The following is a 57,671-nucleotide window of genomic DNA, read 5'->3' as shown; positions in this document are numbered from 1 at the left end:
CCACCGCCGTCGCGAGCAAGCTCGCTCCCACAGGACCACTTAAAACGGCAACTCCATAAGTGAACGCAGTATCGGCGCAAGGTTCACCTGACCGAGGCAAAACCCTGGAGCGTGCGCACCCGAGTCGTCCATCCATGGGTTGCGCTCGACCTATTTTGCCCCCTCGAAATTGACCATCCAGGCAATCCCGAAACGGTCTTCGAACATGGCAAAGCGTTCCGCCCAAAAGGTCTTATCCAAGGGCATGTACACGCTGCCACCGGCACTCAAGCCATTGAACAGCCGCTCGGCCTCCTCCACGCTGTCGACATTGAGGGAGACCGAAACGCCTTGCGGTTTGCTATAGGGTTGTCCTGGCGGGCAGTCGGAGGCCATCAGGCTGAAAGCGCCGACGGTCAGGCAAGCGTGCAGGATCAGATTGGGGTCCTTGGGCATCCCGGTTTCCTCGGGGGCCTCGGCAAAAGACATGGAAAACAGCTCGCCGCCCAATACCTCCTTATACAAGGCGAAGGCTTGCTTGCAGTGACCGTTGAAGGTCAGGTAAGGAATGATTCTCATGGTGGGATCTCCTGTTGCCGGTTTCACGATTGATCGGACATCTGCGCCCGCAGGCGTTCTTCCTGCTCGCGCAACTCGGGGGTAAAGGACTCGCCGAACTCCTCGAGTTCGAAGATCTGGCGGATCTCGATTTCACTGTCGCTGACCATCGGGTTCGGGCAGCGCTTGACCCAGTCGATGGCCTCCTGCAATGACTGGACCTTGAAGATCCAGAAACCGGCGATCAGCTCCTTGGTTTCAGCAAAGGGCCCATCGATCACCGTCCGGTCCCGACCGGAAAACCGCACGCGCACGCCCTCGGCACTGGGGTGCAGGCCTTCACCGGCGAGCATCACCCCGGCCTTGACCAGTTCTTCGTTGTAGGCACCCATGGCGGCCAGCAGTTCTTCGCTGGGCATTTCTCCGGCTTCCGATTCCGGACTGGCTTTGACGATCACCATAAATCGCATGCTGGTATCTCCTGAGAATGGATGGATCAAGCCGTCCGTGTGGCGGCTCTATGGGTTAATCGAATGGCATTGGCCGAAATCGACAGGTCGACGCGATTATTTTTCGACGCCGTTGGCCGCCAGGGAGAGCCTAGCCTCCTCCCCGTGAAGTCGAGAGTAGGCCGAAGCTCTAGCATGACTATGCTTTTGGAACAGACACGTAGCGGAGAATCCGTCCCCATGACTTCGAATCTTGCCGATATTTATAACCACTACATTACCTGCCTGAATGCACAGGATTGGCAAAACCTGGGCCTTTTTGTGCACCAGGAGGTGGTTCACAACGCGAGGCGATTAGGGTTGCATGGCTATCAAAGCATGCTGGAAGCGAACTATCGGGACATTCCCGACCTACGCTTTGAAGTCGAATTCCTGGTGATCGACCCACCCAAGTTGGCGGCTCGCCTGGCATTCAATTGCACGCCGTCTGGGGAGTTCCTGGGGCTTGCGGTGAATGGCGCACGGATCGCCTTCACGGAAAACGTCTTCTATGGGTTCGAGGACGGCAGGATCCGCGAGGTCTGGTCGATTATCGACAAGCAAGCGATTGAAGCTCAGCTCCAATCAACGTAGCGGATGCACGTTCATCCTGGCGATGATCGGCTTGGGGGATCAGCTACTATTGTCGACTTCGCCCCAGCCTGTTTCGGCCTGGTGCGCTCCCTCTTCACCGATCCGAATCACGCCATCGTCGCCGTCGTGACAGCAGCGGTCGTCGTGCAGGGGCTCGCCATTTGGTCGTTCTATCGGGGTGTGCCCGTTCGTCCCTTCGAGAAAGCCGTTTGCTGACCCTCCCTTGGCCAGCGGCGCAAACTCGGTTAATGCAGGATCTGCCTCAGGAACAGCTTGGTGCGGTCGTTCTGCGGGTTGTCGAAGAAGTCGTTCGGCGCGGCCTGTTCGACGATTTCGCCCTTGTCCATGAAGATCACGCGGTTGGCCACGGTACGGGCGAAGCCCATTTCGTGGGTCACGCAGAGCATGGTCATGCCGTCTTCGGCCAGGCCGATCATGGTGTCCAGCACTTCTTTCACCATTTCCGGGTCGAGGGCCGAGGTCGGCTCGTCGAACAGCATGATTTTCGGCTTCATGCACAGGGCACGGGCGATGGCCACGCGCTGTTGCTGACCACCGGAGAGCTGCCCCGGGTATTTGTTCGCCTGCTCTGGAATGCGCACGCGCTCCAGGTAATGCATGGCGATTTCCTCGGCCTTGCGCTTGGGCATCTTGCGTACCCACATCGGCGCCAGGGTGCAGTTCTGCAGGATGGTCAGGTGCGGGAACAGGTTGAAGTGCTGGAACACCATGCCGACTTCTCGGCGGATCGCTTCGATCTGCTTGAGGTCGTGGGTCAGTTCCACGCCGTCGACCACGATGCGACCCTGCTGGTGCTCTTCCAGGCGGTTGAGGCAGCGGATGGTGGTGGACTTACCGGAACCGGAAGGGCCACACAGCACGATACGCTCGCCCTGGCTAACGTTCAGGTTGATGTCTTTCAATACCTGGAACTGGCCATACCATTTGTGCACGCCCTCCATGCGAATCATGCTTTCGATCACTTCATTCATCACCAACTCCCCGTTGTTCTAGTGCAGGACCGCTTGCAGGAACTGCCGTGTCCGCGCTTCTTTGGGTGCGGTAAAAATCTGCGCTGGCGGCCCCATTTCGACAATCCGTCCACCGTCGAAAAACACCACCCGGTCCGCCACTTCCCGGGCGAAGCCCATTTCGTGGGTCACGACGATCATGGTCATGCCTTCGGCGGCGAGCCCCTTCATCACGTTCAGCACATCGCCCACGGTTTCCGGGTCCAGCGCCGAGGTGGGTTCATCGAACAGCAGCAACTTGGGCTTCATGGCCAGGGCGCGGACGATCGCCACCCGCTGTTGCTGACCACCCGACAGTTCGGACGGGTAGCCCTCAGCCTTGTGCCGGAGGCCGACGCGGTCCAGCAGCGCCAGCGCATCGCTTTTCGCCTGGGCTTTAGAGGCGCGCTGGAGCTTGACCGGCGCCAGGATCATGTTCGCCATCACCGACATGTGCGGGAACAGGGTGTAGTCCTGGAACACCATGCCCACCTCCTCCCGCAGCTTCGCCAGCGCCTTGCGATCACCGGCCTTGATCGACTCGCCGTTGCCGATCACCACACTGCCTGCCGAGGGCGCTTCGAGGCTGTTGAGGCAACGAATGAAGGTGGACTTTCCTGAGCCGCTGGGACCGATGATCACCACCACTTCGCCTTCAGCCACGTCCAGGTCCACGCCCTTGACCACCTCGTGATCACCGAATCGCTTGTGCAGCCCGCGTACCGTCAGCATCGTGCTCATAGCCCCGCCTGCGCCCGGGTCGCTGCCTGCAAACGTTCCCGGGCCGCCGCTTGGCGATCACGACGGGCCTGGTTGGCTTGGCGTTCCGTGGCGATGCGGGTGTTGGCGCGCAACAGGCTCGGCTTGAGGGAAGCCATCGACGGACCACCCGCCGAAATCCGCGCCTGCACATTGGCGGTCGGGTCGAGGCAATCGCGCACTTTCTGGGCTGGCAGGTTGAGTGTGTGCCCCAGTTGCTCCAAGGCACAGGCGTCAACCATGGCGGTGTCGATCTGGTGCGCCAGCATGCCCGCATCCATGGCCCTGCGTACCACCCCACCCACCACATGATGAGCCTCGCGAAACGACAGGTCCGCTTCCTGCACGATCAGGTCTGCCAGGCCGGTGGCAGTGGAAAAATCCTCGCCCGCCCGGCGTACGGCCAGCTCGATGTTCGGCGTCGCGGTGCGCAACACCAGGTCCAACAGTTTCAGGCAGCGCAGGCTTTCCTCGGCGGCCTCCCAGAACCCACGGGTACTCTCGCGATTGCCGTCGCCGGTGTGGGAGAAATTGCTGCCCTTGATGCTGATGCTCGCGCCCATCAGCAGGCCGACGATGTGCCCGCTGCGGCCCTTGAGGTATTCCAGCACCGTGGGGTTTTTCTTCTGGGGCATGATGCTCGACGTCGCCGCCACGCTGTCGGGGAAATCGATCAGGCTGAATTCGTGGGTACTCCAGACGAAATAGTCCTGGGCCACGCGGCTCCAGAACACGGCCAACAGACTCAGGTGCGACAGGCTTTCGAGAATGAAATCCCGCGAGCCGACCGCGTCCAGGGCATTGTCCAGATAACCGTCGAAACCCAGCAGTTCGGCAGTGCGCCCGCGATCGATGTTGAACGGTGTCCCAGCGAAGGCCGCCGCGCCCAACGGGCTCTGGTTCATCGACTCCAGGGTCTGGGTCAGGCGCTTGCAATCACGGGCCAGCGCTTGCTCCACCGCCGAAAGGTAATAGCCATAGGTGATCGGCTGCGCCGGTTGCAGGTGGGTATAACCCGGCATCACCACATCGGCGAACACTTCGGCGTTGTTGACGGCTGTCTGCCGGACTTCCAGCAAGGCATCGATCAAGTCCATCAGCACTTCACGGCAGCGCAGCCGGTCGAGCGTGGCGAGGATGTCATTGCGGCTGCGGCCGGTGTGCAGGCGGCCGCCGATGTCGGTACCGATTTGCCCGATCAGGTGGGCCTCGTAGTTGAAATAGGCGTCTTCACGGGACGGGTCGAGGGTCACCTCGCCAGGCCCGGCCTCCTCCATCTTGAGCACGCCCCTGGCCAACACCGCGGCGTGCTCCTCCCGGATCAGGCCCTGCTCGGCAAGCATGACGATGTGGGCCTTGTTGATATTGCCCAACTGGTCGAACCCCTCGGCGAAGCCCTGCAGGCGCGGCCGGTAGATGTACTCGTTGACCTCCGGCGCGGTGGTTTCCTTCAGGCGCCGGCTGACTTTGGATGCTTGCATGTTGAAACCTCTTTAGGAGTGGCACGCGTCACTGGGCGACCCAGCCGACGTTCGAGAAAACGGCTGAGCCAGCTCAGCAGTGAACAGATAACGAAATACACCAGCAGCACCAGTCCGTAGACCGTGAATGCAGGGCTCACACCAGTCATGACGGTGTCCCGCTCGATGATGATCTGGCCGACCTTGAGAAATTCGCCAACACCCACCAGCGCCCCCAAGGACGTGGCCTGTACCAGCATGGTCAGCAGGCCGGTGTACGCCGGCAAGATGGCGCGCATCGACTGCGGCGCGATCACGTACAGATAGATTTGCCAGGGCCGCAGGCCCAATGCCCAGGCACTTTTCCATTGATGGCGAGCCACCGACTCCAGGCCACCGCGCACGATCTCGATACCATTGGCACTGCCCCACAGGGTCAGCCCGGTGGTCACCGCCGCGAACGGGCTCAAGTCCAGCCCCAGCATCGGCGCACCGAAAAAGATGAAGAACACGTTGACGATCAGCGGGATCGAACGAAACAGCTCGACGTAACCGTGGATCGTCCAGCGCAACGGGCGATTCTTCAGCGTTGCCAGCACCCCAAGGACGATGGAAATCAGCGTGGTGAACAGCAGCACCACCAACGCCAGGCGCAGGGTCATCCACAGGCCCTTGCAAACGAAGGCCCAGTTTTCGATCAGGAAATTCATACTGGCCTCAGTGTTGGAAAGGTCGTTGCAAGCGGGCCGAGAGCCGTCCCGTCAGCAATGCCAGGATCCCCACCAGCGCCAGGTAGATCACGCAGATGGCGCTGAACATCTCGATGGCACGAAAATCCGTGGCAATGCGATCCACCGCGACGAACGTCAGCTCGGCAAGGCCGATGGCCTGCAGGTAGGAGGAGTTCTTGAGCAACGAAATGGCGGTGTTCAACATCGCCGGCAGGCTGGTCCGAAACGCGATGGGCAAGGCCACCAGGAAGAAGTACTGCACGGGCTTGAGGCTCAGCGCCACGCTGGCTTCACGCATGCCATGTTCCACCGTAGCCAGCCCTCCCCGCACGTTCTCGATCTGATAGGCCCCGGCCCAGAGCGACAGGCACAACACGCCCGACCAGAACAACGACAGCCCCAGGCCGATGGCAGGCAACCCGTAGAAAATGAAGAACAACTGCACCAGGATCGGCGTGTTGCGGATCAGCTCCACATACAGCGCCACGGCCTGCGCCAGCACCGGCACCTTCATCACCCCCGCCGCGCCGCCCAGGACACCGACGAGCAATGAGCAACCGATGGCGAGCAGCGACACCCGCAACGTCATCAGCACGCCGTCGAGCAGCGCCGGCCACTGGGCCAGCAGGTAGTTGAAATCGAAATCCATGGCTGACATCCGTCAAAGGGCTTCGGCAGGCTTGGGCTGCTCGAAGACGCTTATGTAGTAGCCCTGGATGCCTTGCGGCACGAATTGCTGGATCCAGCCACGAAACAGCTTCTCCTCGTGCATGCGCGCGATGGCGGCACTGAGGTAGTCGCGCCAGGCCTCGTCGTTCTTGCGCACACCGATCGCGGCATCGGAAATCTGGAACGGCTCGTTGAGCAGGCGCGCGTCCTTGTCGTTGTCTGCCACCACCACAAGCGTCGCCGCGTCATGGGTATAGGCATCGGCACGGCCCTGGCGGAAGGTCTGCAGCGCATCGGCGGCGCTGTTCATGCGCAAGGTCTTGACCTCCGGCATGTGGTCCTCGAACCACTTGGCCTGCACCGAGCCCTTGAGGGTGGCGAGGGTCTTGCCCTTGAGGTCGGCGATCTTCTGGATCTTGCTGTCCTTCTTCACCACCACGTCGCTGGCGCCCCAACGGTACGGCGTGCTGAAGTCGATCACACGCAGGCGTTCAGGGGTCACGCCCAAGGTCGCGATGAGAAAATCGACCTTGCGCCCGAGCAACTGGGGGACACGGTTTTCCGCCGTGACGCAAGTGAACGACACCTTGTCTTTGGAGCCCAGCGACCACAGCGCAATCTGCCTGGCCATCTCCACTTCGACGCCGGCGAACTGGCCGCTGCCGTCCTGGAAACCATAGGGTGGTTGATCGCAGCGCACGCCGGCACGCAGTTGGCCGGCCTCCTTGATCTCATCGGGAACCGCAGGCAGTCCGCTCGCGTAAGCCTGGGTCAAACCAGCCAGCGCCAGGCACGAGAACGCCAGCGCACTGCCAAGAATCTTGAATGAAAACGACATGATGCCTCCTGGTTTACATATCGGTATCGATCGGCTGAAGGCTGCTCGACACCATGAAATACAAGGGCAGAAATGAGATAAAGAGCGGCGTTTTTTTATGCTTATGACTGCCGTATGCTCGAACCGCATCGCCGTTCCCGCCTTCGCGTTCACGTCGATGTAAAGATTTATAAAGCCTGTCGCTCATGCAAACAAATGACAATTGATCAGTCATTCATACCAAATTGATATGGGATGCCATGAACTTTAAACAAGTCGAAGCCTTTCGCGCAGTCATGTTGAGTGGCTCGATGACCGCCGCGGCCGAGTCCCTGCATACCTCCCAACCCAACATCAGTCGATTGATCGCCCAACTGGAGCGCAACGCCGGCTTCAAGCTGTTTGAGCGGGTTGCCGGTCGCCTGCTACCGACCGATGAGGGGGCCGCGCTATTCGCCGATGTCGAACGGGCGTTCATCGGCCTGCACAGCCTTGAGAAGTCCGCACAGAACATCCGGCGCGCCGGCACGGGGCGCTTGCGTATCGCCGCGGTCCCTTCCCTGTCGCTGACGGTGTTGCCCCGCGTGATCCAGCGCTTTCGCCAGGAGAACCCGGACGTCGCGATCTCGCTTCATACCAACGACTCGCCAATGGTCGCCCACTGGACGGCCTCGCAGTTCTGCGACTTGGGGCTGGCGTCTTACGTCGGCGAGGACATGCCGGGGGTGACGACCAAGGTGATCTGCGACGTGCCGGGCGTCTGTGTATTCCCCAAAGGCCATCGACTGAGCGCACTGGCGTGCATCGGACCGGAGGATCTCAAAGGCGAGGAGTTCATTTCGCTGTCGCAAAATGACGGCTCTCGCGCCCGGGTCGACCGCGCGTTTCCCGAAGACCGAGGCCATCGAAAGCTGAGCCTGGAAACGCCTTATGCCGCCACCGCTTGCTCGCTGGTGGGGCTGGGCCTGGGGGTCAGCATCGTCAGCCCGATCGTCGCGTTGGAGTACCTGCACACCGGCATCGAAACCCGCCCTTTCCGCCCGCAAATACGCTTCTCGACCTACCTGCTGCTACCGGCAGACAGGCCGCAAAGCCTGCTGACGCAACGGTTCGGGCAATTGATCCATGAGATGCTGGCTGAGGTGGCGAAGGATTGGCAGTGAATGTCATCCAAAAACGACCTTGCTAACCGGTCTACTTCCCTCCGGTCACATCCAGGAAGGTGCCCGTCACAAACGAAGCATCCGCCCCCGCCAACCAGAGAATGGCCCGCGCCACCTCCTCCGGCTGGCCACCACGCCCCATCGGGATCGTGTCCTTCACCCGGTCGACTCTGCCCGGTTCTCCGCCACTGGCATGCATCTGGGTGTAGATATGCCCGGGGCGAACGCAGTTGACACGAATACCCTCCCGGGCCACTTCCTTGGCATAGCCCGTCGTGAACGTTTCCACCGCGCCCTTGGACGCTGCGTAGTCCACGTATTCATTCGGGCTACCGAGGCGGGCCGACGCCGAGGAAACATTGATGACCGCACCGCCACGCCCGCCATAACGATAGGCCATGCGCCGGGTCGCCTGCTGCGCGCAGAGCATCGGGCCCAATGTGTTGACCGCAAATATTCGCTGCATGCGCTCGAAGCCAAGATCCTCCAAGCGCGATTGACGTGCCAATATCGAAGCATTGTTGACCAACACATCGATGCGCCCGAAGCGCAGGTCAACGGTGGCGAACAGTTCGGCGATCTGCGCCGGATCCGCGTTATCGGCACGTACCGCCAAGGCACGGGCGCCCCTGGCCTCGACCTGTTCTGCCACCGCCAACGCCGAGGCTTGATCGGCGATGTAGGTCAGCACGACGTTGTAACCTTGCTCAGCAGCCAGAATGGCAGTCGCCGCGCCGATCCCGCGCCCGCCTCCGGTGATCAGGATCACGGGTTTTTGCGAACGATCATTCATGGTCAATCCTCACGGCTAAATGAAAACAAGCAACGTCAACCGATAACCAGCGTACCGAGGGCAATGACGGCGCAGGCCAGCAGCTTGCGCAAGGTCAATGCTTCGCCAAGAAAGGCGTATCCGATCAAAGCGGCGAACATGACGCTGGTCTCTCGCAGGGCGGACACCGCCCCCATTGGTGCATGGGCCATGGCGTAGATCACGACGCCGTAGGCCAGTAATGAAACCAGCCCACCCGCGGAGGCCAGGGCGATACCTGGCCGCAAGGCAAAGAGGCTTCGGGCATCCCGCAGTCCGATGTAAACCACGGGCATCATCACGCCCCACAACAGGCACATCCAGGCGGTGTAGGCCATTGGCGCCCCGCAGAGGCGAACGCCGATGCCATCGACCACGCTGTAAGCGGCAATGAAACAACCGGTTCCCAATGCGTAGGGCAAGTCAGGCAACGCCCGCCGGCGCCCGGTATAGGCCAGCGAGATGATTCCAGTCGACACCAATACAATGCCTAGCAGCCCACTCGGCGACACCCGCTCATCGGCGAACAGCGAAGCGGCCAGGACAATCAGGACTGGGGAGACACCGCGGGCGATGGGATAGGTTTGGCCCAGGTCGGCGGACTTGTAACTGCGCACCAGGAACAGGTTGTAGCCCACGTGCAATACCGCGGACAGTCCGATGCAGAACCAGCTTGCACGGGCGGGCGGAGGCAGCAGCACCGCCGCAATGACGCTCGCCAGGGCTATCGCCATGCACATGATGGTCATGGACCACAAACGGTCGGCGCCCCCGCGCAGCATGGCATTCCAGCTGGCGTGGAGTAGCGCGGCGAACAAGACGAGGCAGATGATGTTTAAAGGCATGCCTCATCCTAGATCGCCCCAGTCACGCTATAAAAGCAAAGTCTCTTCATCCCTGCATGATGAAAACCTCATGCATAAGCGTGCTGAGCGTCTAGGGCCTGGGTAACCAGCCAACGGCGAAAGCTGGCGATATGAGGCTGAGTCTCGATCCCTTTGGGACAGACAAAGTAATACGCCAGAGGCGAGGCGAACGGCAGTTCGAAAAGCCTTTCGAGACGGCCGTCATTGAGCTCGGCTTCGACATGCCCGCTGCGTGCCAGCGCGATACCTTGTCCCAACAACGCCGCCTCGATGGTCATATTGGTGTCGGCGTAGCGAATGCTTTCCTTCAAGGTCGTGACCTCGACGCCCACTTGGGCAAACCACTGCTCCCATTTCGGCACCAGCGCTGCACCATCGCGCGTCAGCAGTGGATAGCGCAGCAATTCGGCGGCCGTTTGCGGCGTACCAAAGCGCGCAAGCAAAGCCGGGCTGGCGACAGGAAAAATCTGCTCGCGGAACAGAAACTCCGAAAACAGCGAAGGGAAATGACCGTTGCCCAGGCGGATCGCAACGTCCGGGTCTGTCGTCGAGAAGTTGATGGCGCTATCGGTACTGTCCAGCGTCAGCAGAATTTCCGGATGCGCTTGCGCCAGGTCCGGCAGCCTGGGCAGCAGCCACTTCAAGGCGAAGGAATAGGTCGTGCTGACGCTCAGCCGTTGCCTGCCGTTTTGCTCACGCAAATCGGCCAGGGTGGCTTCGAGCTTCATGAAGAACTCCCGCACGATGGGCGCAAGCGCGGCTCCCGCCGAGGTCAGGTGCAGCGAGCTGCCGCGATGAAACAGCGGCAATCCCCAAAGCTGTTCCAAATGTTTGAGCTGGTGGCTCACAGCGCTCTGTGTGACATGCAACTCTTCTGCTGCCGCAGTGAACGTGGTGTGCCGGGTAGCGGCTTCAAAGGCCCGCAAGCTCGAAGAAGGAGGGAGGTTTCTCATGATGTTCCCTGCTATGAGTAAACGCTCATGCTAGCGCCTTTGTATGGCGCGTTGTAGGCGCGCTCCAGTAGAACAGCGTTAGTACTGTTGTAAATGCTGGGGCTTCAAGCTTGGTCTATTGCTCTTGTTCGCCGCCAGTATCCGTTAGTGTTTAACGCGAAAAACAATCAAACCGGGGCTTTTAAGTCCACGCCGAGTGCCTGGGCAAATGCCTTGACCAGGGGGCTGCGCACAATGTTATGGCGCAGTATCAGACTGAACGGCGTGACGATGTTGAACAGGTCCGGACGTACCGCGCGAAACTCTCCCCGCGCCACCATCGCCGCAGCGTAATGCTGGGGCAGGAAGCCCAGGTAACGCCCCGTCTTGATCAGCAGAGCAACGGCCTCCACCTGGGTTGCCGAGGCGGAAAAACTGTCGTAGCGGGCAAATTTCAGTTTGTCGCGATGAATCGCGTAGCGATGGTTGATGCACTCGTAATCCTTGAGCACATCCTCACCCATGTCCGCGTCCGCCAGGGAGAACAGCGGGTGGCCGAGCGCGCAATAAACCTCCGAGCGTTCTTCGTAAAGTGCGTAGTAATCGAACTCTTCGCGTTTCTGATAAATCGGCACAATTCCCGCCACCAACCGCCCTTCGACGACACCTCTTTCAACCTCATCAAGTTGCGCGGCCTGAAGTTGGAATCTGACCTTGGGCGACTGTTCATTTATACGTTTAAGCGCAGCAACTAACGGCGAATTGTCATCGGAGATCGTATTATCAATAACCCCCACGCCAAGATCACCGACCAATTCGTTTTGTGCGGAACTAAGGCGATCACGAAAGTTGTCGACCGAGGCAAATAAATCTATTGACGCCTGATACACCAGACGCCCTTCTTCTGTCAGATGAAAGCCCTCTCGCCCCCGCGTGCACAGGCGCATGCCGATACGAATCTCCAGGTCGGAAATCTGTTTGCTGATGGCTGCCAGCCCCACATTCAGCTCATTTTGCGCAGCACTGAAACCGCCAGCCTCGACCACGGCCTTGAACACCTTGAGCAGTTTGAAGTCCAGGCCACTGAGGGCTAACGGGGCCCGTTGCAGAGGTTTCGGCGGCGGGTTTCCGGAATTGGAAAGTGGGGTTTCCATAATGCTTATTTACCTCTGGCGCCCTATTCAACAATCTGTGCCCAACAACAAAAACACGCTGGCCTAATAATAATGAACACAGAAAAGCAGGCTTGGCAACCGCCAATAAATCCCGCAGATCAGTGCCAAATCGCTGATCTCGAAACATCAAAAGCTGACACTTCGATCAGCTCTCGCTCCGTTGCAACTGCCCCCTTGAAAACTGCTCTGGCCTGATTTCGTTCGCTTACTTTTTTGCGACGTTGCGGCCCGGGTTACCCCTTTCAGTTCGCGTTACCGACGAGGAAAACAACAATGTCCCAACCCACCGACCGTCTCTGGGGTGCTCGCTTCAAAAGCGGCCCTTCCGAAGCCTTGGCGGCCCTGTCCCGTTGCCCTGAACGCTACTTCCGACTCACCCCGTACGACCTGGCCGGCTCCAAGGCCCATGCCCGGGAATTGCAGCGCGCCGGGCTGCTGAGCGAGCAGGAAACCCTGACCATGCTCGACGCCCTGGAACGCATCGGCGCAGATTTTCGCGCTGGCAGCATCGCCCCGACCCTGGATGACGAAGACGTCCACACCTTCATCGAGCGCCTGCTGACCGAACGCCTCGGCGCGCTGGGTGGCAAGCTGCGTGCCGGTCGTTCGCGCAACGACCAGACCGCCAACGACCTGCGGCTGTTCCTGCGTGACCACGTGCGCACCCTGGCCGTTGAAGTGCTGGGCTTGCAGCAGACGCTGGTGGACCAGGCCGAGCAACACATCGAGAGCATCTGCCCCGGCTTCACCCACCTGCAACAGGCACAACCGATCGTGTTTGCTCATCACCTGCTGGCCCACGCCCAGTCGATGCTGCGCGACGTGCAGCGCCTGGTGGACTGGGACGTGCGCACGTCGCTGTCGCCACTCGGTGCGGCGGCCATGGCAGGCTCGGCTATCGCGCGCCTGCCTCAGCAATCGGCAAAGGAAATGGGCTACAGCGGTGTTTGCGAAAACTCCATCGACGCCGTGGCCAGTCGCGATCACGTCGCCGAGTTCCTGTTCATCGCCAGCATGCTCGGCATCAATATCTCGCGCCTGGCCGAAGAGTTTTGCCTGTGGTCGTCGCGGCAGTTCCGCTGGGTCGCGCTGGATGACGCCTACGCCACCGGCAGTTCGATCATGCCGCAGAAAAAGAATCCGGACATCGCCGAACTGGCACGGGGCAAGGCGGGACGCCTGATCGGCAACCTGACCGGCCTGCTGTCTACCCTCAAATCCTTGCCACTGTCCTACAACCGCGACTTGAGCGAAGACAAGCACGGCGTGCTCGACAGCGTCGACACCCTGCTGCTGGTGCTGCCGGCCATGGCCGGAATGGTTGCGACCATGAAGGTCAACGTCGAAGAACTGCGTCGCCAGGCACCGCTGGGCTTCACCCTCGCCACCGAAGTCGCCGACTGGCTGGCGGTGCGCGGCGTGCCGTTCAAGGAAGCTCACGAGATCACCGGTGCGTTGGTCCAGGTTTGCGAGAAACACGACATCGAATTGTGGGAAGCCTCCCCCGCACTGCTGGCGGAAATCGACCCGCGCCTCACACCGCAAGTACGCGAAAGCCTGACCCTCGAAGCCGCCATCGCTGCCCGCAGCGGCTGGGGCGGGACCGCGCCACAGCAGGTGCGCGAACAGATCGGCCGGCTGAAAACCGCCCTCGCCGCCCAGCAGCAATGGACCGAGGACTATCAGGGCTTGCGCCTCTGAAGCTGCACACAAGACCTGTGGGAGCGAGCTTGCTCGCGATTACGGTTTCACCTTCAACATCAACGTGGACTGACCCACTGCTATCGCGAGCAAGCTCGCTCCCACAGCGATAGCGCCGAAACCGAGTACGGAGAACCACCATGAGCCAGACACAGGCAGAACGACTCCAGGCGGAGCGCAAGCTGGCGGAAAACCAGTTCGATATCACCCAGTACGATCATGTGCCGCGGCGCTACTACGGGCGGATTTTCTTCGCCACGGTGATCGTCATCGCACTCATCGGCCTGGTGCGCGCCTTTGCCGAAGGCAAGATCGAATGGTCGTACATCGGCCAGTTCCTGACCTCCCAGGCGATCATGTGGGGCTTGCTCAACACCATCGTCATGGCGGTGCTGGCGATGGCGCTGGGCATCGTGTTCGGGGTGATCACCGCGATCATGCGCATGTCCGCCAACCCGATCCTGCGCTATGTGGCGCTGACCTACACCTGGCTGTTTCGCGGTACGCCGCTGATCCTGCAACTGCTGTTGTGGTTCAACCTGGCGCTGATCTTCCCCACCCTCGGCATCCCCGGCCTGTTCGAAATCGACACCGTGAGCCTGATGACCCCCTTCGTGGCGGCCCTGCTCGGCTTGAGTATCAACCAGGGTGCCTACACCGCCGAAGTGGTGCGTGCCGGCCTGCTCTCGGTGGACACCGGACAGTATGAAGCCGCCAAGTCGATCGGCATGCCGCGCCTGCAAGCGCTGCGCCGAATCATCCTGCCCCAGGCCATGCGCATCATCATTCCACCGGTGGGCAACGAGTTCATCGGCATGGTGAAAATGACTTCGCTGGCGAGCGTCATCCAATACTCGGAACTGCTCTACAACGCCCAGAACATCTACTACGCCAACGCCCGCGTGATGGAGCTGCTGATCGTCGCCGGGATCTGGTACCTGGCCACCGTCACCGTCCTGTCCTTTGGTCAAAGCCGCCTGGAGCGTCGTTTCGCCCGCGGCGCCGGCAAGCGTTCCTGAGGAGCCCCCCATGAGAAGCATCGTCAAGGCCGTGAGCCTGAACAAATATTACGACCAGTTCCACGCACTCAAGGACATCGACATCGAAGTCGAGCAAGGCGAAGTGCTGTGCATCATCGGCCCGTCCGGCTCGGGCAAGAGCACCTTGCTGCGCTGCGTCAACCAGCTGGAAAAAATCGACAAAGGCGGCCTGTGGGTCGACGGCGAACTGGTGGGTTACCGGATCGTCGGCAACAAGCTGCACGAACTCAACGAAACGCAGATCGCCCGCCAACGCCTGTCCACCGGCATGGTGTTCCAGCGTTTCAACCTGTTCCCGCACATGACCGTGCTGCAGAACATCATCGAAGGGCCGTGCCAGGTACTCAAGCGTTCACCCAAAGAGGCGAATGAAGAAGCCCTGGAGCTGCTCGCCCGCGTCGGCCTGGCCGACAAGCGCAACAGCTACCCGATCGAGCTTTCGGGTGGCCAGCAGCAACGCGTCGCCATTGCTCGTGCATTGGCCATGCGTCCCAAGCTGATGCTGTTCGATGAACCCACTTCGGCACTCGACCCGGAACTGGTCGGTGAGGTGCTGTCGGTGATGCGCGATCTGGCGCAGACCGGCATGACCATGATCGTCGTCACCCATGAACTGGGCTTCGCTCGCGAGGTTTCCAACCGCATGGTGTTCATGGACGGCGGGCAGATCGTGGAGGCTGGAAGCCCCGAAGAAATACTAATAAGTCCGCAAAACCCTCGCACCCAAAGCTTCATTTCTGCCGTTCGAACCTAGGCGTCAGTTGGCGCTCACAACACTCATAAGAGAACGACCATGAAGAACTTCGTTATTCCAGCAGTACTCGCAGGCGTTATGGCATCCGGCTTCACCTTTGCCGCCGAGTTGCCGGCCAGCATCAAGGCCAAGGGCGAGATCGTCGTGGCGATCATGCCGAACTACCCGCCGATGGATTTCAAGGACCCGGCCACCAACACCCTCACCGGTCTGGACTATGACCTGGGCAATGCCCTGGCCGAACGCCTGGGCGTGAAGATCAAATGGCAGGAAACCGGCTTCGAACAAATGATCAACGCCCTGACCACCGACCGCGTGGACATGGTGCTGTCGGGCATGACCGACACCGCCGAACGTCAGGCCAGCGTGACCTTCATCGACTACTTCACCAGCGGCCCGCAGTTCTACACCTTGCAGAAAAACAAGGACACCAACGAGATCGTCGACCTGTGCGGCAAGAAGGTCGGCACCAGCCGCCGCACCACCTTCCCGATGGAAATCGCCGCGTGGAGCAAGGCCAACTGTGAAGCCGCCGGCAAGCCTGCGATCAATGTGATCGGCACCGAAGGCTCGGCCGATGCCCGTGCGCAATTGCGCCAGAGCCGTATCGATGCGGCCATGCAGGGCAGCGAAACCCTGCCCTACCTCAAGACCCAGGAAAAGGACATGTACAAGACCGTGGGCCTGCCGATCTCCAAGCAGTTCAGCGGGATGGGCGTGAGCAAGAAAAAACCCGAGCTCAGCGAAGCGGTGAAGGTGGCGCTGCAGAGCATGATCGATGACGGCAGCTACCAGGCGATCCTGAAGAAGTGGGACTTGGAACTGGGTGCGATCAAGACCGTGACCATCAACGCCGGGAAGTGATCGCACAGGCAACCTGAATCCAATGTGGGAGCGAGCTTGCTCGCGAAGGCGGTGGATCAGCCGGCGCAGATGTTGAATGTACCGGCTTCATCGCGAGCAAGCTCGCTCCCACAGGGATGGGTTGTGTATTTGAAAGATTATTGGAGCACTACAGATGTCCTCCTCGCCCCAACCCACCTGGCCTGACAAATACAACGCCTGCCTGGCCCTGGCCTTCGACCTCGATGGCCCGACCGGTGACGCCATGCTCGACGGCTCGATCTGGCGCAAGCCCGAGTATTTCGGTTTCGGTGGCTATGGCCCTTACCGGGCGCTACCACGCCTGCTCGATCTGCTCGACGAGTTCCGTATCCCGACGACATTCTTCGTGCCGGCCTGGGTCGTAGAGAACTGGCCGAGACAGTGCCAGGCGATTGTCGAGCGCGGGCATGAGGTGGCTTATCACGGCTACAAACACGAATCTTTTTACGCCCTGACGCTGGATCAGCAAAAAGCGGTGATGAACACCTCCCGCGAGGTGTTCTGGAAACACCTGGGCATCCGCGCCGAAGGCTTTCGCACGCCGTCCGGCGACTGGCGCGGCGAAACCCCGGCGATGCTGGTGGAAGCCGGTGTGACCTACTCCAGCAGCATGCGCGGTGATGATCGACCGTACCTGGTGAACGTGCCGGGGTTCGATACGCCGCTGGTGGAAATCCCTGGCCGCTGGGAAATGGACGACTACGCCTCCCTCGCCTACACCCGCGCGCCGAACTTCCCTTCCGGGCTGGACCGCACGGCCAGCTACGCGCTGACCCTGGATAACTGGTGCCGCGAATACGACGGCGCGATGGACGAAGGGTTATGCCTGACCACCCTGTTCCACCCCAAGATTACCGGTAAGCCGGGGCGCATCCTGCTGCTGGAAAAACTCTTCGAACACATGCGCCAGCGCGACGACGTATGGTTCGCCACCTGCCGCGACGTCGCCCAGTGGTGGCTGAAGGAGCATCACCATGGCTGATCTCACTCCCTGGCCGGAAGGCTATCGCTGCGCCGTGGTACTGACCGTCGATTACAACGACATCCACGGCATCCTGACCCAAGCCCCGGAAGTCGCCGGGCGCGACAAGACCTTGTCGGTATGGCGCTACGGCAGCCAACGCGGCGTGGAACGGTTGCTCGGCCTGTTCAAGGAGCTCGGGGTCGCCAGCAGTTGGTTTGTCCCCGGTATCGTTGCGCAGGAAAACCCCGGACACATTCAGGCGATCCAGGCCGACGGCCATGAAATCGCCTGCGCTGGCTATCGTCATCAGGACTACGACACGCTGGACCTGGCCGCGCAAAGCGATGACATCGCCAAGGGCTGTGAGGCCCTGGCCGGGCTGACCGGCCAGCGTCCGGTCGGCTTTCGAATCCCGGCGGGCAATGGCGCGCCGGGGTTCATCGAGGCCTTGAAAGCCCAGGGCATTCGCTGGTCCTCGTCGTGGCGCGGCGACGACATGCCATTCGCTCACCCGACGGCACCGAGCGTCATTGAACTCCCCCTGCATTATGAGCTGGAAGACGAGCCGTACTTCGCCTTCAACTTGAGCCCGGCGGTGCCTCCAGCACAATCGCGGATCGCGTCCTACAGCCACACCCTGGGCAACCTGCAAATGGACTTCGCCGGGTTTCATCGCTTTGGCCTGTGCTACGTGCTTCGCCTGCACCCGGAAATCATCGCCACGCCGGGACGGATAGGCGTGTTGCGCGAGTTGATCGAGGGCATTCAACAGCACGATGACGTGTGGATCGCCACGGGTGCCGAGGTCGCGCAGTGGTGGGCAGAAACCGCAGCGCCGGTCGCCGAGGATCATCCGGCGTCGGTTTACGAGCGACATTATCGGGATTACGTTTTATGAGCGAACGTCTGCAACGTCTGGCGCAATTCTGTGTGGACCTGCGCTTTGAAGATTTGCCGCCTGCGTTGGTGGCGCAAGCCAAGCGGCACATGCTCGATACGTTCGGCGCCACGCTGGCCGGCGCCGATAGCGGTGTCGCGCACCAGGCGCGCAAGGTGTTGGCCGGTGAAACCGGTGAGGTGTCGGTTTGGGGCACTGACCTGTTGGTTGGCGCGGCTCAGGCAGCAATGCTTAACGGTGTTGCCGCCCATGCCCTGGAGCTGGACGACACCGGTGGCTGCGATCATTCCGGTGCCGTTGTGCTGCCGGCGGTGATGGCGGCCGTTTCGCTGCTCCCACGGCCAGTGAGTGGTCGTGAGTTCATCAGTGCCGTCGTGATCGGATACGAAGTGGGCCGGCGGGTGCTCGAAGCATGCGGCGGCTATTCAGCCCACAACGGCGCCGGTTGGCATTCCACCGCGACTTGCGGCGTGTTCGGTGCAGCAGCAGCGAGTGCGCGGATCCTGGGCCTGGATGCACGGCAAACCCTCGCCGCGCTAGGCATTGCCGGCAGCTTCAGCGGTGGCCTGTGGGCCTTCATCCACGACGGCTCGCAAAGCAAGAAACTGCACAGCGGACGTGCCGCAGAAGGTGGGCTGCTGGCGGCGCGGTTTGCCCAACAAGACATCAGCGGGCCGACCCAGTTGTTCGACGAGGTCTGGGGTGGTTTTCTGAAAACCCTCGCCCCAGCGACCGCCATGCCCGAAGCGCTGGATGCAGAACTCGGCGAGGTCTGGAAGCTCGCCCGTTGCTCGATCAAACCCTATGCCTCCTGCCGCGGGACCCATTCGGCCATCGACGCCCTGGGGCTGCTGCTGGATCAATTGAATGCACGGGTCGACCAGGTTGAAGACGTGCAGGTGCGGCTGAGCGGGTTTCTCCACAACATGTGTGGCGGCCGGGACGTCAGCACCCTTGCAGCCGCGCAGATGAGCCTGTCGTATGCCTTGGCCGCGCGACTGGTGCAAGGGCATTGTCGATTGCAGGCCTATGACGATTCACAACGCAACGATCCGCACATGAGCCAATGGCTGTCGCGCATTCAGCTTGAAGTCGACCCGCGCCTGTCCGAGGATGGCGAGCCCATGGTGACGCTGCGGACCGTGGATGGCCGGCAGGCGAGCTTGTGCGTAGAAGTGCCATTGGGCGCGCCAGGCAATCCGCTGGCTGATGTAGCTCTGGAAGAGAAATTTTTCAGCCTGGCGATGCGGGTGATGCCCCGGGAACAGGCTGACGGATTGCTGGGGCAACTGTGGCGCATTGAAGAACTGCAATCGGTACGCACATTGGATCGGTGGCTTGTGCGCGATAGCCGCGACGCGGTATTGCGGCGAACGCCAAACATCTGAATAAGGACATTCGCACCCCCGTGGCCACCTACTCGCTCGTTATCCGACGCTTGATGATCGTCTCATTGACCATCGTCGTCAGCCGCGCCATTACCAGCCCATTGCTCACGTTGTTCCTGAGCAATAAGTTGGGCCTCAACCAACAGGACGTCGGCTTGCTGCTCGGTATTGCCGTGTTCATCGCCACCCTGTTGGCGCTGTATGGTGGCTATGTCATCGACCGCCTGGAGAAGCGCCGGCTGCTGATCGTGGCGATGCTTTCCAGCGCCATCGGTTTCATCCTGCTGACCTTTGCCGAAAACCTCTACCTGACCACCCTGACCGTGGTGATCACCGAGACCGCTTCAGCGCTGTTCCTTATCGGTTCAAAAGCGATCCTCAGCGAAAACCTGCCCATCGGCCAGCGCGCCAAGGCATTTTCCCTGCGCTACACCCTGACCAACATCGGCTATGCCACCGGCCCCATGCTCGGCGTGGTGATTGCCGGTGTCTACCCGATTGCGCCGTTCCTGATCGCCGGTGGCATCGCGTTTTTCAGCATTTTCCTGATGACCGGCATCCCCAGGGATACCACGCCGACACCGGCCATTGGCCCTCCGCCCAGTTTTCTCAAGACGCTCAAGACCCTGAAAAACGACCGTACCCTGATCATGTTCACCTGCGGCTGCCTGCTCAGCACCGTGGTGCACGGACGCTTCACCCTCTACTTGTCGCAATACCTGCTGGTGACCCACGACGCCAAACAGGCGCTGGACATCATGGCCGCCCTGCTCGCCTGCAACGCCATCACCGTAATTGTGCTGCAATACCAGATCGGTCGGTTCCTCGATCGCGAGAAACTGCGCTACTGGATTGCCGCGGGCACCAGCCTGTTCATGCTTGGCCTGATCGGCTTCAGCCTGGCGGACGACATGGTGAGCTGGTGCGTGGCGATGTTCATTTTCACCCTCGGTGAAATGATCATTTACCCGGCCGAATTCCTTTTCGTCGATACCCTGGCCCCGGAAGAACTGCGCGGCAGCTACTACGGTGCTCAAAACCTGGCAGCGCTTGGCGGCGCCTTGAGCCCGGTGATCTGCGGCTACCTGCTGATGCACACCCCGGCACCGACGATGTTCTATGCGTTGAGCGCACTGACCGCGATGGGCGGCCTGCTGTGCTTCATGAGTGGTCGCCGGATGGCTATTGTGAAAAAGTAATGTCGTAAACCAGCACCTGTCAGGCGTCTATCACAACGCCCGAGCGCGCAGCGCGATGAAGTTTATAGCAGACCCGGATATGCTAAGGCGCCATCCGCCCGGCTGGCCTGGCTTGCAAGGAATGCGTCATGGAGTTCGTGGTTCATAGCTATTGCCTGAAAGGCGCACGCCAGGAGCCTTTGCTGCCCCCTGTCACCCTGACACCGGGCTCGCTGACCTTGACGGTCGCCGAGCTCATTCGCCTGACCGTGGCCGAGCAGATCGCCGCGCTGTCGGTCCAGCACTGGCTGGAACACGTGTCGCTGCGTGAAGTGCTCGACCGCCAATACCTGAGCGAGCGGGACGTTCTTCAGCAAGCCAGTGCAGGCGCGGTGGTCATGCCTCAGGCCAGCGCGCCACCAGACCTGGATGTCGGCGTTGAGGTCGAGCGAGCCCTGAAAGGTTTTGAGGCCCGTGCGTTCCGCGTCCTGCACAACGGCGTCATGCTGCAAAATCTCGATGAGACACTCGAATTGAGCCCCCCTTCCACCCTCGCGTTTATCCGCCTGGTGCCGCTGATAGGCGGTTGATCCTCGTCACTTTCTTCCTCGGATACCCTCATGCAATCACGCCGTCCTGCGCCCGAACAAGCCACACGCCTCGCTGCGCTGCGAGCATTCTGTGAGAGAGCGCTGGATGACTATCCCGAGCTCAGCCCATATGACCAATTCGAGCCCGATTTCTGGGACGGCATCGACTGCCTGCGCATAGCCGATGACTGGGTCAGGCAGCATCCCCAGGAGGGGCCCAAAGCGCTGGCTGATGGTTTTGTGTTCCCGACCGTTTGGGACGATCTGGAGGACCGCCGCGATCAACAGCGCTATGGCCTGCAGTATCGACTCTGCGATGCGTGGATCACGGCTCACCCGGATGCCTATGCGCTGGAGCAGATCTGCGCGCGGCTGCAGCACATGCTGCAATTTGCCTTCGAGGACAGTGACTATCCATTACCTACTGACGAAGATGGCCCGGCCTATTACCGAAGAAGCCCGGACCAGGCCTGGGCCTTGCCTGATGTCCCGGCGTGCATCAATCGCCTGAGCAACTACCCGTCCACCCCCGCCTGGCAGACCTTCGCCGAATGGTTGCTGGACGGCAGCTGGAACCGCGAACAGCCCCCTTCAACGCCTGGCGGCGAACAAAGGAAAATCGCCGACGCATATATCTACGTGCATAAGGAGATCGCGCGCATCGCCCTGGGCCTGCTGGAAGCGGGCCGCCTCGACTACCCGCGCTTCGTCCGGGCGGCCAATACGTGGGGCCGCGCGATGATGTTCTACGCCGACGACGCCGGGCTGGACAGTGATGACGTGGACCTGGATCGGTACGCCGATGAAGACTTCGACGAGGACGACGAGGCCCCGGAAGACATCGACGTTGAGTCGCCCCTGAGTGATGAAATCCCCCCTGAAGAACCCGCAGCAATGTCCCCTGAACTGGCGAACTTCACCGTTCGTTATGTCGAGGACGCCCTGGCTGGATTGCCCGATAACGCCGAGAAGCTGGCTGACACCTTCCGCTCGGTCGAGGTGTATCAGATCCGCTGGTTGCTGCAGGCCCTGGCGGTCATCGAACGGCTGGGCATGACACCGGCTGACTTCATCGACAGCTTCGGCTATACAGCCGCGGTGCTCGAACGCTTCCTGTTGCTTCAGCAATTGCCCAAGAACCAATCGGCAGAGCTGCTCGCGGCATTGACCGGTTTTTCCAGAAACACCCTGCTGACCGCCCTGCCCTACGCCGGACAAGCCAGCCGTGTGGTGCTCGACGCGCTCGGTTGGAGTGATCTGCAAGCCTTCCAGCGTGAATACCTGAGCATTGCCCTGGCACCTCAGTCCGGCTGGGGCACCGACCTGCCCAATACGCTGGATGAAACCGTGGGTGTGGTGGACCGCTACCTGCTGGACAAGGCACTGGCCGAGGCCGACCCCGACCACCTGCGCGACTACCTCGCGGCGCTCGAACCCTCGCACTGGGCGTTTCCCGAGACGCGTGTGCTGCTCGACGCCTACCAGGGCATCGGTCGACCGGCGCTGGAAAAGAAGTTGACCCGCCACGCACAGCCGGCCATGCGCATCTATGGCCTGCTGCCCGTCAAGGATGCGGACGACGTACGCCAACGCTATCTGACCCTCAAGAAACTGCACAAAGAGGTGCGCAAATACGGCGCTCAACGCCAGGCCAACTCCCACGCAGCGGTGCAGGCAGGCCTGGAAAACCTGGCGCGTGTCGCCGGTTATCCCTCGGCGATTCGCCTGGAATGGGCCATGGAATCGCAGATCGCCGAATCCGCGCTGACGGCCGCCACCATCGATGGCTATGACATCACGCTCGTCATCGACGGCTTGTCGCCCACGTTGGCCATCTGCAAAGCCGGAAAGACACTCAAGACCGCACCGCCTGCGGTGCGCAAAAATCCAGACTTCATCGCCCTCAAAACGCAGCAGACCCAGCTCAAGGAACAGATCGCCCGCTTTTGCCGCACCCTGGAAGCGATGATGAGCAGCGGCGAAACCCTGGCTCTGGACGACCTGAAGCCGCTGTTGAAAATGCCTGCGGTTCGCCTGCTGCTCGAACAGCTGATTGTGCAGGCCGACGACGCTGCGCTGGGCTGGCTCGATGCCGCAACGCTGACGGTGACTGACCTGGAAGGCCGCCAACACGTCGTTGAAAAGACTCTACGTATCGCTCACCCTTTTCATCTGTTCACGGCCGGGCAACTGTCGGCCTGGCAGAAAGAAGTGGTGACCCAGCGCCGCGTGCAGCCGTTCAAACAGGCCTTTCGCGAGCTGTACCTGTTAACACCGGCTGAGCGAGACACCGGCCTGTGGTCCAACCGATTTGCCGGCCACCGCCTCAAAGGCAAAGTCGCCGCCCGGTTGCTGCAGGTCCGCAACTGGTCGACCTCAAGCGTCGAGGACATCTACTACGAGAGCAAAGAGCACGGCATCTACGCCATGTTCAACTTTCTGGATACCGGCCATTACCTCTCGGAAACAGAACACTTTACCTTCGACACGATTGCGTTCCACCGCGACCACAAAGCCATCCCCCTTGAGCAAGTACCGCCGCTGCTGTTCTCGGAAATCATGCGCGACGCCGACCTGCTGGTCTCCGTGGCCCACTCCGCAGACGACTACAGCACCAGCCAAGAAACCCTGCAACGACGCGCCGAACTGGTCGGCGAGTTGATTCAAGGGCTAGGGTTGCAAAACGTTAAATGCGAAGGGCATTTTCTGCACATTACCGGCCAGCGGGCGAACTACCGCATTCACCTGGGCAGCGCCGCCATCCACATCGAACCTGGCAACTACCTGTGCATCGTGCCCGCAGGCAGCAGCTCCACGGAGTTCTACCTGCCGTTCGCCGACACCGACAGGAAAATGGCCGAGGTGCTGAGCAAGATGTTTCTGCTGCTGGACGACATGAACATCACCGACAGCCTGATACTGGAGCAGATACAGCGCGGCGGCTGATGTCGGCGTTCACCGCTTACCCAGCGGCGCATCAAGGGGAATATCGAGGATAAACGTTGCGCCCTGTCCGGCCCCGTCGCTGTGCACGGTCAAGCTGCCACCCATCTCCTGCGCGGCCAGCGCGCAGCTGTGCAGGCCAAAACCGTGACCGTCCTTGCGCGTGGTGAAGCCATGGGAAAAGATTCGCGCCAAATGCTCAGGCGCAATCCCATTGCCGTTGTCGGCCACCGTGATACGCAATACTGCCCCGTCAGCGAGGGACGCGCTGAACGTGACGCATCGGCTGCGATCGATCACGCCGTCCAACGCCTGCTTGGCATTGTTGATCAGGTTCACCAGAATCAGCAGCATCCGGTGCCGGTCCAGGGGAAGCAGGGGCAAGTCGTCAATGTGCTTGACCACCGTCACCGCCTGGCGCGACAGTAATCCAGCACTCATGCGCAAGGCATCGTCGATCAACTCTGCGACCGGCACGGTCTCGACAATACTGACGGCAACGGCATAGGACTGCTGGGCAGCGACAATGGTCTTGATGTGGTCAATGCCCTTGGTGAGTTGCCCGAGCTCTTCAATGATGCCCTGTTGCTCCGCCGTCACCACTTTCGCCAGTTTGAGCAGGTAGTCGGGCAGCATCTTTCCTTTGTGGTCTCGGGTGAGAAAATCGCTCAGGTCATTGACGTGTTCGCTCAGCAGTTGCGCCACCTTGCCCAACCCCTGGGCCTTGGAGGTGCGCATCTGGCTGCTGACCAGTTCTGCCGATACGTTCACGCTGTTGAGGACGTTGCCGACGTTGTGCAACACAGTCGTGGCGATTTCGGCCATGCCCGCCTGACGGGACTTTGCATGCAGTTCGGTTTGCACCTGGCTCATGCGCAGCGCCGCCCGTACACGAGCCTTGAGCTCCAGCGGCGAGAAGGGTTTGGCGATATAGTCATCGGCGCCACTCTCCAGCCCGGAGACGCAGGCCTCGCTGCCGCCGCGGGCGGTCACCAGGATCACGGGCAAATGGGCAAAACCGGCGCTGGCTTTGATCCTGGCTGTCAGGCCGAAGCCGTCGAGCTCCGGCATCATCACATCCGAGACGACGACATCGATGGGGCGACGCTGTAGAAGTGCCCAGGCCTGCTCTCCATCCACTGCGGTGGCGACGATGTAGTCGTCGTGCAACAGTTCGCTGAGATAGCTCAGCATTTCCGGGCTGTCGTCTACTACCAGTACTTTGGATCGCAAGGCGTCTTCGGGGTGCTGCTCGTCGTCTGCGCCTTGCGCCGAAGCTCGGTCGTTGCGACTGCCTTGGCGGCCGTCGTCGAAACGCAGGTGGCGCTGCTCGGATGTGCTCGTGGTACTCGCTGACGACCGCTCCTGCATACTGCTGGCTTCGGTTGGCACGGTGTTTGGCTCAACCCCCAGCGGAAGTCGAACAAAGAAACACGAGCCCTGTCCGGGCTCGCTGTTGACGCCGACTTCGCCCCCCATCAGTTCGACCAGATCCTTGACCAGGGCGAGGCCGATGCCGGTGCCGCTGTAGTGGCGCGTGGCGGAATTGTCGATCTGGGAAAAACGCTGGAACAGCAACGGTAGTTTGTCAGGCGCAATGCCAATCCCCGAGTCTTGCACCGCAAGTTCAAATCGCTCGCCATCAAGCGCAGTCACTGCCAGGTGCACGGTGCCGCCAGCGGGCGTGAACTTGATCGCGTTGCTCACCAGGTTGAGGAGAATCTTCTCGAAGTGCCGGGGGTCCAGGAACACCCTGCCGAGCGCGGGATCGATGCTGCAGGTCAAGGTGCAGCCTTTGCCCTCGGCCACCATGGCGGCATCCTCGGCCAGCACACCCACCGCCTCGTTCAAGTCAATGGGCGCCGGACACAACTCGAACTTGCCCGCTTCGGCCTTGGAGAAATCGAGGATGTCGTTCACCCGGTTCATCAAGCGCAGCGCGTTGCGTTGGGCGCGGTCGATTTGCACCCGCCAGTCCGCCGGCGGGGTGGTCGCCGCCGAGAGCTGCTCCAGGGGCGCGAGAATGAGGGTCAAGGGGGTGCGCAGTTCGTGACTGACCGTGGCCACGAAATCGCTCTTCGCCTGGTTAGCCGTCTCGGCCTGGTTGCGCGCCTGAATGAGTTCGATGGCCTGCGCCTCCAGCACCTCGGTCTGCTGGTGCAGCGTGTCGGTCCGCTCGGCGACCATTCTCTCCAAAGAGGCCTGGACTTGCTGTCGTTCGGCTTCGGCCTCGGCCTCCAGCACCTGGATGCGCAAGGCATTCTCCTGGAACACCCGCACGGCGCGGGTCATGATTCCAATCTCGTCGCCGCGTTCGGCGCTGGCAATCTTGGCGTTGAGGTCGCCGGCCGCAAGCCGGCGCATGACCGAGGCCAGGGCCACGATGGGCTGCGCGACAAATCGCGACGTGCTCCAGGCTATGGCGCCGGCCAGGAGGATGGCGACGGCACCCGCAACGATCGTCGCAAGCATGCCGCGATCATTGTGGACCAAGGCGTCGGAACGCGCCTGGCCAGCGAAGCGCGCCACCAACAGGCCGGCGCTCCGTGCCTCGTTGCGAACCTGGTCGCGCGCGCCGCTCAAGGCGTTGCTCGCCTGATGGAACCTGGCGAATGCCGCCCGGTAACCGGCAATCTGATCGCTGACCGTCAGGGGCGTAGCCTTGGCTTGCAGCCCCACCGACGAAGGGAGGACGCGCGCGAGACGGGAGAGCTCGTCCAGGATCTCGCCGACCGAGCCGGCGACCTCGGCCGACGGTGACAGGCGAAACGACAAGGTCTGCGCCTCCAGGGTGGCCACACGCTCGGCGAAACGCTTGGACAACGCGGCGGCGTTGTACAGCAAACCGGTTGCGGCCTGAATGTCGTTTGCGTCACGGGAAACTTGCTCGCCCACTTCACCCAACATGACATCGAGGCGCTCGATTACATCCCCGACGGCGGCGAGATGCCGCAAAGCCTCGTCTCCCTGCAGCTTGGGCGCCTCGCCGAGGTGCTCGACCGCCAGGCCGGCAGCAGCGACCGTCGCCGCCAACTGCTCCAGAGCCTCTCGCTCCTGCGGCGCCTCCATTAACTCGCGCAATTGCTCGATCACCGGCGGGAGTGCCGCACAGGCGTTGCGCGCCGCGGTGGCGGCCGCCCTATCACCGGTCACCAGCGTCTTGGCCACATTGGCGATGATGATCCGTTCGCCGTCGCGCAGGATATCCAGAATGCGATGCGCACTTTCGATGTTGCTTACCCGCGCCTCATGCTCAGCGGCGCGGGCATCAATCCCTTTCAGCCCATCGGCGATGCCCTGTTCGATGAGGATCGTCGCCTCTCGCATCCGTCCGTAGTGGGCGGTCATGTTCTCCGTTTCGCCATCCATGGTCAGGGTCGCCGCCCGCAAGGCGGCGATTGCCGCGGCGAGCCGTTCCAGACTGCCCTTGAGCGATTGCGCCTCTACCACCGCAATGGCGGAGAGGCCGGCGATAGCCGTCGCCACCATGCCTTCGGCCTGGGACAGGCTTTCCTGGTCGCGGGTGGCGATGAAGTTTTCCACCCGCCCGGTGGCCCCGTTGACCGAGGCCAGAATTTCCGCGGAATGGCTGGCGGAATCCACCGCACGGACCATGCCTCGCAGGCCATAGAGGTTCACCAGCGATACCACCAGCATCAGGAACACCAGCGCGGCGACTGCCAGGCCAATCCTGACGGCAATCGGCCTGTCAGTGGAGAGCTTGGATGTCAACATGGCGCCTCGCCCCCTCGCTCCACGCCTGCCACTACGGCTTCGTCACCTCCGGCAAAGGCGTCGGCGGCGCCGTATTGCTGATGGCCGCGTCGATCATCGTCGCCACGGAAGCCTGGCTGTAGGAAGGATTGGCAGCGCCGCCCACCGGCATCGTGGCGAGCCAGGTGTCCAGGTCTTTCGCATCGATGCGTACCAGCGGCACCTCGACGAACTTCGGCACCTGCTTGCCCGCCAGAATCTGCTGGGCCACCCAGAAACCCACCTGGGAAACGCTCGGGGACGCGGAGACAGAAACGGTCTCATAGCCATTGGCATCGCGCTCCTGTTTCCACAGGGCGAGTTCATCCTGGCGGTTGCCCATCACGATGATCGGCAAAGGACGTCCCGCCGCCTTGAACGCCATGGCCGCGCCATAACCGTCACCGCCCTGAGTCGCGACGGCATCAATGCTGGGCAGCGACGGCAGCGCCAGCGCCACCTCCTTGCGTGCGACGGAAGCCGTCCAGTTTCCGTAGACGGTCTTGGCGAACTTCAGGCCCGGATAGTCGCCGGCGGCCTTGCGGATGCCGTCGCTGATGTTTTTATCGGTGGCATCGCCGGCAATGCCGCGGATCTCCAGCAGCGTCCCGTTGCCCTTGAGGCGTTCGGCGATGTAATCCATTTCCACGCGGCCCATGGCGGCCCAGTTGTAGTCCACGGTGTAGACGCAGGGTTCGGTGACCAGGCTGGCCATGACGACCACCACGATGCCGGCGTTGCAGGCATCGCGGATCACCCCGTTGAGGGCCGTGTCGGATGCGGCCAGGATGACGATGGCGTTGACACCGTTGACGACCATTTCCTGGATATGGGCCGCTTGTTCGGATGCCGAGTTATTGGCGCTGACCACCGGCGCCTCGCGGATCAAGCCATCCTTTTGCGCCTGGGCCGCAATCTCCTGCCAGTTGCGCACCATCACCTTGCGGAAATCGCTGCCCGCGTAGGAGTTGCTGAAGGCAATGCTATAGCTTGCGGTAGGGCCGCCGGCGATGCCCGCATCGGCAGCTTGGACTGGAAGGGTGGCAACCAGCGCCAGCCCGGTCACGCAGCCGACCAAGCGCCACAAGATTCGGCGGGTGATCGAAACACGCCGATCGACACGCGTTACTAGCCTGCGTATCCGGCCACTCCAATCATAGAACCGGGCATGAAGAACCGGACACATACAGACTCCTTTCCTTGGTGGACGACAAGTGAAACCAGTACATTGCCTGCAGTGGCAATGAGCATAGTCTCAACGTGCCCGCTTCGCGCGGCCATGGAAGGATTTCGGCCAACTGATGGCGAGCGCGGCATCAACCCTGCGGGTAGCCGGTGCTCAGAGCTGCTCGATCGTAACAATGGTTTTTAAGGAAACCGCCTTAGTCAGCCAGACTTCGCGCCTGAAGCGTTGCCTGACGGGCCCGCAAGATCGCTATCGACAAAAAGTCCGACCACGTGCCGGTTATTTCGCTGCCCTACTCTGCTTTTCACGAAATATTGACAGTACGAAGCACAGATTGAACGAACAAAAGGATTTGACCCCATACAGAAAGCCCGTCATGCGCGGGCTTTTTGTTTGTCAGGCATTCGCGCTGCCGATCGCCCCAGTACGTTAGTCAATCGCTCCATGACCCCCTTTGCGCTCAACATCACCAAGCGTCCGTGATTGGCCGGACGCGGGACCTGATATCACCCACACAACGCTTGATTAAGCCGTCGATACGCCACCACTAGTTGTTCCAGATTGAACGCCAGATTACGTCCGCTCGGGTTCGGCAGGATCCACACTGCCGCGCCAGCAAACGTCTCTGCCTGAAGTCCCCATTGCAGCTGTTTGCGCCCGGACAATCCGGCATATGCGGCTTTACCAAGAAACGCCACGTAGCGAGGCGCACGGCAGGCGATCTTCTGCTCGAAGGCGACAGCGACAGCGCGAAATTCATCCGCCGACAACTGATCCGCCCGCGCTGTTGGCCGCTGGACTACCGCAGTCAATCCACAGCCGTATTGCAGCAGCGAGCGATCGTTTTCCGGTCGCACCTCGTGTGGGGTAAACCCGGCCAGATGCAATGCGCGCCAGAAACGATTGCCCCGCCCGGCAAAGTGATAACCCTGGGCGGCGGCCAGCAGTCCAGGATTGATCCCGCAGAAAACCACTGCCAGCCCTTCTGCCAGAATGTCCTCGAGTCCCTCCCCCATCTACTCCCCACGGCCGCAGATAACACGCACGGCATGGCGTGCCTGCGCACTCAGTTCCTCGCGGGATTTGCCGGCGCGGGCGCGGATCGAAATGCTGTGTAGCAACGACGACGCCAGTACGGCCAACGCTTGGGCGTCAACATTGCCTGGCAGCTCGCCGGAGTCGACGGCCTTGCGCAAACGCGCCTCCAGATCAGCATCCAGCTCACTGAGGCGCAACGACAGCACGTCGCGGATCTGCGGATCCTCCACCGCTTCGGTGGTCGCCGTTCCAATTGCAAAACAGCCACGAGGCTGGCCGCCGCCGGAAAAATAAATCGCCAATTGCCCCTCATAGAAAGCGTTCAGCGCTTGCTCCAGCGTCAGGTTGCTGTCGTTCAGCGCGGCCTGCATCGCGGCGTGGGCGGTTGCCCAATACTGGTCGAGCGCCTTGATGTACAGCGCGTGTTTATCACCGAACGCGGCATAAAGGCTCGGCCGGTTCATTCCGGCGGCACTGGCGATGCTGTCCAGCGAGGCCGCCGAATAACCGGTGTTCCAGAACACTCCGAGCGCCTGATTCAGTGCGGTATGCGGATCGTAGGCGCGGGGGCGGCCGCGGCCTTTTCCATCGGTCGGTTTATTTTGTGCCATGTCGTACAAATTCCTTGCAGGAAACGTTAGTCGCTCATATTCTTACACCATCGCACAAAATTAAGGAACCACAAATTCCTTGATACGCAGGTTGGTCGTAGCGGAGCTCGAACCGAGTCCGACGACGACGAAAACAACGGCAGCGGAGCCACCCTCCCCACCGCACACGGGTTTGATTACTCACGGCAAAGAATGACGTCGGGGCCCTGGCGCTTGCGCGCAGGTCGGCCTGATTTCCCGGTTACAGGTGGATTCGATCATGACTAAGCAATTCGATCTTTCGGCAACAAACACCCTGCAACATCCAAGTGCTGACCTGGCGGATGCGCCACCACAAAAGCCGCTCAGGCAAACACTGCGCCCGCTGCTCATGGCCGGTATTCCGGCGCTGTTTGCGGCGCTGGGCTACGGCTATTACCTGGTCAACGAACCCTTCGTTTCTACCGACAACGCCTACGCCAGGGTGGCCAAGGCCTCGATCAATGCGCGAATTTCCGGGCAAGTGGTCGAGGTCGCGGTACAAGACAACCAACTGGTGCACAAGGGCCAGGTGCTGTTCCGCATCGATCCGGCGCCGTTGCAGATCGCCGTCGACCGTGCCGATGCCCAACTGGCCAATGCCCGGTTGCGTATCGACGGGCTCAAGGCGAGCTATCGCCAGCAACAGGCGGAGCTGCAATCGGCCAGGGCCTCGGCGAACTACGACCAGAAGGAGTTCGCCCGCAAGAAAGCCCTGATAGCCACCGACTTCGTCTCGCGGGCCATCTACGAGCGGGCGGAAACCGACCTGAAAGTCTCCAACCAGCGCATCGCCTCGATCGAACAACAGATCGCCAGCACCGTGGTCGCGCTGAACGGCAACCCGGACATCGCCATCGACAGCCATCCCACCGTGCGCGAAGCCAAGGCTCAGCTCGATGAGGCGCGACTGTACCTGTCCTATGCAACCGTCACCGCGCCGGACGACGGCATCGTCGCAAAAGTCGATGACCTTCAGGTCGGCAATTACCTCAATAGCGGAGCACCGGCCTTTGCGCTGATTTCCGATCATGAGATCTGGGTCGAGGCCAACTTTCGCGAGACGCAAGTCACTCACATGCGTCCCGGGCAGACCGCGACCATTTCCATCGATACCTACCCGGATCGCCAGTTCAAAGCCCACATCACCAGCATGAGCCCCGGCGCGGGTTCGGACTTCGCCCTGCTGCCACCGGAGAACGCCACCGGCAACTGGGTGAAAGTCGTGCAGCGGGTGCCGGTACGGTTGGAACTGGACAACATCGATCCGGGCCTGGCGCTGTTCTCCGGCACCAGCGCCACCGTCAAGGTCGATACCGGACACCGCACGCCCTGGTGGTATCCACTCAAGTCGTTGCTGACCGCAGGTGACTCCTGATGAACGCCCCCGCTTATGCAGCAGCCAATGCCCGCGCCCTGCGTTGCGTCGCCTTGCTTGCGACCTACATGCAATCGGCCAACCTGCCGCTGCCCAACGCGGCGCTGCGGCTGATTCAGGGCAGCCTATCGATGACCGACGACCAGGCCGGGTGGATTTTCACCGCGTACCTCGCCGCCAGCGCCATCACCACGCCGCTCGCACAGTGGCTGGCCAGCCGCTTTGGCTTGAAGCTTGTCTATCAGACTGCGCTCGCCGCGTTCGCTCTCGGCCTGTGGCTCAGCACCTTGGCCGACACGCCGCTGGCATTCATCGCCGCGCGCGTCCTGCAAGGCCTGGCCGCCGGCGTGTTGGCGCCGCTGTCGATGGCCATTGCCATGGAGACGCTGCCCACCGAACGCCGCCCGGCTTTTGGCCCAAAATGGACCGCGCTGGTGTTACTGGGCATCGTCAGCGGTCCGAGCATCGGTGGTGTGATCTGCGAGTACTTCGACTGGCGGCCGATGTTTTACCTCAGCCTGCCGCTGGTCGCGTACATCTTCATGGTAATCACGTTGCTGCTCGCCGAGAAAAAAGCCGCGCAGCGACCGTCGTTCGATTTCTTCGGTTTCGGCAGCTTCACCCTGGGCATGATTGGCCTGCAAATGCTCCTCGATCGTGGCGAACGGCTGGACTGGTTCGACTCGCCGGAGATCTGGATCGAAGCGCTGGCCTGTGCGCTCGGGCTGTACCTGTTCGTGGCGCATGTATTGACGCGCCAGGCGCATTTCATCGACAAGGGTTTGCTCGTCGACCGTAATTTCATGTGCTCGACCGCGATTTTCTTCGCCCTCGGCTTCGTGCTGCTGTCGACCATGGCGCTGACCTCGCCAATGCTCGACGAAATCCTCGGTTACCCACCGGACACCACCGGGTTGCTGACCATCCCGCGCGGCATCGGCCTGGTCGGCGCGTTCCTGCTGATGGGCCGGGCGCCGGCGCGGATCGATCCTCGGTTGTACGTGGCCTTCGGCATTGTGCTGGTGGTGTACGCCAACGGGCTGATGCTCGGCTACTCGCCATTGATGGACTGGACGCCCGTGGCGGTCAGCGGATTCATCCAGGGCATCGGCCTGGGGATCATGATGCCGGCCCTGAGCAACGTCGCCTTCAGCACCATTGACCCGCAGCTGCGTGCGCAGGCCACGGGAGTCTTCAACCTGATGCGCGTCTACGGCAGCACCCTCGGTGTGGCGGTGGTGCAGATCTACTTCTTCAACAACACACAGGCGATGCATTTGGCACTGGCCAGTCAGTTGACCCCGTATCGCGTTTCGCTGCCGGCCTCCCTGCCTGCGCTCGAAGGCGTGAACCACCTGATCACCCATCAAGCGGCGTTCATCGCGGTCATGGGCCAGTTCAAGATTTTGTTGCTGGTGATGCTGTTTGTGAGTCCGCTGGTGCTGTTCATGCGCAAGCCCGCTGCGGCCAACTAATTTTCGTGGAGCCTGGAAAATGAAATCGTATGCACACTTCATCCTTGAGCAATCACTGCCAACGAAAATCACCCTGCTGGCTGCTCTGGTCACACTCGCGGCATGCACCGTTGGCCCTGACTTTCAACGGCCCGACGTCCGCTTGACGCAACATTACGATCTGCAGGCCGAGCAGCCACAGGCCACTGCGAGTGCTCAACGTTTCGAGATGGGCAAACGCCTCGATGGTGAATGGTGGTCCGCGTTCCGCTCGCCGAAACTCGATCAAGTGATGCGCCGCGCCATCGAGGGCAATCTTGAACTGGCCGCGGTCGACGCCACGATTCGCCAAGCCGCATCCTCGGTGGCAGCCGCTGAAGGGGCGTTGTATCCGCAGGTCGACTTCGGTGCCCAGGCCGGACGCCAACGTACGCACAACGGGTCAGAACCGAGCGTGGCGAACTTCTACGCCATCGGCCCGCGAGTCGCGTTCGATCTGGATGCGTTTGGTGGCAACAAGCGGTTGGTCGAGCAGCAGCAAGCGCTGGCTGACCTGCAAACCCATCGCTACGAAGCTGCCTATCTGACGCTGACCGGAGATGTCGCTAGCCAGGCGCTACTACTCGCCGGCGCTAACGCGCAGATCCAGGCGGTGGAATCATTGCTGGCCAACGACAGGAAAAACCTCGACCTTATCCGCCGTGCGCATCAGAGCGGCAGCACCACCCAGGTTGACGTCTCGCTGGCCGAAACTCGTCTTGCCCAGGATCGCACCTTGTTACCGCCCCTTGCCCAGCAGCGCGATGCGGCTCGTCATGCATTGTCGATTCTGGCCGGCAAAGGCCCCGCGGACTGGATCGCCCCAAACTTCAGCCTCGATGACTTCACCTTGCCGCAGAGCATTGCGGTCAGCCTGCCGTCGGAGATGGCCCACACCCGGCCGGACGTACTGCAAGCCGAGTCGGAGCTGCACATTGCCAGCGCTGCCGTGGGGGTCGCCACCGCCAACCTGTACCCGCATGTCGAGCTGTCCGCTTCGTTGGCACAAGCCGCATCCGGCAATGGCGGTGCTGCACTCTGGGGATTCGCCGCGGGGCTGACCGCGCCACTCTTCAATGGCGGCACGCTCAAAGCAGAACGTCAGGCCGCCGTTGACGGCTACAACGCCGCCCTCGCCCGCTACCAAAAAACGCTGATTCAGTCTTTCGGCCAGGTCGCGGACACCTTGCAGGCGATCAACCACGGCGCCGAGCAAAACCAGGCCCAGGACGATGCCTTGCGCGCCGCCAACAGCAGTTTGCGGCTGAACCAACAGGCCTACGCGCAAGGCGAAACCAGCGTACTGCAAGTGCTCGAAGCCGAGCGCGCCTATCAGCAGGCCGCACTTGGCCAGATCCAGGCCCGGACTGCGCGCTACCTCGATAACGTGCATCTGTTCGTCGCACTCGGCGGTCACTCGGTGGGCGTGTTCGAGCAACAGGTCACCGCCCGCGAAGCTGCGAAATCCCCAGCCCAACAAACGCTGTAACGACGGAGAAAAAAGTCATGACCTACGAAGCCTTCCACGACGAACTGCGCGACACCCGTTTGCCGCTGAACAATGGCGCTGGCGCAATGCCGGCGGTGGGATTCGGCACGCTGTTGCGCGACCTGAGCACCACCACCGAAGCGGTCAAATGCGCACTGGAAGTCGGCTTTCGTCATTTCGACTGCGCCGAACGCTATCGCAATGAAGAGCAGATCGGCGTTGCCTTCCAGCAGGTGTTCGCTGCCGGCCGAATCCATCGCGAAGACGTGTTCGTCACCACCAAACTGTGGAACACCAACCACCGCCCCGAGCGAGTCAGAGCCGCCTTCGAAGCGAGCTGCCGGCGCCTTCAAGTCGACTACATTGACTGCTACCTGATCCACACGCCGTTCGCCTTCCAGCCCGGTGACGATCAGGACCCTCGCGACGCGTTCGGGCATGTGATCTACGACGGCGAAGTGAAGCTGATCGAGACCTGGCGCGCGCTGGAAAACCTGGTGGATGAAGGCCGCTGCAAGTCCATCGGTCTCTCGGACATCACACTCGGCGCCCTCAAGGAAATCGTTGCCGTCGCGCGGATCAAACCCGCTGTGGTGCAGATCGAATCGCATCCTTACTTGCCGGAATGGGAGCTGCTGGCGTTCTGCAGACAGCACGGCATCATCGTCCTCGCCTTCGCCCCGCTGGGCCATGGCATGCAGCCGAATCTGCTGGAAGATACGGTCATCACCGGCATCGCCAAACGCATTCAGAAGACCCCAGCGCAAGTCCTACTGGCCTGGGCGGCGCAGCGCGGCACCGCGTTCCTCACCACCTCGGCGACGCCTGGGCACATTCAGGAAAACTTCGACATCAGCACCCTGCCGCAACGCGCAATGCAGGAGATCAAGGATGAAATCACCACACGGATTCGCTTCAACTCCGTGGTGGAGACTGGAGTGCCGGGGTTTATTGCGCGCAAGAACTGACACTCGTTAGAGGGGCTGCCTCCCCGGGCGGCCGCCACTTCATTTTTCCAGCGAATACCCGTGAGCCCCCGATGGACGTCTTCCAGAGCATGCGTTTTTTCATCGCCGTCGCCCAAAATGGCAGCTTCACCGCCGCCGCGCAGTCGCTGGACACCACCACAACCAACGTCTCGAAAGCCATCACAGCCCTCGAAGCCCGGCTGCATACACGCCTGATCAACCGCACCACCCGACGCCTCGCCCTGACCGAAGCCGGCATGCGCTATCTGGAGCGTTGCGAAAAGATCATCGACGACCTGCGCGATGCCGACGAAGAAGCCGGCACCGCCCAGACCTTGCCCGTCGGCCGCCTGAAAATCCACACCATGTCGGCCATCGGCAACCACTACGTCATCGCCGCCATCGCACGCTACCGCGAGATCCATCCCAGGGTGATGTTCGACCTGACCCTGAGCAACCGCATCCCGGATCTGCTCGAAGAAGGCTTCGACATGTCCATCGTCCTGGCTCGCGACCTGCCCGACTCCGGCTTCGTTGCCCAACGGCTGGGCATTACCTATAGCGTGCTGTGCGCCTCGCCGGCCTACCTGGAAAAACACGGAACGCCCGGCACCCCCGCCGCCCTTGGCGAACACGAGTGCCTGCGCATCGTCAACACGGTGATGCCAATGGATAACTGGACGTTGGAGGGGCCCGAGGGCATGCAAACCATCACCATTCCCGAGTCACCCTTGCACATCAACACCGCCGACGGCATGACCATCGCGATCAAGAAAGGCATGGGGATTGGCATACAGCCGATTGCATCGGCGGTGGATGGCCTGAGGGCAGGAACGCTGCTGCGGGTCTTGCCGGAATATCGGCTGGAAGAATTGAACCTGTTCGCGATCTACCCGTCGCGCAAATTCGTCGATGCGAAAATCAAAACCTGGGTGGAATTTCTCAAGCAATCGATCCCAGAGCTGCTGGCATCGGATGAAGACATCGTCGGATCAAAAAACTGAGCACAGCCGCATGGAGTGTCGACCCTCCGTCGCCTGCACCGGATTCAATTGGAGCAGCCGGTGCCCATCACCTGATACTGCAGAACATGGCGCTCGCCGTAGGAGTCTTCATAGGTCATCTGAACAGGTACTGGCGCGCACTCGCTGGCCGGTTCGGTGATGAAGATGACGTGCTTGATGTCCAGCTTGGTTGCGTAGGCGTAGGTTTCGACTGGGATGTTTTTTGACTCGATGCTGTCCGCCGCATAGGCGTTGGCGCCGAGGCTGCCGAGGAATAAAAGCAGGGCTGTCTTTCTGAAGGTCATGATGTTCACCGTCTCGTTGGGGGAGCCGCGGAGCGCGATTGCTGGCGGCTTGTGGACGATGTTAGGGGGAGCGGGATGAAGGAAAAATTGGGGGGTTGGACAAAGACTGTTGCCGGAATTTGTATGAATCGCGGGTGTCGTCAGCCAAGTTTCGTTAGACCGCTGGTATAGATCGATCGCAAAAAAGCGGCAGCGCCGCAACCCCGTCTCTGCCTATAAAACCAGTCCGGGGCGCATGCCATAAGTCTCAGTCGAGCGAGAGGGCCTTAACCCTTCCTCCAAATCGATAATCGCCGCTTTTTTCCTTCGGTCGCTCCAAATCCCTGGCCTCCTCCCGTGTCTTGGTCGGGGTGATGAGAACGTGACACCGCTCCTCCAGATAACGTTGCCGGCCGATTTCGGTCTGCAGGTCATAGCCCAAAACTGGCGGTGAAAAGTAAAGATGCTTGGCGAGGATCGATTGCTTGCTGATGACGTCAGCCGGGTTACGCCAGTTGCCTCCTTCCCTGAGTTTCAGTCGAGACTGTTTTGACTGTCGATGCTGAATCAGCCTCTTGCGAAGATTAACGCTGATGCCGACCTTCAGCAGTTCGCCGACGTCAGTGATGATTTGATAAAGGCCCGGGGTTGTGGGCACAGCTGTTTCGATATCAGAGAAGCGAACTCCAGGATGTTGGTGGGTCACGATTTAGCTCCTTGCGCAAGGATAGCGACACCAGGGCCGACCCGCCCCGTAGCCGTTGAGTGCTTGATCAAACTGCTGTATGGATGAAGCGCACCACCAGGAACGCGGTCATCCAAGAAAAGACCGCAACACATCCGAGCCCGGCGCGAGAAGCGAAGAACAGCCCGTCACAATGCAGTCGACGTTTAGCAAGATTGATCACCTTTGATCCACGAACGAAGCTTGTCCAACGTAGGCGCCTTGACCCCGATCGAACTCCAGCCCTTGAGGGTGTATAGCTTTATCTCAGCGATGCCCCCGGGGGTAGGTTCGATATTGATGATCGCCAAACTGAGCCTCACGCCTTGGGCGACCATACGCTGGGTGATCTGCCCGCTACCGAGTTCTGAATCGAACTCGCTTTCTGTGGTGACCGGAGTTCCCAGCGGGGAATGCTCCAAACAAATTCGGCTTGCCTGACGGATGTTGCGGTACGCAGATTGGACTGTAACGTTCGCCTGGATCGACCCATCGTAACTGTCTGGATCAGACATGAGATTAGTGGGTGTATTTGTGCACCCCGCCAGCAGTATTCCAACGCTGATAGTCCATATGAGTTTCAAAACCTTGCTCCAATTTGTTGGCAGGATAAACATGCATGCAAGGTGATTCCGGTTTTCAGGGGTGTTTAAACTCAATGACCTACGGCGGGATGATGCCAACCTGCCTGTACATTTTTTGAGCGCCCGCTAAAACGCTGAGCCTACCTGGCATCGGCGTGGTTATCCACAGACATACTCACGGTTTTCTTGGATAACTGGATGTAATCAGAGGCACTTCTGTCGTAGTGAATCCAGGGATTCGACGGCGCTTGGACCCATCACCCCAAGTCAAAACATCCAGCCGGAAGATGACCGACCTCAGGCCTTGCATACAAATACCCCTGCATCAGCTCGATCCCCATGCCCAGAAGCGTCGAGCTTTCTTCACGGGTCTCGACACCTTCGGCGATGACCAGGATATCCAAGCGCCTGGCGACCAGGATGATGCCTTCGACGATCGCTTGTTTGACCGGATCTCGATCGATGCCTCGGGTCAGTGCCATGTCGATCTTCAGCACCTGCGGCTGGAACATGGCCAGCAGGTTGAGGCCCGAATAGCCCGCGCCAAAATCGTCGACGGCGGTAATGAAACCCTGGCGCTCGTACTCCACGAAAATCGATTTGAGGTGCTCAGGGTCTACTACCTTCTCGCCTTCGGTCACTTCGAACATGAGCCTTTCCGGCGGGAAATGGGTCAGGCGCGCCGCTTCCAGGGTGGCCCGGATACACGTCTCTGGCCGGTATACGGCGTTGGGCAGGAAATTAATACTCAGCAAGCAATCGGGAATCTCCAGCAGGCCCAGCCTTGCGGCTTCCTCAATCGCTTTGACCCGGCAAGCCTGGTCGAATCGGTAGCGGTTGTTGTCGTTCACGAGCCCCAGGATGTAGCCAGCCGATTCGCCATTGATACCTCTGACCAACGCCTCATAAGCAAACGCAGCGCGTGTCCGGACGTTGAAAATAGGTTGGAAGGCCATGGTGAAATCAAACCCCAACGCCTCATGGTTGCGGCATTCGGCGCAGCCGAGCGATTGGAACGGAGGGTGTTTCGTCATGATCAATATTCCGTGGCGGTCGTGATACATTCCTGCGGTTACAAGGAACTGTAGCCGACACCATCTGAGTCGGCGCGGGCCGAAGTTTCTGAAGCACTATCGGCCGGCCCCCCACCGCTCACCTTGATCGGTGCGACCTGTATCAGGCACTGCTGATCTCAAATGCTCAATGCAGCTTAACGGTAAGGACACATACATGAGCGCGCGAAAAATTTTAGTCACAGGTGCGGCGGGTCGGATTGGCACTGCTTTTTGGACCGCGCAAGCCGATCTATTGGATTTGCGTCTCGCTGATATCGATGTACGGAAATTTCCGAAATCCGCACACAGTTTCGCTCTTGATGTCAGGGATCAGTCAAGCTGCCTTGAGGCCTGCGAAGGCATCGACACCGTGATTCATCTAGCTGCTGACCCGAGTCCAGACGCTAACTTCATGACTTCCCTCCTGCCTGTAAATATTGTTGGCACCTACAACATGCTGTTCGCCGCGAAGGCACAAGGTTGCAGGCGGTTCATATTTGCGAGCAGTGCCCAAGCCATTGAGGGTTACCCGAAGGACGTCCAGGTACATGAACATATGTCGCTCAGGCCAGGAAATCTTTATGGGGTTAGCAAGGCATTTGGGGAGGCTCTCGCATCGATGTATGCAAACGATGGCCAAATGACAACCATTGCCGTCCGCATTGCAAACGTAGCCGAGTTTCATCCTGGAGAGACCCACAGCCACAGGGATGTAGCTGCGTTTATCAGCGAGAGGGATGTCGTAGCGTTACTTAGAAGTTGCGTGGATGCAGAGCTGAACGGGTTCCATGTGGTTCATGGCGTATCAGACAATAGATACAAGCGCCTTTCCATTGATAAGACCCGAGAAGTTGTTGGTTACGCCCCCATTGACGATGGATTCGAGATTTTAGAGGGACATGCCCTCCCCTGATTGATTGGCCAGCTGAAAAGCACAACGCCTCAAAGCGGGATGATCTCAACACTCGCGGTCATACCCGCCGCCAATTCAACGCCTGCTGGCACGCTATCGATATGGATACGCACCGGGATCCGCTGCGCAAGACGCACCCAGGTAAATGTCGCCGCCACATTGGGCAGGCCGAGATGACCTGGCGAATCGTTACTGTTCTCGATCCCGCGACCGATGCTTTCGACATGCCCCGACACAGGCTGATCAAAGCCCATCAGCATGATCCGCGCCGGTTTGCCAACGCGGATCTGCCGGATCTTCGTCTCCTCAAAATAACCAGTAACCCAGAAGCTCGCCGCGTCGAGGACAGCAACCGTTGCCGAACCGGCCGTCGCATAGTCGCCAGGGCGCAACCTCAGATTAGTGACATAGCCATCGACCGGCGAGCGGATAGTAGAGCGGGCGAGATTGAGTTTGGCGAGGTCCAGAGCCGCCAGCGCTGCTTGATAGGTGGCGCCCGCCACTGCAGCCGCGCCTCCTGTTTGCTGAACATCTTCTTGGGACACGATATCGCGGAGTTGGCCGCGCCGCCGCGCCGCCGCCTGGCGAACGAGCCTGTCCTGACGCTTGGCTTCGACGTCGGCTTCGGCCGCCGCCAATGCGAGCCGGTACCGCTGCGGGTCGATCACGTAAAGAATGTCACCCCGATGGACATACTGGTTATCAACGATCGGGACGGCACTGACAGTACCGGAGACTTCCGGTGCGATTTGCACGACATCCGCGCTCACTCGCCCGTCGCGAGTCCAGGGCGTTCGCTCGTGATGGTTCCACGCCCCCAGCGCAATGAGCGTGGCGCCCGCAACGAGGCTAAGAGTCAGGGCATAGCGGCTGAGCAAGGATAGAACAGGCTTCAAGATAAGTGTCCGATTGAGGGCAGGTGCTGCACGAGCAAACCGTAGATGAGCGCGAAAATGGCGAGTTCGACGAGCGGCCGGTGAGCGAACAGGCGGTAGATGCCCACGACGCAGAGGACGCGGATTATCGCGACGGTGGAAAAAATGGCGACGAATAGCAGCGCCAGTAAACCGGGGATGAGGACGCCACCGACGTCGAGATCAACGATCATGAGGCGCCCTCGCCGTATGACTGGAACCTAGGGCAAACCCAAGGTCGATGAGCAGCTCGGCGATCCGCGAGCGGTCATTGATCGAGCTGTCAGCGATCATCGCCTGCAAGGTCTCGATACGCTGGTCAAAACCGATCGAATCAACATGCTCCTGAAGGTCTCTGGCGCTGAAGCGTGCGGCGATCGCACAAAGCAGCTCACCGAGTTTTTCGGCAATGTCGCCGTCGACCTGCGGGATGATCTTGCGAAGCGATCCAACAGCGTGGCCGACACGCAGATGGTGCAAGGTATCGTCGAGAACGTCTGAATAGCCTTTGTTGGACAGTCGCAACCTGGGTAGCAGCAGCGCCGTGCGATCGATCATAAGGTTCGTCCAATGCCGGTCATCGGGTACATCACCCAACGCTCGACGGCTAACGCCCCTGCGACTCAATCGAAGCAGCCGGCTGATCGCCGCGTCGACCGGGACGGTCTGGAACAAGGTCATGCTGACCGCCCCGAATCCGACCGCCGCGAAGAGCGCAACAACGGTATTGAGGGATGCCGCGAAGTCGCCGGCGTAGGTCGCGCGCAGCCCCGAAAGAATCGGAATGGTCAGGGTGATACCGAGCGCCATGAACGTTGTCGGCGGACGCGCTTGCAGGGAACCGGCGAACAGGAACGCCGGTGCCAGCACCGCGACAAGAAGAGCGAAATCCGTGACCTGGGGAAGAATGACAAAGCTGTAGGCGAAGCTGATGACCACCCCATAGACCGAGCCGAGCATATATTTGATGACGTTAGGGGCTGGCGCATCGACATTCCCGAACAGCGTGCAACAGACGCCGAAAATCGATACGGCCGTCGCGCCCTCAGGCCAGGCCGACCCGATCCAGAAAGCGCAACTGATCAGGATGCCGACGATGGCACCCAACGCGGCCCGGCCCGCCATCCAGCGATCGCGGTGATAGATGTAGCCCTTCGCGGGCTTGGGCCAGTGAAGCGCTGTCGTCTCGTGTGATTGCTCGGCAGTCACGACGTGGCGCCCCAGGTTGTCGCAGTCCTGGAGCAGGCCGATCATTTCGCCAAGGTAACCGGCGAGATTAGCGGCAAGCCTGACGCCAGGCGTTGCGGCGCCTACGCCGAAACGATTGTTGATCCCCCGCGCGCGGGCGATTAAACATTTCGCGGCGCGCTCCCGGTCGGCCACCTCGGCAGCGGGGATCCATCTCGCGAGATCATCGAGCAAAGCGACCAGTTCATCGGGCGCGTTATAGCCACCCATACCCAGGGCATGGACCCGGTCCTCGATTTCCGCGGCGAGCGCAAGCAATCGCGCGAGCCGGTCATGGATCAGCTGTACCGACTCGTGCCGCAGCGCAGGGCCCGGATCATAGGGTAGGTGCGTTGCAAGCCCCTGAAGGGCAAGAAGATCCACGGCGAGCTGGGTCCGGTCGCGACGATTCTCACTCGGCGTTCCCTTCAAGGCGTCAGCGGCCAACTGGCGGGCGTCCCACAGCGCTGCCAACAGCTTGCCAATGAACTGACCCGTCATACGTTTGGGCAGGATGTAGCGATGCACTAGAACGGCACACAGTATCCCGATGGAAATTTCCTGGACCCGCACGGAGGCTGTATCAAACACCGCGCCTGGATCAACGACGCTGGGAAATCCGATCAGGCTCGCGGTATAACCCGCAAGAACGAAAGCATAGGCTCTTGGGGTGCGATCAAGCAGCGAGAAATAAAGACACAGGCCGATCCAGCAGGCGAGCACCACGCTGCATACGATAGGGTCGTTCACGAAATTCGGAATGATCGCCACCGTTGCCGCCGCCCCGACGAGGGTTCCCACGAAGCGATAGACACCGCGACTGAGCGACGCACCGGCCGAGGTCTGCGAGACGATGTAGACGGTCACTATTGCCCAGTAAGGATTGGCCAGTCCTATACGCAGCGAAACATAGTAGGCCAACATCGCTGCGGCAAAGCTCTTCGCCGAAAACAGCACCGCATCCACATCTGTCCTCATGGCAGGGGTTCGCAGGAAGGACCCCACCGCGTGCGCTATGCCGACGTGCCCTGGTGGTTTGTTCACAGCAGATAGAATGTTCATGCGAACCATTATTGCTGCGTTGCAAACGCAAATAAATTCAGTATTCTTCCAAAATATCCCTAAAAGCTGCCAACTGATGCCACCCACACGATCAGCCGTCTCTGTCTTCGACCCCGACCTCACGGATCGGCCGGCGGTGGCCCGGCAGCTCGACTTTGCAGATCACCAGGCGGAAGTGCCGACGCATGTGCATCGCAAGGGCCAACTGATCCTCGCACTGCATGGGGCCGTCACTTGTACTGCGGACAACGAGATCTGGATCGTACCGCCCGGCTGCGGTGTCTGGATTCCGGGCGGCGTGCCCCATAGCGCACGGGCGACAGCGAATGCCCGGCTCAATTATCTGTTCGTGAACCCCGGCGCGGCGAAGCTACCGGAGGATTGCTGCACGCTGTCCATTTCCCCAATGATCCGGGAAATGGTTGATCGGCTGGCACAGGAGCCTGCCGATTATCCTTCGGTTGGCCATGCCGCCAGGCTTGCGAGAGTGATCCTCGACGAACTGGTCGAAATGCCGCGTGAGCGCTTCAACCTCCCCATTTCCAGTCATCCCAAAATTCGTGCAATAGCCCATGCACTGACGCTCGATCCTGCCGACCGTAGTACGTCAGCCGAATGGGCCAAACGCGTGGCGATGAGCGACAGGTCGCTGTCTCGATTAATGATTCGTGAAACGGGCCTGACGTTTGGACGCTGGCGGCAACAGTTGCACCTTGTCGTTGCCCTGCGAGAGTTGGCCAGTGGTGCGAAGGTGCAGAACGTTGCAACCGAGCTGGGCTACAACTCGGTCAACGCCTTTATCACCATGTTCAAAAAGGCCCTGGGGAGCACGCCCGCACAGTATTTTGCACAACGCGGGATGATGACTGCCTCGGTGGGAGGACTACCCAAACTGCTCGGGCGCCGACACTCCCAGGAGCTGCAGCTCTGAAAAGGGTTCGTCACCCGAAGCGAAGATAAAATTATCGCTTCGAAGTTGCGAGGCCACATCGCCTTCCAGGGTGATTTCGAACCGGTGTCCCTGTTCGTCGGCGCTGTAGCTTTTCAGGTAGGTTCGCTGACCGTCCTCGCTCAGCACCGCCTTCAGGGTTGAGTTGTAGCCGTTCCCCAACTCGGTGAAGCCTAACGCGGATACGTCTATCTTGTCGGTATCAGGATCGAAGTCGATGATCCGATCCTGGAAATTCCCATCGGCTGTGCGGAAGCTGTCTTCGCTGGACTCATAGCGGAACACGTCCGCCCCCTCGCCACCGTTGAGCACGTCTCGACCCAAGCCACCTTCGAGAAGATCGTATCCGGAGCCGCCCGAAACGACATCGTTTCCACCACCGGCAAGGAGCACATCGCCCACAGCGGAACCAACCAGTCGATCGGCCGACTCCGTCCCCTGGATCAGGCTTTGGGCAAACACCAGGTTGGTTTCGTTGAGGGCTTGAGCGAGGTCGCCGTCGAGTACCAGTTCGAAGCGATTGCCCTGTCCGTCCGGTTCAAAGCTTTTCAGATAAGTGCGGGTGCCGGTGTCATTGACTTGAACCGCCAGGGTTGCGTCAAGCCCGTTGCCCAGCCCGCTGAAACCTAGCGAAGACAGGTCGATACGGTCCTGGTTGGCATCGAAGTCAACGATGCGATCGCTGAAGGCCTGAGTGTCGGTGCGGTAGCTGTCGCCGATGGAGGTGATTCGGAACACATCGGCGCCGGTACCACCCTCAAGAACATCCCGCTGCCCTCCTCCATCGAGCAGGTCGTTGCCGTCATGACCACTGAGGTGTTCCGGGACATAAGAACCATGGAGAGCATCGTCGCCCACGCCTCCGGCAATTTGGGGCAACACACCTGCAAGCGCTCCAAAGGTGGTATCCAGTGTTCCGTCAGGGTTGAGCCTGATGATGCTGAAGTCAGTGTTGCCAAAATAGTTGCTCTGCCCGGCCACCAGGATCTTACCGTCGGCGAGCACCGTAATGTCCCGGGCCGTATCCCTGCCCCCGGCCAGGTCGAATACAGCGACGCCCTCGTTGCCAAAACTCGTGTCAAAGGTTCCGTCTTGATTCAGCCGGATGATCTTGAAGTCATAGCCGGTTGCGTCTTGCTCGTTATAACCCGCCACCAGGATTTTACCGTCGCCCTGCACTGTGATGGATTTCGCCAGGCCAGCCACTTCGATGTCGGCCGTGCCGTCCGTGCCAAAGCTGGTGTCCAGGGACCCATCGGGATTCAACCGCGCGACCACGAACGCACCGTTGTAACCTGGCACCAGGATCTTCCCGTCGGCTTGCAGCGTCAGGCCAAAGCCCTCAAGTGTGTTGACGTCGGGAACCGTAAATTCTACGGCGTTGCCGCCGTTGAAACTCGAATCAACCGTACCGTCGGCGTTGAAGCGGTTGACGGAAAAACGGTGGTCGTAGGAATCATGATTGGACACGAGGATTTTGCCATCCGGCTGTACGGTCGCGCTGGCCGAATCCCCCCATGCCGCCGGTGCGGTGGCGGTTCCATTGACGCCGAAGCTTTGATCCACCGAACCGTCGGTGTTCAGACGGACCATGACGATGGTCGGGGCAGAGAAATGCGGATGGACGATCAGGAACTTCCCGTCGGCCTGTACAGCAGCGCTATAACCCTGGCCCGGGTAAATGTCGCGAGGAAGCAAGGCCTTGCCATCGTCGCTGAACGTGGTGTCGATCGTGCCGTCGGCATCAAGACGAACCAAAGAAGTCCGATAGCCTTCGTACTCGAATTGTCCGGTCTCCACCCATGTCATCCCGGCGAGCCAGATTTTACCGTCCGGCCCCACCGCTATCTTGGCGGTGTCGTTATAGCCTTCCAGGTCCACGAAGGTTTTTCCGGTGCCGGCACGCAGCGCCGCGCTGGCGCTGATGTTTGAGCTGGTCATGCTTGAGCCTCGCGGTGTCGATGGGATACGCCGTGAATTTCGCCTTCTAAAAAGTAGCCGTTAACCCCGAATTCGCCAGCTGCAGAGCGACTATAGGTGGGTGTCCGCCTCCTCAGCCGGATAAAACTCACCCTCCTTCCCTATCTTTTTCAGCCGTTCGCGCGCGATCAGCTCAACGCTGGCCACTGCGGCCTGATCGTCAGGGTTGACCAACTGCAAGCACAGGCGTCGGACATTCTGATCGTGGGTGCCCTCGCTGAGCATTTCGTGAGTGAAGACTTGTGCGCCACGCCATAGGCATAGCTGGGTGTGAGTCCCGCCGAGCCATATCTCATTGAATGATCCAAGGTCAGTCGTCGCCAGTTGATCCACGGTGATTGTTTTATCCATTGCGCTGTACCTTACCCATGAGCAGATACAGGTAGACTTACAAGCACAGCGGGTCGTTCCCAGGGTCTGACGACCGTCATTTTCCCGGGGATATTGCCTACTCTCTGCCTCACGGGCGCCGCGGCCCTTAAACGTCCCGCCAATGTCCGATCCCTGGACATTGAGGAAAGACTGAAATGAGCGACGTGGAAGGCTGCTACACGATATCGCCATCATCCTGAGCAGGCGGACGCGCGGGCGCTGAGGACGATGCTTGGACCTGCGTAGCTGCGAGCGGCTGCATGGGGATGCTCTGACCCTGCACGGCTTGGTTTTGAGGGGTGGCCGTGGGGCGTTGCCTCAGGGCTCCAACGCTTTGGTTCCAGGCCGATTGGGTGGTGGTGCCGATGGCGCTGGCAACGCTAATGACTCCATCTCCTGCCGCTTGGGCTGCACTTTTTGTGTGGTGGGTCGCTGAAACAGCCGTCTCTTTGACAAATCTGGCGCCGGTGAGCGTTGTCTTGACTGCAAGCTCACCTCCCTTGACCGCCACCCTGCCTGCTGCATCTGCGCTCCCTTCTACAGCTTTTGGTACATGGGCATCGACAGCAGCGACGGCTTTTTTCGGCAATGATCCACCTAGCGAGGCGCCAGCTGCCCACAGCCCGAAAGCCACGGTTCCCAATACGTTTTTTACACCCTCCGAGGCTGCGGTAGCCGCCATTTTTCCCAGCTCCTTCGACTTGGCCAAGTTAGCAGTGGCGGCTGTACCCGCACCCATCGCAGAAAAGCCGCCAATCAGGAGACCATTTCCCAAGACACTGACCGGGTCTGCTATCTCTTTCAAGGCATCGCCGCTGATGACCGCATTCAGAGCCGTAGCCGCGCCTTCACCCAGCCGCGCGGAGACCATCTTGACCAGGGCAGTGGCATCGAGATCCTTTAAAGTCCTGAAGTCATCCAGCCACTCGGTATCTTGATCGATAGGCTTATGAGCCTGCCCTTGCGGTACAGCATCGCGACGACCATAGAGCATCGCAGGGTCAGCCAAGTGGTTAGTGCGATCGCGGCTCACGTTGTAATGCTCGATTGCCATACCCACGATGATCGCCGTGACCGGCCGCAGGGCAGGCTGCAGGACCGCATCCAGGTGCTCTTTGCCAGCAGCCGTCATGGCAAGCGTTGACGCGTACATTGCAGTGTTTCGTACGGCAAACCCGGTGAGCCACTTATTGGCTTCGTCAAAAGCATTGCGCAATGGACCCTTGTCCAACGCCAGCAGCTTTTGCGCCACTGATGCTTGCAGCGCCGGGTGCAGCGTATTGCTCTCGGGCTTAAGGTAATAACCAGGCTTGAAGCCGGCAATCAGCTTGTTACCGCCAGCATCCGCCATACCGGCATACAAGCATGCCATGGCGTTTTCTATAGCCGCTTCGCGTACGGTATTGGCATGCTTGCCCGCTACCTGGAGGATGGACGGCTGGAAATTTCCTGCCTCGGTAAGCGCCGCAAAGGGCGTCCCTCCCATCCCTGACTTTATTGACGCAAACAATCGGTCGGCTCTGGCGGCGTTTTTTTCCGCCTTCTCCATGTCATGGACGTTATAGCCCCCTGCCTCCAACCGTTGAGCACGGTCATCGCGAATGGCGGTCAGCTCCGCGTTGCGGGCGCTTGAAGCAGGGGCAGCGGGTTGATCGGAGTCTGCTTCTGTTTCAAGGTGAGCCTCGAAATGGTTTTGAAGCCGCACGCTCATCGCTAACCCGATAGGGCCGAGGTCAGGAGAGTGAGGGGCCTGTTGCGTTGCTTCCTGCTGTATCTCATCAGGTACACGAGTCAGCTCGCGGCTTGCACGTACATTAGGCGTATCCATGGCATTGATCTCTTAGTGATCGGCAGATAGAAGAATGCAAATGGCCCCGGTATGAGCGGCGGCATCCTTACACCTGAGTGACCGTGCCGAGAGAAGCGTTCCAACGGATGTAATAAAAATGAAAACTATCGGCGAACCTCCTACGTATTGCGCAAGAAACGATCGAGCACGTTTTTTGTAATCATCTCGGTGTAGATGTCTGCCTGCATAAGCCCATGTACCCATTCGCACGTGGCGGCGGTAAAGACCTCACCTCGACCTTTATGAAAGTGCACCACCATGCCGGCCCCGCGACTGTGCAGATCGATGCCAGCCTCGCCAAGGTCTGGCGCCAGGACGGAAGCACGAAACCGGGCATCGCCATCTCCGAGCATGAACGAATAGGCATCCTCGGATCGACCGTGCTCGGCATTGGTCGCCCAGCCCATGGCGAGGATTTGTAATCCGCAGGGCGCGCCGTCTGTGCCGAGCGGTTCTGGGAGGCCGTCGACAAACGTGTACTCCAAGCCATCCACCTCATAACCAAAGATATTGGCTTCGTCTCCGAACATGTCCGCGTAACCCAGGCCCGTGCCCATGAACGCCCAGTGCTGGGGCCTGAAGACTGTATACCCGCGAGGATTGCGCGGTGCCATTGCCCCAAAGCCGCCATATATCCCCCGCAATGCATTGACCCCAAACGTTCTCGCCCCGGGGTGATCCACCCTCGGATCTTCCCAGGCGCCGGTTAGCCGACGAGGGTCGGTAGCCGCCACAGGATCAAGCGCGCCGGCATCGTACTTGTAGGCCACCTGCCGCTGGCCCTCATCCTCCAAGCGAATCTGCCACATGAAATTGCCGGCGAAGCGCGCGACCTTGCCGCCGCCCTCGACGAAGGCGTCGACATGGTCGCGCATTTCCCGCGTCCAGTACTCGTCGTGCCCTGCGAAGACCGCGCAGGCGTAGCCCTCAAGCGCGCGCGGGTCGTGGTGCAAATCGTCCTGGGTCAGGATATCGACGGTATAGCCTTGCTGTTCAGCCCAGACCACAAAAGGTCTTTCGTAGGAGGCCCATCCCGCCAGCGCGTAGTATTTGGCGTAGCCGTTAAGGGATGCCCATTCGATGAACTCGTAGCGCGCCGGCCCGGGCCTGCGCTGCCGGGTCGCGTTGACGGAACGTGGGGCATCCTCGGGCAGCCAGACCTGCCCCCGCGCCCAGGGGCGCTGTGCCGAGAGCACCGGTGAGCGGCCGCGGGGCGTACCGGGATGGAGACCAAAATAATGGTTAGCGCCGCCCCAATCGTTATAAGCGGCCCAGGTCGACGTGGCCGCGACAAGCACCAAGGCATCGACGCGCTTGCGCGCCGTCTTGACGATGAACAGATGATGCCCGAGGACGTTGCCAGCGCTATCTCGTATTTCCACGACATAGCCACCCGGCTCGGCATCTGCCGGGATCGACCACTGCATGAAGACTGGCCATTGGCACCCCTGCTCATAGGCACGTTCGGGCACCGCGTGGAATCGAGCGTCAAGGCTGTCGGTTTCATGCAGCGTGCGAACGATGGCTCCATCACGATAGATCCTGCATCTCACTTGCGGGCGATTCGAAGACAGATGCAGGCGCACCGAGTCACCCGGGCTATAGGAGCGGCGATCCGAGTAGCACCAAGCGGCCGCCGGGCCCGATTCGGAAGGGACTTCGACCCAAGTCTCGCGCGCGGCCTGACGTGGCCCCGACGTCTGGCTGACGGTCACACCCGCGCCCGGCCGTTCACCTCGTGCCGCGGTGTTTTTGTGGTCTGTTGAATTCATTGAATCGCACTCCTTTGATCCGCTGATCCTGCGGGTCGACAAGCCAATTGTTTTTATTCCTGAGAAGCCATCGACGGCCGTGAGCCAGCAGCCACTCGAGCGCCGGGTGCCTCGATGTCCGCAAGATCGATGCCCGCTGTTTCGTCGATCAGAAAACCGGCCACGACGGTGACCAGCCCCAACCCCATGACGTAGCAGATGTACAGATAGCCAAGATCAGCGCCGCTGAGATAGCTGTGCAGGTAGGGGGCGGTGCCGCCAAAGATCGCCACCGAAAGCGACGACACCAACCCAACGCCCTGCGCCCGCGCCTGGGTCGGCACCTGCTCGGACAGCACCGCGGGGAAAATCGCCGCGATCAACGACCAGGCGCCTAGCCCCACGACCTGAGCCAGGAACAGCGTGTAGGGCTCAGTGGTCACCATGATCGAGATCGGATAAGTCAGCAGGATCACGCCCAGGCCCCAGGCGATGACCATGGGCCGGCGGCCGAAACGATCGGACAACATTCCGCAGATTGGCAACCAGCACACACAGAGGATCTGCGCGAAGAGGCTCGCTATATAGGCACCCGTGGCGTCCATGCCCCGGGCAATGGCCGTCGAAGCGCCGAACGTGACCCAAGCGTAGTAAGTGACGTTGGCGGCCGCTGCGAGCATGACGATATTGCGCGCGACTCGCAGCCTCTCCCCTCTGGATAACTTGCGCGGCGACCGAGCCAGGCCCTGCTGCTCCACGAATACATGAGACTCCTGCGCACCGCGGCGCAGAAACAGCGCATAGATACCGAGTAGCCCGCCGATGGCGAAGCCGATCCGCCAGCCGTAGTCACCCATGGCCTGTGCACCCAGCAGCCAGGTCAGCGTCGCTGCCATGGCCGTCGCCGCCATCACCCCGAGCGTCACCCCGACATAGACTGAACTGGACCATAAGCCACGGTGTTTGCTTGGAGCGATTTCGGCGACATAGGTATAGGAAACCCCTGTCTCGCCGCCATGGGCGAGCCCCTGCGTAAGCCGGAAAAACAGCAGCGCGACCGAGGCATACAAGCCAATGCTTTGGTAATCGGGGATAACCGCGATGCCGAGGCTGCTGATCGCCAGCAGCAACATCGTGATCACCATGATGGTCCGGCGCCCCAATCGGTCGCTCAGCCGGCCAAACAACCATCCGCCGATAGGCCGCGCGACAAAGCCCACCGCAAACACGGCCAGGGTCGCGAGCATCGCCGAACGGGCGTCGGTCTTGTCGAACAGATTGCTTGCCAGGTATACCGAAAAGGTTGCGTACAGCGTCCAGTCGAACCATTCGAGCGCATTGCCTATACCTGCCGCGCGCAAGGATTTCAGGCGTCCTTGGTGAGACGTCGTATTGTTCATGTTTTATCTCCGGGTTACGGACGGAATCGAGGCGGCTGGGGGAGCCGGATCAAAGGTGCAGCGCCGGCCTCGCCTGGGCACTGCCATGGGCAGAAGGCACTCGGACACGCCACGCAATCAGCAGCGCGGCCAGCAGCATCAGCACGGCCGCCGCCACGAATACGCCTGCGCTGCCACCGAGGCTGAACATCGCACCGCCAGCAGCGGCGCCCGTTGCGATGGCCGACTGCACAGACGCCACCACCATGCCCCCGGCGCTTTCCGCCTGATCGGGTATCGCGCTGGCGACCCAGTTCGACCACGCCACCGGCACACCGCCAAAGGCCAGGCCCCAGATCGCCAGCAGCACCGCCTGCCCTGGCACCGAGGCCGGCAACAGAACCAACGCCAGTGCCGCAACGCCCACCAGCGCGGGCATCAACACCAGGGTGGCCAGCGGGTGACGCTCAAGCAGCCACCCAGCCAACAGCGTGCCGCCGAAGTTCGCCACACCGAAACCCAGCAGCATCAGCGACAACCCTTGCGGGCCGATGCCGGTGGTGCCCTCGAGGAATGGCCGAACATAGGTGAACATCGCAAAGTGGCCGCTGTGTACGAGCACACAACCGAACATCCCCATGGCGATGCCCGGGCGCCGCAAAACCTCGAGTACGGTGCGCAACCGTGCCGGCGTGCGCGGCGCAAGGCGCGGCAGCGTGAACGACTGGAAAGCCAGGGTCACCAAACCTACCGCCGCCGCTGCAAAGAACGCGCTGCGCCAGCCATAGAGCCCACCCAGGTAACTGCCCAGCGGGACCGCAACCACCGTCCCGACAGCAATGCCGCTGAAAATGATCGAGAGCGCTCGGGGCAACAAAGCCCCCGGTACCAAGCGCATCGCCACCGCCGCCGCCATGCTCCAGAACCCGCCAAGGGCAATGCCCAGCAAGACACGCATCACCAATAGCACCGCGAAACTGGAGGAAACGGCGACCAAAAGATTGGAGGCGATCATCAAGGTGGAAAAGCTCAGCAGCACCCAGCGGCGGTCAATACCGCGAGTCAGGCCTGGCACCAACAGGCCAGCGAACAATGCCACCACTGCTGTCACCGTTACCGCCTGGCCAGCCAGCGCTTCGGACACACCCAGATCGGTAGCCATCGGCGTTAACAGGCTGGCCGGAAGGTACTCGGCGGTGAGCAATCCGAACACACCCATGGCCAACGAGAAGACGGCCATCCACGCAGGGGTTGCGGGTTCGACATCCAGCCCGGCGCCAGGACGGCTGTCGGATACGGCGTTACAAACACAATCAGTCATTGCACGGATCTCCCAATCTGAATGGCGACCCGCAGTCTAGGCGCGGGGCGCTGGATGATCTATGATCGAAAACCTCGTTTTTTTGACTGAAACGCCTGAATTATGCCTACCGATCAGTTTGTCCTTTCCTCGGATCTCATCAACGAACTGTTGCGCGGCATGCGCCTGCGTGGCGTCGATTACCGGCGCATCCAAGCCGGCCCAGCCTTCGGCCTGGGCTTCGCTGCCAAACCTGGGCATGCCTGGTTCCACTTCCTGGCGGTCGGCAATGCGGTGCTGCGGATGGAGGACGGGACAACGTACGCGCTGTCTGCCGGCAATGCCGTATTCATCGCCCATGGCGCGGCCCATCAACTGCTTTCCCATACGGACGTGCCTGTTCAGGACATCGACCGTCTGGACGGCGCGCCCCTCGGTGATACGGTCAGCGCGGTAGAGACCGGAACCGATGCCAGCCCCACGCCGACTACCGTTTTGTTCAGTGGCTGCATGGAGTTTGAACTGGGCAGTATCCATGGCCTGGGCAGCCTGATGCCGGGCCTGATGCTGATCGATGCCGGTGGCCAGCGTTACCCCGGACTGGTGCCCATCCTGACCACCATGGAACGCGAGGTCAGCGCCGCACGTGTCGGCTTCGCCGGCATCCTCGCGCGTTTGGCCGACGTGGTGGCCGCCATGGTCGTTCGCGGCTGGGTGGAGTGCGCCTGCGGGAATGCCTCTGGCCTGGTCGCCGCATTGCGCGATCCGCGCTTGGCAGGTGCGCTTCTCGCGCTCCATCAACAACCGGGGCACGACTGGACCGTTGCGCAGTTGGCGGAGCAATGCAATACCTCGCGCTCGGTCTTCGCCGACCGTTTCCAGGCGACGATTGGCATGGCCCCGCTGCGCTACGTCACTGAGCTGCGGATGCGGCTTGCGAGCCAGTGGTTGACGCTCGAAAGGCTGCCGATTGAAGAGGTAGCGCAGCGTCTGGGCTATACCTCTCAGGCGGCTTTCAGCCGCGCATTCAAGCGTATTACGGGCAAGACGCCTGGGTTAAGCCGTCAGTCGAGGCAGTCGGCTGTTTCCTGAAGCCAGGCGCAATGCAGAGGAAAGCGCACCTCTGCTTCCGGACAAATTTGATTCGGTCAGTTTCTTCAAACCCTCAATGCCATTGCTCTGATAGCGCGTCTTCTGAAAGGCCAATCATGGCAGAAGCCGACTCGCCCAACGCCTGATATGTTCCTGTCAGCCTCCGGTCACTCTGACGTCAGATCCTTCCCCCTAAAGTATCCCCGATGATTGCCCCTACGGTGCATCGATTCGCTGAGCGATCGACCTCTGAAAAAACACCCGTCGAGTAACGATTATGCTCAATCGCTCTTAACTGAAATTATGTGATCAACACTCCTCCTTACTCACGAAAACAGCAATCATATTCTATAAACGGGTCAAACCAATTATCAGAACCAGTGGTTCAATATTTATCTAAGCGATTATCCAGTAGACAAATAGTCATCTCCCAACAGGTCGATATATTTTTCGTAATTGCACGAAAACTTCTCCTGACGGGTATTCATGTCTGATTTTATCGCCTTTCGTCTAAAATACAGCTTTGAATAAATTATTCATTGACCGTGACCGAAATTTCCGAGCCAACCCCCCTGCAAATACAATTTCAGGCGACAGACCATCAATCGATGGTGAAGCGTTTAACGCTACGCCTTAGCCTTCCAAGAGACAGTAAACGGAGTCGATGTTCATAGTCATAGTTAGCACTTTTGGTATTGTTGGACCGAGCCAATATTCAAGTTTCAGCAACTTACATATCCGAATCGCGCCCACACTAATGGACTCTGGATCAGATAAAGTTTTCATAACTATGGCGACCATGCATCGTCCGAAGAATTTGTTGCCCGCGCCGATGCGTCGCACATTCTCAGGAGGTGGATTGTCTATTAGCGGCGCTTCACTGCCTGTCCCGTAAGCTGCCGCCGAATAAGCCACCAGTCGAGAAGTCACATTGACTATCGTTTTATCATTATGACCCTTTCCGGACTAGGTCGTAATGACCATTCAATTACCTAACCAATTGATATTGTTGAATAAAATTCTTGTCCCGTTTTGTGTATTGAGTATTAAACTTAACGCAAACCTCAAAGGGACAATGTCATGACTCGTTCAATCGCGCTCAGTTTTACCCTGTGTGCTCTACTGTCTCCGCTATGCCTGGCAGACCAGATAATCCGTGAAGTGCCCGACACAACTGCCGGCAAGGGTTTCGGCGCCTTGACCGGAATGATGGTTGGCGCGGTAGGGGGGCCGATTGGTGCATTAGTCGGCGCAGCTGGCGGTTTTTTCGCAGGCAGTGCGGTGCAAACAGGGATTGGTAAATCTGAAACCGCTTATGAAGTAAAAAACACACAAGGCGAGACTAGTACAGTGCGCTTACCCAATGCCAGTTTTGAAGTCGGGCAGCAGGTCACGCGTAAAGGTGCGCGGCTGGTGGCAGTTGAGGAGTAAGAAGCCGGAACAGTTTCATCCGACTAATAGACCCCCTTTTAGGCCCGCTTGCGGGCCTTTCAATAGAGATATGCTGATCATTTGCTTCACCTCGATTATTTCAATTTCTTCTATGTATCCGTCACTACGACTGGTTAAAATTTATAAAATTTCTTGACAGCCATGCAAAGCCTACTACCCTCAAGTTCATTCATTCGCACAACTTGAACCACCACACTCAAATATGCAGCGCTTGGTATCGTTAATAATACCCAACCGGCAGAGCGCTTTCCCAGGAACTTTCCAACTGCACTTTCTACTCGGGATGCAGCCGTGCAAAAAGCTTTGAAGATAGTCAGCTATGCCGTGCTCGTGCTGATGGCCAGCGCGGTCGTTTATGCCAGCGTTATCGGCATCACCTATTGGACGGGTATCGGCGTCTAGGGAGTTCGCAATGAACAAACGCCAGACACGCTCGTTCGCGCTGATATCGACGGCCATCGCCGCCGTCGTGTTTCTCGGCATGACGGTTGATAGTCACCGGCAGTTTCCAAAATTGACCAACGCTCAACAGATCACGCCAGAAGTCACTCGCGGCAAGGATGTATGGCATGAATACAATTGCATCAATTGCCATACGTTGTTTGGTGAAGGCGCGTATTACGCTCCGGACCTTACGAAAATCACCCAGCAGCGCGGCACCCCATATCTCACCGCGTTCCTCAAAGACCCCTCAAAATTTTATGACGAGCAACGTCATCGCCGGTTGATGCCGAACCTAAAACTCAACGACGAAGAAATCGCGGCGTTGATCGCCTTTATGGATTGGGTGAGCAAAGTCGATAATCAAGGCTGGCCACCGCGGCCGATCCTGGTTACCGGCACGTCGATTCCCGGCATGGACCTCACCGTTGCGCAACAGAACGTCGCCAGTGGCAACCAGCCACCAGCCGCACGCCCGGTGTCCGGCAAGGAAGACCCTATCGCCTTGGGCGAGGCGCTGTTTCGAACCACTGCCACACCGGTATGCAGCGCTTGTCATTCGATTGCACCGGGGGTCAATCTCGCCGGACCAACATTGGCCGGGTTGGCTGCTCGGGCCAAACAGGTCATTGCCTCGCCTGACTACAAGGGCAAGGCCAAGGACGTCGAAGGCTTCATCCGCGAGTCCATCGTCACGCCAAGCGCCTACCTGCATCCGGGCGACATGTATTCCGCCAATGGTATGTCTTTCATGCCGGACACCTTCGCCAAATCGCTAACACCCGAACAGATCGATCAACTGGTCGCCTATCTGGCGTCGTTCCAGTAATCAAAGGGGATGACCATGCGTTACAGATCTCAATCCGTCGCTTACTGGTACTTCGCCGTCGCCATGGCGCTATTCGGTCTGCAACTGGTATTCGGATTGCTCTCGGCGGCCAAATACCTCGGACCGGATCCCCTGCTGGACGTGTTGCCCTTTGATGTCACCAAGGCGATACACACCAATCTGTTGATCGTCTGGGTGCTGACCGGGTTCATGGGGGCAACCT

The 57,671-nt window shown here is 60.3% G+C and carries 50 protein-coding genes and 4 pseudogenes; 23 read left to right on the top strand and 31 right to left on the bottom strand.

The features are described from left to right. Positions 1-150: 150 nt before the first annotated feature. Positions 151-558 (bottom strand): VOC family protein, encoded by a 408-nt coding sequence (locus LQ215_RS02150; RefSeq protein ID WP_230147209.1) that lies wholly within the window; start codon positions 556-558, stop codon positions 151-153. Between the two features lie 23 nt (positions 559-581). Next, entirely contained in the window at positions 582-1,007 is a 426-nt protein-coding gene (locus LQ215_RS02145; RefSeq protein ID WP_230147208.1) for a YciI family protein, read from the bottom strand. Between the two features lie 219 nt (positions 1,008-1,226). Between LQ215_RS02145 and LQ215_RS02140 the strand changes: the two genes are divergently transcribed. Further along, the gene (locus tag LQ215_RS02140; RefSeq protein WP_230147207.1) at positions 1,227-1,619 is read left to right on the top strand and encodes an ester cyclase; all 393 of its coding nucleotides are present in this window, start codon (positions 1,227-1,229) and stop codon (positions 1,617-1,619) included. A gap of 245 nt (positions 1,620-1,864) precedes the next feature. Here the strand turns inward: LQ215_RS02140 and LQ215_RS02135 are convergent, their stop codons facing one another. From LQ215_RS02135 to LQ215_RS02110, 6 genes are read right to left on the bottom strand one after another with little or no spacing between them, the layout of a single operon-like run. Further along, complete coding sequence (locus LQ215_RS02135) at positions 1,865-2,611, bottom strand: amino acid ABC transporter ATP-binding protein (RefSeq protein WP_290369069.1); 747 nt, start codon at positions 2,609-2,611, stop codon at positions 1,865-1,867. Positions 2,612-2,629: 18 nt separating this feature from the next. Then, complete coding sequence (locus LQ215_RS02130) at positions 2,630-3,370, bottom strand: amino acid ABC transporter ATP-binding protein (RefSeq protein ID WP_290369068.1); 741 nt, start codon at positions 3,368-3,370, stop codon at positions 2,630-2,632. After that, the gene (argH, locus tag LQ215_RS02125) at positions 3,367-4,869 is read right to left on the bottom strand and encodes an argininosuccinate lyase (RefSeq protein WP_230147206.1); all 1,503 of its coding nucleotides are present in this window, start codon (positions 4,867-4,869) and stop codon (positions 3,367-3,369) included. Before argH (LQ215_RS02125) ends, LQ215_RS02130 begins: the two co-directional genes overlap by 4 nt. Continuing rightward, entirely contained in the window at positions 4,839-5,558 is a 720-nt protein-coding gene (locus tag LQ215_RS02120; protein ID WP_230147205.1) for an amino acid ABC transporter permease, read from the bottom strand. Before LQ215_RS02120 ends, argH (LQ215_RS02125) begins: the two co-directional genes overlap by 31 nt. Before the next feature lie 7 nt (positions 5,559-5,565). Beyond that, positions 5,566-6,228 carry an amino acid ABC transporter permease gene (locus tag LQ215_RS02115; protein WP_230147204.1) on the bottom strand — a complete coding sequence of 221 codons (663 nt, stop codon included), beginning with the start codon at positions 6,226-6,228 and terminating at the stop codon, positions 5,566-5,568. A 12-nt stretch (positions 6,229-6,240) separates the two neighbouring features. After that, entirely contained in the window at positions 6,241-7,086 is an 846-nt protein-coding gene (locus LQ215_RS02110; RefSeq protein WP_230147203.1) for a transporter substrate-binding domain-containing protein, read from the bottom strand. 239 nt (positions 7,087-7,325) lie between these two features. Between LQ215_RS02110 and LQ215_RS02105 the strand changes: the two genes are divergently transcribed. Next, positions 7,326-8,228, top strand: coding sequence for a LysR substrate-binding domain-containing protein (locus LQ215_RS02105; RefSeq protein WP_230147202.1), 903 nt, complete (start codon positions 7,326-7,328; stop codon positions 8,226-8,228). A 31-nt stretch (positions 8,229-8,259) separates the two neighbouring features. Here the strand turns inward: LQ215_RS02105 and LQ215_RS02100 are convergent, their stop codons facing one another. From LQ215_RS02100 to LQ215_RS02085, 4 genes are all read right to left on the bottom strand, one after another. Then, the gene (locus LQ215_RS02100) at positions 8,260-9,021 is read right to left on the bottom strand and encodes an SDR family oxidoreductase (protein WP_230147201.1); all 762 of its coding nucleotides are present in this window, start codon (positions 9,019-9,021) and stop codon (positions 8,260-8,262) included. Between the two features lie 35 nt (positions 9,022-9,056). Continuing rightward, on the bottom strand, positions 9,057-9,884 hold the full coding sequence (locus LQ215_RS02095) for a DMT family transporter (protein ID WP_230147200.1): 828 nt from the start codon (positions 9,882-9,884) through the stop codon (positions 9,057-9,059). Between the two features lie 68 nt (positions 9,885-9,952). Beyond that, positions 9,953-10,858: a transcriptional regulator GcvA gene (gene gcvA, locus LQ215_RS02090; protein ID WP_230147199.1), complete on the bottom strand. Its 906-nt coding sequence runs from the start codon at positions 10,856-10,858 to the stop codon at positions 9,953-9,955. A 167-nt stretch (positions 10,859-11,025) separates the two neighbouring features. Next, a complete protein-coding gene (locus tag LQ215_RS02085) occupies positions 11,026-11,991 on the bottom strand; it encodes a LysR family transcriptional regulator (RefSeq protein ID WP_230147198.1) in 966 nt (321 codons plus the stop codon). Positions 11,992-12,285: 294 nt separating this feature from the next. Between LQ215_RS02085 and argH (LQ215_RS02080) the strand changes: the two genes are divergently transcribed. The 10 genes from argH (LQ215_RS02080) to LQ215_RS02035 all read left to right on the top strand — a co-directional run bounded on the left by argH (LQ215_RS02080) (position 12,286) and on the right by LQ215_RS02035 (position 24,356). After that, a complete protein-coding gene (gene argH, locus LQ215_RS02080) occupies positions 12,286-13,713 on the top strand; it encodes an argininosuccinate lyase (RefSeq protein ID WP_230147197.1) in 1,428 nt (475 codons plus the stop codon). A gap of 140 nt (positions 13,714-13,853) precedes the next feature. After that, positions 13,854-14,732, top strand: coding sequence for an amino acid ABC transporter permease (locus LQ215_RS02075; RefSeq protein WP_058546315.1), 879 nt, complete (start codon positions 13,854-13,856; stop codon positions 14,730-14,732). 10 nt (positions 14,733-14,742) lie between these two features. Further along, positions 14,743-15,507: an amino acid ABC transporter ATP-binding protein gene (locus tag LQ215_RS02070; RefSeq protein WP_003200528.1), complete on the top strand. Its 765-nt coding sequence runs from the start codon at positions 14,743-14,745 to the stop codon at positions 15,505-15,507. 39 nt (positions 15,508-15,546) lie between these two features. Continuing rightward, positions 15,547-16,371: an ABC transporter substrate-binding protein gene (locus tag LQ215_RS02065; protein WP_230147196.1), complete on the top strand. Its 825-nt coding sequence runs from the start codon at positions 15,547-15,549 to the stop codon at positions 16,369-16,371. Between the two features lie 154 nt (positions 16,372-16,525). Then, entirely contained in the window at positions 16,526-17,374 is an 849-nt protein-coding gene (locus LQ215_RS02060; protein WP_230147195.1) for a polysaccharide deacetylase family protein, read from the top strand. Next, a complete protein-coding gene (locus tag LQ215_RS02055; protein WP_230147194.1) occupies positions 17,367-18,254 on the top strand; it encodes a polysaccharide deacetylase family protein in 888 nt (295 codons plus the stop codon). Before LQ215_RS02060 ends, LQ215_RS02055 begins: the two co-directional genes overlap by 8 nt. Continuing rightward, the gene (locus LQ215_RS02050; RefSeq protein ID WP_230147193.1) at positions 18,251-19,642 is read left to right on the top strand and encodes an MmgE/PrpD family protein; all 1,392 of its coding nucleotides are present in this window, start codon (positions 18,251-18,253) and stop codon (positions 19,640-19,642) included. The genes LQ215_RS02055 and LQ215_RS02050 overlap by 4 nt, the downstream gene beginning before the upstream one ends. A 20-nt stretch (positions 19,643-19,662) precedes the next feature. Continuing rightward, the gene (locus tag LQ215_RS02045; protein WP_230147192.1) at positions 19,663-20,841 is read left to right on the top strand and encodes an MFS transporter; all 1,179 of its coding nucleotides are present in this window, start codon (positions 19,663-19,665) and stop codon (positions 20,839-20,841) included. A 128-nt stretch (positions 20,842-20,969) separates the two neighbouring features. Beyond that, positions 20,970-21,410: a hypothetical protein gene (locus LQ215_RS02040; protein ID WP_230147191.1), complete on the top strand. Its 441-nt coding sequence runs from the start codon at positions 20,970-20,972 to the stop codon at positions 21,408-21,410. Positions 21,411-21,440: 30 nt separating this feature from the next. Beyond that, positions 21,441-24,356 carry a DUF4132 domain-containing protein gene (locus LQ215_RS02035; RefSeq protein ID WP_230147190.1) on the top strand — a complete coding sequence of 972 codons (2,916 nt, stop codon included), beginning with the start codon at positions 21,441-21,443 and terminating at the stop codon, positions 24,354-24,356. 9 nt (positions 24,357-24,365) lie between these two features. Here the strand turns inward: LQ215_RS02035 and LQ215_RS29635 are convergent. From LQ215_RS29635 to LQ215_RS02015, 6 genes and pseudogenes are all read right to left on the bottom strand, one after another. Further along, positions 24,366-24,707, bottom strand: a pseudogene (locus LQ215_RS29635) (ATP-binding protein); the annotation flags it as partial. 519 nt (positions 24,708-25,226) lie between these two features. Next, positions 25,227-25,562 (bottom strand): annotated as a pseudogene (locus tag LQ215_RS29630) (response regulator transcription factor); the annotation flags it as partial. Between the two features lie 213 nt (positions 25,563-25,775). Then, positions 25,776-26,825 (bottom strand): annotated as a pseudogene (locus tag LQ215_RS29625) (sensor histidine kinase); the annotation flags it as partial. A 1,294-nt stretch (positions 26,826-28,119) separates the two neighbouring features. Next, positions 28,120-29,292, bottom strand: coding sequence for an ABC transporter substrate-binding protein (locus LQ215_RS02025; protein ID WP_230147188.1), 1,173 nt, complete (start codon positions 29,290-29,292; stop codon positions 28,120-28,122). 506 nt (positions 29,293-29,798) lie between these two features. Further along, the gene (mug, locus tag LQ215_RS02020; protein WP_230147187.1) at positions 29,799-30,308 is read right to left on the bottom strand and encodes a G/U mismatch-specific DNA glycosylase; all 510 of its coding nucleotides are present in this window, start codon (positions 30,306-30,308) and stop codon (positions 29,799-29,801) included. After that, positions 30,309-30,941 (bottom strand): TetR/AcrR family transcriptional regulator, encoded by a 633-nt coding sequence (locus tag LQ215_RS02015; RefSeq protein ID WP_230147186.1) that lies wholly within the window; start codon positions 30,939-30,941, stop codon positions 30,309-30,311. 259 nt (positions 30,942-31,200) lie between these two features. Between LQ215_RS02015 and LQ215_RS02010 the strand changes: the two genes are divergently transcribed. From LQ215_RS02010 to LQ215_RS01990, 5 genes are all read left to right on the top strand, one after another. Then, a complete protein-coding gene (locus tag LQ215_RS02010) occupies positions 31,201-32,337 on the top strand; it encodes an HlyD family secretion protein (protein WP_230147185.1) in 1,137 nt (378 codons plus the stop codon). Next, positions 32,337-33,812, top strand: a complete 1,476-nt coding sequence (locus tag LQ215_RS02005) for a DHA2 family efflux MFS transporter permease subunit (RefSeq protein ID WP_230147184.1) — start codon at positions 32,337-32,339, stop codon at positions 33,810-33,812. The genes LQ215_RS02010 and LQ215_RS02005 overlap by 1 nt, the downstream gene beginning before the upstream one ends. Positions 33,813-33,831: 19 nt before the next feature. Beyond that, positions 33,832-35,319: an efflux transporter outer membrane subunit gene (locus LQ215_RS02000; protein WP_230147183.1), complete on the top strand. Its 1,488-nt coding sequence runs from the start codon at positions 33,832-33,834 to the stop codon at positions 35,317-35,319. Positions 35,320-35,336: 17 nt separating this feature from the next. Beyond that, positions 35,337-36,287 carry an aldo/keto reductase gene (locus LQ215_RS01995; RefSeq protein ID WP_230147182.1) on the top strand — a complete coding sequence of 317 codons (951 nt, stop codon included), beginning with the start codon at positions 35,337-35,339 and terminating at the stop codon, positions 36,285-36,287. 71 nt (positions 36,288-36,358) lie between these two features. Continuing rightward, positions 36,359-37,291 carry a LysR family transcriptional regulator gene (locus tag LQ215_RS01990; protein ID WP_230147181.1) on the top strand — a complete coding sequence of 311 codons (933 nt, stop codon included), beginning with the start codon at positions 36,359-36,361 and terminating at the stop codon, positions 37,289-37,291. A gap of 44 nt (positions 37,292-37,335) precedes the next feature. Here LQ215_RS01990 and LQ215_RS01985 read toward each other — a convergent pair whose 3' ends face one another. The 4 genes from LQ215_RS01985 to LQ215_RS01970 all read right to left on the bottom strand — a co-directional run bounded on the left by LQ215_RS01985 (position 37,336) and on the right by LQ215_RS01970 (position 39,917). Next, positions 37,336-37,596, bottom strand: coding sequence for a DUF2790 domain-containing protein (locus tag LQ215_RS01985; protein WP_230147180.1), 261 nt, complete (start codon positions 37,594-37,596; stop codon positions 37,336-37,338). 247 nt (positions 37,597-37,843) lie between these two features. Continuing rightward, positions 37,844-38,281: a hypothetical protein gene (locus tag LQ215_RS01980; protein WP_230147179.1), complete on the bottom strand. Its 438-nt coding sequence runs from the start codon at positions 38,279-38,281 to the stop codon at positions 37,844-37,846. 185 nt (positions 38,282-38,466) lie between these two features. Then, positions 38,467-38,916 (bottom strand): hypothetical protein, encoded by a 450-nt coding sequence (locus tag LQ215_RS01975; RefSeq protein WP_230147178.1) that lies wholly within the window; start codon positions 38,914-38,916, stop codon positions 38,467-38,469. Between the two features lie 224 nt (positions 38,917-39,140). Then, positions 39,141-39,917: an EAL domain-containing protein gene (locus LQ215_RS01970; protein WP_230147276.1), complete on the bottom strand. Its 777-nt coding sequence runs from the start codon at positions 39,915-39,917 to the stop codon at positions 39,141-39,143. A gap of 196 nt (positions 39,918-40,113) precedes the next feature. Between LQ215_RS01970 and LQ215_RS01965 the strand changes: the two genes are divergently transcribed. Further along, positions 40,114-40,851, top strand: a complete 738-nt coding sequence (locus tag LQ215_RS01965; RefSeq protein ID WP_230147177.1) for an NAD-dependent epimerase/dehydratase family protein — start codon at positions 40,114-40,116, stop codon at positions 40,849-40,851. Between the two features lie 29 nt (positions 40,852-40,880). Here the strand turns inward: LQ215_RS01965 and LQ215_RS01960 are convergent, their stop codons facing one another. From LQ215_RS01960 to LQ215_RS01950, 3 genes are read right to left on the bottom strand one after another with little or no spacing between them, the layout of a single operon-like run. Beyond that, positions 40,881-41,747 (bottom strand): efflux RND transporter periplasmic adaptor subunit, encoded by an 867-nt coding sequence (locus LQ215_RS01960; protein ID WP_230147176.1) that lies wholly within the window; start codon positions 41,745-41,747, stop codon positions 40,881-40,883. Next, complete coding sequence (locus tag LQ215_RS01955) at positions 41,744-41,959, bottom strand: DUF1656 domain-containing protein (RefSeq protein ID WP_230147175.1); 216 nt, start codon at positions 41,957-41,959, stop codon at positions 41,744-41,746. Before LQ215_RS01955 ends, LQ215_RS01960 begins: the two co-directional genes overlap by 4 nt. Then, positions 41,949-43,958, bottom strand: a complete 2,010-nt coding sequence (locus LQ215_RS01950) for an FUSC family protein (protein WP_230147174.1) — start codon at positions 43,956-43,958, stop codon at positions 41,949-41,951. The genes LQ215_RS01955 and LQ215_RS01950 overlap by 11 nt, the downstream gene beginning before the upstream one ends. Before the next feature lie 172 nt (positions 43,959-44,130). Here LQ215_RS01950 and LQ215_RS01945 point away from each other — a divergent pair, with 172 nt between their 5' ends. After that, a complete protein-coding gene (locus LQ215_RS01945; RefSeq protein WP_230147275.1) occupies positions 44,131-44,985 on the top strand; it encodes an AraC family transcriptional regulator in 855 nt (284 codons plus the stop codon). Here the strand turns inward: LQ215_RS01945 and LQ215_RS01940 are convergent. From LQ215_RS01940 to LQ215_RS01915, 6 genes are all read right to left on the bottom strand, one after another. Continuing rightward, positions 44,938-46,944, bottom strand: a complete 2,007-nt coding sequence (locus tag LQ215_RS01940; protein WP_230147173.1) for a M10 family metallopeptidase C-terminal domain-containing protein — start codon at positions 46,942-46,944, stop codon at positions 44,938-44,940. The genes LQ215_RS01945 and LQ215_RS01940 overlap by 48 nt on opposite strands. 90 nt (positions 46,945-47,034) lie before the next feature. Next, the gene (locus tag LQ215_RS01935; protein WP_230147172.1) at positions 47,035-47,334 is read right to left on the bottom strand and encodes a hypothetical protein; all 300 of its coding nucleotides are present in this window, start codon (positions 47,332-47,334) and stop codon (positions 47,035-47,037) included. A gap of 196 nt (positions 47,335-47,530) precedes the next feature. Next, a complete protein-coding gene (locus LQ215_RS01930; RefSeq protein WP_230147171.1) occupies positions 47,531-49,183 on the bottom strand; it encodes a RopAA-2 in 1,653 nt (550 codons plus the stop codon). Positions 49,184-49,323: 140 nt separating this feature from the next. Next, positions 49,324-50,976, bottom strand: coding sequence for a N,N-dimethylformamidase beta subunit family domain-containing protein (locus LQ215_RS01925; protein WP_230147170.1), 1,653 nt, complete (start codon positions 50,974-50,976; stop codon positions 49,324-49,326). Between the two features lie 53 nt (positions 50,977-51,029). After that, a complete protein-coding gene (locus LQ215_RS01920; protein WP_230147169.1) occupies positions 51,030-52,355 on the bottom strand; it encodes an MFS transporter in 1,326 nt (441 codons plus the stop codon). Between the two features lie 49 nt (positions 52,356-52,404). After that, a complete protein-coding gene (locus LQ215_RS01915) occupies positions 52,405-53,655 on the bottom strand; it encodes an MFS transporter (RefSeq protein WP_230147168.1) in 1,251 nt (416 codons plus the stop codon). A 102-nt stretch (positions 53,656-53,757) separates the two neighbouring features. On the opposite strand from LQ215_RS01915, the gene LQ215_RS01910 reads away from it, so the two are divergent. The 4 genes and pseudogenes from LQ215_RS01910 to LQ215_RS01895 form a co-directional block, all read left to right on the top strand. Further along, positions 53,758-54,726 (top strand): AraC family transcriptional regulator, encoded by a 969-nt coding sequence (locus tag LQ215_RS01910; RefSeq protein ID WP_230147167.1) that lies wholly within the window; start codon positions 53,758-53,760, stop codon positions 54,724-54,726. A 1,080-nt stretch (positions 54,727-55,806) separates the two neighbouring features. Then, complete coding sequence (locus LQ215_RS01905; protein WP_230147166.1) at positions 55,807-56,157, top strand: hypothetical protein; 351 nt, start codon at positions 55,807-55,809, stop codon at positions 56,155-56,157. A 433-nt stretch (positions 56,158-56,590) separates the two neighbouring features. Continuing rightward, the gene (locus LQ215_RS01900) at positions 56,591-57,448 is read left to right on the top strand and encodes a c-type cytochrome (protein WP_230147165.1); all 858 of its coding nucleotides are present in this window, start codon (positions 56,591-56,593) and stop codon (positions 57,446-57,448) included. 15 nt (positions 57,449-57,463) lie between these two features. Continuing rightward, positions 57,464-57,671 (top strand): annotated as a pseudogene (locus tag LQ215_RS01895) (cbb3-type cytochrome c oxidase subunit I); the annotation flags it as partial.

The organism is Pseudomonas brassicacearum, assembly GCF_918698105.1.
GTDB lineage: Bacteria > Pseudomonadota > Gammaproteobacteria > Pseudomonadales > Pseudomonadaceae > Aquipseudomonas > Aquipseudomonas brassicacearum_F.
This window is presented reverse-complemented; position numbering and strand designations above follow the sequence as displayed.

Coding starts and splice junctions, on each gene's coding strand:
- LQ215_RS02065 (WP_230147196.1), top strand. CDS start 15,547: ATGAAGAACTTCGTTATTCCAGCAGTACTCGCAGGCGTTATGGCATCC.
- LQ215_RS01990 (WP_230147181.1), top strand. CDS start 36,359: ATGGACGTCTTCCAGAGCATGCGTTTTTTCATCGCCGTCGCCCAAAAT.
- gcvA (WP_230147199.1), bottom strand. CDS start 10,858: ATGAGAAACCTCCCTCCTTCTTCGAGCTTGCGGGCCTTTGAAGCCGCT.
- LQ215_RS01930 (WP_230147171.1), bottom strand. CDS start 49,183: ATGGATACGCCTAATGTACGTGCAAGCCGCGAGCTGACTCGTGTACCT.
- LQ215_RS01905 (WP_230147166.1), top strand. CDS start 55,807: ATGACTCGTTCAATCGCGCTCAGTTTTACCCTGTGTGCTCTACTGTCT.
- LQ215_RS02130 (WP_290369068.1), bottom strand. CDS start 3,370: ATGAGCACGATGCTGACGGTACGCGGGCTGCACAAGCGATTCGGTGAT.
- LQ215_RS01995 (WP_230147182.1), top strand. CDS start 35,337: ATGACCTACGAAGCCTTCCACGACGAACTGCGCGACACCCGTTTGCCG.
- LQ215_RS01920 (WP_230147169.1), bottom strand. CDS start 52,355: ATGAACAATACGACGTCTCACCAAGGACGCCTGAAATCCTTGCGCGCG.
- LQ215_RS01925 (WP_230147170.1), bottom strand. CDS start 50,976: ATGAATTCAACAGACCACAAAAACACCGCGGCACGAGGTGAACGGCCG.
- LQ215_RS01970 (WP_230147276.1), bottom strand. CDS start 39,917: ATGACGAAACACCCTCCGTTCCAATCGCTCGGCTGCGCCGAATGCCGC.
- LQ215_RS02115 (WP_230147204.1), bottom strand. CDS start 6,228: ATGGATTTCGATTTCAACTACCTGCTGGCCCAGTGGCCGGCGCTGCTC.
- LQ215_RS02010 (WP_230147185.1), top strand. CDS start 31,201: ATGACTAAGCAATTCGATCTTTCGGCAACAAACACCCTGCAACATCCA.
- mug (WP_230147187.1), bottom strand. CDS start 30,308: ATGGGGGAGGGACTCGAGGACATTCTGGCAGAAGGGCTGGCAGTGGTT.
- LQ215_RS01985 (WP_230147180.1), bottom strand. CDS start 37,596: ATGACCTTCAGAAAGACAGCCCTGCTTTTATTCCTCGGCAGCCTCGGC.
- LQ215_RS02005 (WP_230147184.1), top strand. CDS start 32,337: ATGAACGCCCCCGCTTATGCAGCAGCCAATGCCCGCGCCCTGCGTTGC.
- LQ215_RS01910 (WP_230147167.1), top strand. CDS start 53,758: ATGCCTACCGATCAGTTTGTCCTTTCCTCGGATCTCATCAACGAACTG.
- LQ215_RS01945 (WP_230147275.1), top strand. CDS start 44,131: ATGCCACCCACACGATCAGCCGTCTCTGTCTTCGACCCCGACCTCACG.
- LQ215_RS02150 (WP_230147209.1), bottom strand. CDS start 558: ATGAGAATCATTCCTTACCTGACCTTCAACGGTCACTGCAAGCAAGCC.
- LQ215_RS02060 (WP_230147195.1), top strand. CDS start 16,526: ATGTCCTCCTCGCCCCAACCCACCTGGCCTGACAAATACAACGCCTGC.
- LQ215_RS01915 (WP_230147168.1), bottom strand. CDS start 53,655: ATGACTGATTGTGTTTGTAACGCCGTATCCGACAGCCGTCCTGGCGCC.
- LQ215_RS02025 (WP_230147188.1), bottom strand. CDS start 29,292: ATGTGTCCGGTTCTTCATGCCCGGTTCTATGATTGGAGTGGCCGGATA.
- LQ215_RS02040 (WP_230147191.1), top strand. CDS start 20,970: ATGGAGTTCGTGGTTCATAGCTATTGCCTGAAAGGCGCACGCCAGGAG.
- LQ215_RS02145 (WP_230147208.1), bottom strand. CDS start 1,007: ATGCGATTTATGGTGATCGTCAAAGCCAGTCCGGAATCGGAAGCCGGA.
- LQ215_RS02075 (WP_058546315.1), top strand. CDS start 13,854: ATGAGCCAGACACAGGCAGAACGACTCCAGGCGGAGCGCAAGCTGGCG.
- argH (WP_230147197.1), top strand. CDS start 12,286: ATGTCCCAACCCACCGACCGTCTCTGGGGTGCTCGCTTCAAAAGCGGC.
- LQ215_RS01965 (WP_230147177.1), top strand. CDS start 40,114: ATGAGCGCGCGAAAAATTTTAGTCACAGGTGCGGCGGGTCGGATTGGC.
- LQ215_RS02085 (WP_230147198.1), bottom strand. CDS start 11,991: ATGGAAACCCCACTTTCCAATTCCGGAAACCCGCCGCCGAAACCTCTG.
- LQ215_RS02055 (WP_230147194.1), top strand. CDS start 17,367: ATGGCTGATCTCACTCCCTGGCCGGAAGGCTATCGCTGCGCCGTGGTA.
- LQ215_RS02095 (WP_230147200.1), bottom strand. CDS start 9,884: ATGCCTTTAAACATCATCTGCCTCGTCTTGTTCGCCGCGCTACTCCAC.
- LQ215_RS01955 (WP_230147175.1), bottom strand. CDS start 41,959: ATGATCGTTGATCTCGACGTCGGTGGCGTCCTCATCCCCGGTTTACTG.
- LQ215_RS02000 (WP_230147183.1), top strand. CDS start 33,832: ATGAAATCGTATGCACACTTCATCCTTGAGCAATCACTGCCAACGAAA.
- LQ215_RS01975 (WP_230147178.1), bottom strand. CDS start 38,916: ATGTTTATCCTGCCAACAAATTGGAGCAAGGTTTTGAAACTCATATGG.
- LQ215_RS02140 (WP_230147207.1), top strand. CDS start 1,227: ATGACTTCGAATCTTGCCGATATTTATAACCACTACATTACCTGCCTG.
- LQ215_RS02050 (WP_230147193.1), top strand. CDS start 18,251: ATGAGCGAACGTCTGCAACGTCTGGCGCAATTCTGTGTGGACCTGCGC.
- LQ215_RS02070 (WP_003200528.1), top strand. CDS start 14,743: ATGAGAAGCATCGTCAAGGCCGTGAGCCTGAACAAATATTACGACCAG.
- LQ215_RS02135 (WP_290369069.1), bottom strand. CDS start 2,611: ATGAATGAAGTGATCGAAAGCATGATTCGCATGGAGGGCGTGCACAAA.
- LQ215_RS01900 (WP_230147165.1), top strand. CDS start 56,591: ATGAACAAACGCCAGACACGCTCGTTCGCGCTGATATCGACGGCCATC.
- argH (WP_230147206.1), bottom strand. CDS start 4,869: ATGCAAGCATCCAAAGTCAGCCGGCGCCTGAAGGAAACCACCGCGCCG.
- LQ215_RS02105 (WP_230147202.1), top strand. CDS start 7,326: ATGAACTTTAAACAAGTCGAAGCCTTTCGCGCAGTCATGTTGAGTGGC.
- LQ215_RS02110 (WP_230147203.1), bottom strand. CDS start 7,086: ATGTCGTTTTCATTCAAGATTCTTGGCAGTGCGCTGGCGTTCTCGTGC.
- LQ215_RS02120 (WP_230147205.1), bottom strand. CDS start 5,558: ATGAATTTCCTGATCGAAAACTGGGCCTTCGTTTGCAAGGGCCTGTGG.
- LQ215_RS02015 (WP_230147186.1), bottom strand. CDS start 30,941: ATGGCACAAAATAAACCGACCGATGGAAAAGGCCGCGGCCGCCCCCGC.
- LQ215_RS01935 (WP_230147172.1), bottom strand. CDS start 47,334: ATGGATAAAACAATCACCGTGGATCAACTGGCGACGACTGACCTTGGA.
- LQ215_RS01940 (WP_230147173.1), bottom strand. CDS start 46,944: ATGACCAGCTCAAACATCAGCGCCAGCGCGGCGCTGCGTGCCGGCACC.
- LQ215_RS02035 (WP_230147190.1), top strand. CDS start 21,441: ATGCAATCACGCCGTCCTGCGCCCGAACAAGCCACACGCCTCGCTGCG.
- LQ215_RS02100 (WP_230147201.1), bottom strand. CDS start 9,021: ATGAATGATCGTTCGCAAAAACCCGTGATCCTGATCACCGGAGGCGGG.